The 54,661-nt window shown below is 70.2% G+C and carries 60 protein-coding genes (2 of these 60 cut by a window edge); 33 read left to right on the top strand and 27 right to left on the bottom strand.

All coding sequences use genetic code 11. The features are described from left to right. The 7 genes from FVQ89_RS01375 to FVQ89_RS01345 all read right to left on the bottom strand — a co-directional run. A protein-coding gene (locus tag FVQ89_RS01375; protein WP_147900138.1) for an FAD-dependent oxidoreductase crosses the window boundary here: on the bottom strand, nt 1–46 show its 5' portion. The gene continues 1,337 nt to the left of window position 1, outside the view; 46 of the gene's 1,383 nt are visible here — the first part of the coding sequence; its start codon is at nt 44–46; its stop codon lies off the left edge, out of view. Nucleotides 47–53: 7 nt separating this feature from the next. Beyond that, nucleotides 54–839: an enoyl-CoA hydratase/isomerase family protein gene (locus FVQ89_RS01370; protein WP_147900137.1), complete on the bottom strand. Its 786-nt coding sequence runs from the start codon at nt 837–839 to the stop codon at nt 54–56. After that, a complete protein-coding gene (locus tag FVQ89_RS01365; RefSeq protein WP_255513345.1) occupies nt 840–2,018 on the bottom strand; it encodes a CaiB/BaiF CoA-transferase family protein in 1,179 nt (392 codons plus the stop codon). Continuing rightward, nucleotides 2,018–3,070 carry an NAD(P)-dependent oxidoreductase gene (locus FVQ89_RS01360; protein WP_147900136.1) on the bottom strand — a complete coding sequence of 351 codons (1,053 nt, stop codon included), beginning with the start codon at nt 3,068–3,070 and terminating at the stop codon, nt 2,018–2,020. Before FVQ89_RS01360 ends, FVQ89_RS01365 begins: the two co-directional genes overlap by 1 nt. A 28-nt stretch (nt 3,071–3,098) precedes the next feature. Beyond that, on the bottom strand, nt 3,099–4,151 hold the full coding sequence (locus FVQ89_RS01355) for a dihydrodipicolinate synthase family protein (RefSeq protein ID WP_255513344.1): 1,053 nt from the start codon (nt 4,149–4,151) through the stop codon (nt 3,099–3,101). Between the two features lie 101 nt (nt 4,152–4,252). Then, the gene (locus FVQ89_RS01350; protein WP_147900134.1) at nt 4,253–5,668 is read right to left on the bottom strand and encodes a hypothetical protein; all 1,416 of its coding nucleotides are present in this window, start codon (nt 5,666–5,668) and stop codon (nt 4,253–4,255) included. A 58-nt stretch (nt 5,669–5,726) separates the two neighbouring features. Continuing rightward, nucleotides 5,727–8,186 carry a hypothetical protein gene (locus FVQ89_RS01345; protein WP_147900133.1) on the bottom strand — a complete coding sequence of 820 codons (2,460 nt, stop codon included), beginning with the start codon at nt 8,184–8,186 and terminating at the stop codon, nt 5,727–5,729. A gap of 258 nt (nt 8,187–8,444) precedes the next feature. On the opposite strand from FVQ89_RS01345, the gene gdhA reads away from it, so the two are divergent. Next, nucleotides 8,445–9,788, top strand: a complete 1,344-nt coding sequence (gene gdhA / locus FVQ89_RS01340) for an NADP-specific glutamate dehydrogenase (RefSeq protein WP_147900132.1) — start codon at nt 8,445–8,447, stop codon at nt 9,786–9,788. Between the two features lie 20 nt (nt 9,789–9,808). On the opposite strand, the gene FVQ89_RS01335 is transcribed toward gdhA, so the two are convergent. The 3 genes from FVQ89_RS01335 to FVQ89_RS01325 are packed head-to-tail and all read right to left on the bottom strand — an operon-like array spanning nt 9,809 to nt 13,741. Continuing rightward, a complete protein-coding gene (locus FVQ89_RS01335) occupies nt 9,809–10,606 on the bottom strand; it encodes a ferritin-like domain-containing protein (RefSeq protein WP_147900131.1) in 798 nt (265 codons plus the stop codon). A gap of 16 nt (nt 10,607–10,622) precedes the next feature. Then, a complete protein-coding gene (locus FVQ89_RS01330; protein ID WP_147900130.1) occupies nt 10,623–12,938 on the bottom strand; it encodes an SDR family oxidoreductase in 2,316 nt (771 codons plus the stop codon). Continuing rightward, on the bottom strand, nt 12,935–13,741 hold the full coding sequence (locus FVQ89_RS01325; RefSeq protein WP_147900129.1) for a hypothetical protein: 807 nt from the start codon (nt 13,739–13,741) through the stop codon (nt 12,935–12,937). Before FVQ89_RS01325 ends, FVQ89_RS01330 begins: the two co-directional genes overlap by 4 nt. A 73-nt stretch (nt 13,742–13,814) precedes the next feature. Here FVQ89_RS01325 and FVQ89_RS01320 point away from each other — a divergent pair, with 73 nt between their 5' ends. The 5 genes from FVQ89_RS01320 (at nt 13,815) to FVQ89_RS01300 (ending at nt 18,938) form a co-directional block, all read left to right on the top strand. Continuing rightward, complete coding sequence (locus FVQ89_RS01320) at nt 13,815–14,585, top strand: SDR family oxidoreductase (RefSeq protein WP_147900128.1); 771 nt, start codon at nt 13,815–13,817, stop codon at nt 14,583–14,585. A 99-nt stretch (nt 14,586–14,684) separates the two neighbouring features. After that, complete coding sequence (locus FVQ89_RS01315) at nt 14,685–15,440, top strand: 1-acyl-sn-glycerol-3-phosphate acyltransferase (protein WP_147900127.1); 756 nt, start codon at nt 14,685–14,687, stop codon at nt 15,438–15,440. Continuing rightward, nucleotides 15,437–17,143, top strand: a complete 1,707-nt coding sequence (locus tag FVQ89_RS01310; RefSeq protein ID WP_222706021.1) for an FAD-binding oxidoreductase — start codon at nt 15,437–15,439, stop codon at nt 17,141–17,143. Before FVQ89_RS01315 ends, FVQ89_RS01310 begins: the two co-directional genes overlap by 4 nt. Beyond that, nucleotides 17,140–18,054 carry a pseudouridine-5'-phosphate glycosidase gene (locus tag FVQ89_RS01305; protein ID WP_147900126.1) on the top strand — a complete coding sequence of 305 codons (915 nt, stop codon included), beginning with the start codon at nt 17,140–17,142 and terminating at the stop codon, nt 18,052–18,054. Before FVQ89_RS01310 ends, FVQ89_RS01305 begins: the two co-directional genes overlap by 4 nt. Then, nucleotides 18,051–18,938, top strand: coding sequence for a carbohydrate kinase family protein (locus FVQ89_RS01300; protein WP_147900125.1), 888 nt, complete (start codon nt 18,051–18,053; stop codon nt 18,936–18,938). The genes FVQ89_RS01305 and FVQ89_RS01300 overlap by 4 nt, the downstream gene beginning before the upstream one ends. Before the next feature lie 16 nt (nt 18,939–18,954). On the opposite strand, the gene FVQ89_RS01295 is transcribed toward FVQ89_RS01300, so the two are convergent. Both FVQ89_RS01295 and FVQ89_RS01290 read right to left on the bottom strand, forming a co-directional pair. After that, nucleotides 18,955–20,301: a deoxyribodipyrimidine photo-lyase gene (locus FVQ89_RS01295; protein ID WP_147900124.1), complete on the bottom strand. Its 1,347-nt coding sequence runs from the start codon at nt 20,299–20,301 to the stop codon at nt 18,955–18,957. Further along, on the bottom strand, nt 20,294–20,743 hold the full coding sequence (locus FVQ89_RS01290) for a MarR family winged helix-turn-helix transcriptional regulator (protein WP_255513341.1): 450 nt from the start codon (nt 20,741–20,743) through the stop codon (nt 20,294–20,296). The genes FVQ89_RS01295 and FVQ89_RS01290 overlap by 8 nt, the downstream gene beginning before the upstream one ends. 434 nt (nt 20,744–21,177) lie before the next feature. Here FVQ89_RS01290 and ddaH point away from each other — a divergent pair, with 434 nt between their 5' ends. Then, nucleotides 21,178–21,939: a dimethylargininase gene (gene ddaH, locus FVQ89_RS01285; protein ID WP_147900122.1), complete on the top strand. Its 762-nt coding sequence runs from the start codon at nt 21,178–21,180 to the stop codon at nt 21,937–21,939. A 151-nt stretch (nt 21,940–22,090) separates the two neighbouring features. On the opposite strand, the gene FVQ89_RS01280 is transcribed toward ddaH, so the two are convergent. Beyond that, nucleotides 22,091–22,813: a winged helix-turn-helix domain-containing protein gene (locus FVQ89_RS01280; protein WP_147901434.1), complete on the bottom strand. Its 723-nt coding sequence runs from the start codon at nt 22,811–22,813 to the stop codon at nt 22,091–22,093. Nucleotides 22,814–23,130: 317 nt separating this feature from the next. After that, on the bottom strand, nt 23,131–23,763 hold the full coding sequence (upp, locus tag FVQ89_RS01275) for a uracil phosphoribosyltransferase (protein ID WP_147900121.1): 633 nt from the start codon (nt 23,761–23,763) through the stop codon (nt 23,131–23,133). Between the two features lie 11 nt (nt 23,764–23,774). Between upp and FVQ89_RS01270 the strand changes: the two genes are divergently transcribed. After that, the gene (locus tag FVQ89_RS01270) at nt 23,775–24,245 is read left to right on the top strand and encodes a nucleoside deaminase (RefSeq protein ID WP_255513340.1); all 471 of its coding nucleotides are present in this window, start codon (nt 23,775–23,777) and stop codon (nt 24,243–24,245) included. Here the strand turns inward: FVQ89_RS01270 and FVQ89_RS01265 are convergent. Beyond that, nucleotides 24,242–24,991, bottom strand: coding sequence for a DeoR/GlpR family DNA-binding transcription regulator (locus tag FVQ89_RS01265; RefSeq protein ID WP_147900120.1), 750 nt, complete (start codon nt 24,989–24,991; stop codon nt 24,242–24,244). The two genes, FVQ89_RS01270 and FVQ89_RS01265, sit on opposite strands and share 4 nt — an antisense overlap. A gap of 56 nt (nt 24,992–25,047) precedes the next feature. Between FVQ89_RS01265 and FVQ89_RS01260 the strand changes: the two genes are divergently transcribed. Continuing rightward, nucleotides 25,048–25,401, top strand: a complete 354-nt coding sequence (locus FVQ89_RS01260) for a DUF4406 domain-containing protein (protein ID WP_147900119.1) — start codon at nt 25,048–25,050, stop codon at nt 25,399–25,401. Between the two features lie 29 nt (nt 25,402–25,430). Here the strand turns inward: FVQ89_RS01260 and FVQ89_RS01255 are convergent, their stop codons facing one another. Both FVQ89_RS01255 and FVQ89_RS01250 read right to left on the bottom strand, forming a co-directional pair. After that, on the bottom strand, nt 25,431–25,784 hold the full coding sequence (locus FVQ89_RS01255) for a hypothetical protein (protein ID WP_147900118.1): 354 nt from the start codon (nt 25,782–25,784) through the stop codon (nt 25,431–25,433). A 21-nt stretch (nt 25,785–25,805) separates the two neighbouring features. Continuing rightward, nucleotides 25,806–26,765, bottom strand: coding sequence for a cation diffusion facilitator family transporter (locus tag FVQ89_RS01250; protein ID WP_147900117.1), 960 nt, complete (start codon nt 26,763–26,765; stop codon nt 25,806–25,808). A gap of 23 nt (nt 26,766–26,788) precedes the next feature. On the opposite strand from FVQ89_RS01250, the gene proC reads away from it, so the two are divergent. Beyond that, on the top strand, nt 26,789–27,610 hold the full coding sequence (proC, locus tag FVQ89_RS01245) for a pyrroline-5-carboxylate reductase (RefSeq protein WP_147900116.1): 822 nt from the start codon (nt 26,789–26,791) through the stop codon (nt 27,608–27,610). A gap of 27 nt (nt 27,611–27,637) precedes the next feature. Here the strand turns inward: proC and FVQ89_RS01240 are convergent, their stop codons facing one another. Continuing rightward, on the bottom strand, nt 27,638–28,309 hold the full coding sequence (locus tag FVQ89_RS01240) for a TrkA family potassium uptake protein (RefSeq protein ID WP_147900115.1): 672 nt from the start codon (nt 28,307–28,309) through the stop codon (nt 27,638–27,640). A gap of 133 nt (nt 28,310–28,442) precedes the next feature. Between FVQ89_RS01240 and FVQ89_RS01235 the strand changes: the two genes are divergently transcribed. The 4 genes from FVQ89_RS01235 (at nt 28,443) to FVQ89_RS01220 (ending at nt 29,889) form a co-directional block, all read left to right on the top strand. Next, nucleotides 28,443–28,904, top strand: coding sequence for a helix-turn-helix transcriptional regulator (locus FVQ89_RS01235; protein WP_147900114.1), 462 nt, complete (start codon nt 28,443–28,445; stop codon nt 28,902–28,904). Between the two features lie 73 nt (nt 28,905–28,977). Continuing rightward, nucleotides 28,978–29,349 (top strand): hypothetical protein, encoded by a 372-nt coding sequence (locus tag FVQ89_RS01230; RefSeq protein WP_147900113.1) that lies wholly within the window; start codon nt 28,978–28,980, stop codon nt 29,347–29,349. A 145-nt stretch (nt 29,350–29,494) separates the two neighbouring features. Then, nucleotides 29,495–29,695 (top strand): helix-turn-helix domain-containing protein, encoded by a 201-nt coding sequence (locus tag FVQ89_RS01225; RefSeq protein WP_147900112.1) that lies wholly within the window; start codon nt 29,495–29,497, stop codon nt 29,693–29,695. Between the two features lie 95 nt (nt 29,696–29,790). Then, on the top strand, nt 29,791–29,889 hold the full coding sequence (locus FVQ89_RS01220; RefSeq protein WP_003792170.1) for a 30S ribosomal protein bS22: 99 nt from the start codon (nt 29,791–29,793) through the stop codon (nt 29,887–29,889). 100 nt (nt 29,890–29,989) lie between these two features. Here FVQ89_RS01220 and FVQ89_RS01215 read toward each other — a convergent pair whose 3' ends face one another. Next, the gene (locus tag FVQ89_RS01215; protein WP_147900111.1) at nt 29,990–30,757 is read right to left on the bottom strand and encodes an HAD family phosphatase; all 768 of its coding nucleotides are present in this window, start codon (nt 30,755–30,757) and stop codon (nt 29,990–29,992) included. A gap of 20 nt (nt 30,758–30,777) precedes the next feature. Here FVQ89_RS01215 and FVQ89_RS01210 point away from each other — a divergent pair, with 20 nt between their 5' ends. The 3 genes from FVQ89_RS01210 to FVQ89_RS01200 all read left to right on the top strand — a co-directional run bounded on the left by FVQ89_RS01210 (nt 30,778) and on the right by FVQ89_RS01200 (nt 31,659). Then, entirely contained in the window at nt 30,778–31,035 is a 258-nt protein-coding gene (locus FVQ89_RS01210) for a glutaredoxin family protein (RefSeq protein WP_147900110.1), read from the top strand. Next, nucleotides 31,032–31,328, top strand: a complete 297-nt coding sequence (locus tag FVQ89_RS01205) for a Dabb family protein (RefSeq protein WP_222706020.1) — start codon at nt 31,032–31,034, stop codon at nt 31,326–31,328. Before FVQ89_RS01210 ends, FVQ89_RS01205 begins: the two co-directional genes overlap by 4 nt. Before the next feature lie 118 nt (nt 31,329–31,446). Then, nucleotides 31,447–31,659, top strand: a complete 213-nt coding sequence (locus tag FVQ89_RS01200; protein WP_147900109.1) for a YegP family protein — start codon at nt 31,447–31,449, stop codon at nt 31,657–31,659. Between the two features lie 103 nt (nt 31,660–31,762). Here the strand turns inward: FVQ89_RS01200 and aspS are convergent, their stop codons facing one another. Beyond that, nucleotides 31,763–33,082 (bottom strand): aspartate--tRNA(Asn) ligase, encoded by a 1,320-nt coding sequence (aspS, locus tag FVQ89_RS01195; protein WP_147900108.1) that lies wholly within the window; start codon nt 33,080–33,082, stop codon nt 31,763–31,765. A gap of 143 nt (nt 33,083–33,225) precedes the next feature. Between aspS and FVQ89_RS01190 the strand changes: the two genes are divergently transcribed. The 5 genes from FVQ89_RS01190 to ccsB are packed head-to-tail and all read left to right on the top strand — an operon-like array spanning nt 33,226 to nt 37,834. Then, nucleotides 33,226–33,855, top strand: coding sequence for a histidine phosphatase family protein (locus FVQ89_RS01190; protein WP_147900107.1), 630 nt, complete (start codon nt 33,226–33,228; stop codon nt 33,853–33,855). Next, a complete protein-coding gene (locus FVQ89_RS01185) occupies nt 33,852–34,475 on the top strand; it encodes a TlpA disulfide reductase family protein (RefSeq protein WP_255513339.1) in 624 nt (207 codons plus the stop codon). Before FVQ89_RS01190 ends, FVQ89_RS01185 begins: the two co-directional genes overlap by 4 nt. Nucleotides 34,476–34,477: 2 nt before the next feature. Beyond that, nucleotides 34,478–35,212: a cytochrome c biogenesis CcdA family protein gene (locus FVQ89_RS01180; protein WP_147900106.1), complete on the top strand. Its 735-nt coding sequence runs from the start codon at nt 34,478–34,480 to the stop codon at nt 35,210–35,212. Further along, a complete protein-coding gene (locus FVQ89_RS01175) occupies nt 35,190–36,845 on the top strand; it encodes a cytochrome c biogenesis protein ResB (RefSeq protein WP_147900105.1) in 1,656 nt (551 codons plus the stop codon). The genes FVQ89_RS01180 and FVQ89_RS01175 overlap by 23 nt, the downstream gene beginning before the upstream one ends. Then, nucleotides 36,842–37,834 (top strand): c-type cytochrome biogenesis protein CcsB, encoded by a 993-nt coding sequence (gene ccsB / locus FVQ89_RS01170; RefSeq protein WP_147900104.1) that lies wholly within the window; start codon nt 36,842–36,844, stop codon nt 37,832–37,834. Before FVQ89_RS01175 ends, ccsB begins: the two co-directional genes overlap by 4 nt. Here ccsB and FVQ89_RS01165 read toward each other — a convergent pair. From FVQ89_RS01165 to FVQ89_RS01155, 3 genes are all read right to left on the bottom strand, one after another. Continuing rightward, nucleotides 37,803–38,393 (bottom strand): hypothetical protein, encoded by a 591-nt coding sequence (locus tag FVQ89_RS01165; RefSeq protein WP_147900103.1) that lies wholly within the window; start codon nt 38,391–38,393, stop codon nt 37,803–37,805. The two genes, ccsB and FVQ89_RS01165, sit on opposite strands and share 32 nt — an antisense overlap. Beyond that, complete coding sequence (locus FVQ89_RS01160) at nt 38,380–39,711, bottom strand: hypothetical protein (protein WP_147900102.1); 1,332 nt, start codon at nt 39,709–39,711, stop codon at nt 38,380–38,382. The genes FVQ89_RS01165 and FVQ89_RS01160 overlap by 14 nt, the downstream gene beginning before the upstream one ends. Before the next feature lie 136 nt (nt 39,712–39,847). Continuing rightward, nucleotides 39,848–40,822, bottom strand: coding sequence for an o-succinylbenzoate synthase (locus FVQ89_RS01155; protein WP_255513337.1), 975 nt, complete (start codon nt 40,820–40,822; stop codon nt 39,848–39,850). A gap of 59 nt (nt 40,823–40,881) precedes the next feature. On the opposite strand from FVQ89_RS01155, the gene FVQ89_RS14345 reads away from it, so the two are divergent. Genes FVQ89_RS14345 through FVQ89_RS01135 form a run of 4 tightly spaced genes read left to right on the top strand, consistent with a single transcriptional unit; the run spans nt 40,882 to nt 44,331 of the window. Then, a complete protein-coding gene (locus FVQ89_RS14345; protein WP_187264847.1) occupies nt 40,882–41,247 on the top strand; it encodes a hypothetical protein in 366 nt (121 codons plus the stop codon). Further along, nucleotides 41,244–42,131 (top strand): 1,4-dihydroxy-2-naphthoyl-CoA synthase, encoded by an 888-nt coding sequence (locus FVQ89_RS01145; protein ID WP_147900099.1) that lies wholly within the window; start codon nt 41,244–41,246, stop codon nt 42,129–42,131. Before FVQ89_RS14345 ends, FVQ89_RS01145 begins: the two co-directional genes overlap by 4 nt. A 4-nt stretch (nt 42,132–42,135) precedes the next feature. Next, nucleotides 42,136–43,290 (top strand): AMP-binding protein, encoded by a 1,155-nt coding sequence (locus FVQ89_RS01140; RefSeq protein ID WP_187264845.1) that lies wholly within the window; start codon nt 42,136–42,138, stop codon nt 43,288–43,290. A gap of 9 nt (nt 43,291–43,299) precedes the next feature. After that, nucleotides 43,300–44,331, top strand: coding sequence for a 1,4-dihydroxy-2-naphthoate polyprenyltransferase (locus tag FVQ89_RS01135; RefSeq protein ID WP_147900098.1), 1,032 nt, complete (start codon nt 43,300–43,302; stop codon nt 44,329–44,331). Here the strand turns inward: FVQ89_RS01135 and FVQ89_RS01130 are convergent. Continuing rightward, complete coding sequence (locus FVQ89_RS01130; protein ID WP_147900097.1) at nt 44,308–44,667, bottom strand: DUF4229 domain-containing protein; 360 nt, start codon at nt 44,665–44,667, stop codon at nt 44,308–44,310. The two genes, FVQ89_RS01135 and FVQ89_RS01130, sit on opposite strands and share 24 nt — an antisense overlap. 54 nt (nt 44,668–44,721) lie before the next feature. Between FVQ89_RS01130 and FVQ89_RS01125 the strand changes: the two genes are divergently transcribed. From FVQ89_RS01125 to FVQ89_RS01115, 3 genes are read left to right on the top strand one after another with little or no spacing between them, the layout of a single operon-like run. Then, nucleotides 44,722–45,087 (top strand): PLDc N-terminal domain-containing protein, encoded by a 366-nt coding sequence (locus tag FVQ89_RS01125; RefSeq protein WP_147900096.1) that lies wholly within the window; start codon nt 44,722–44,724, stop codon nt 45,085–45,087. Beyond that, nucleotides 45,084–46,742, top strand: coding sequence for a 2-succinyl-5-enolpyruvyl-6-hydroxy-3-cyclohexene-1-carboxylic-acid synthase (gene menD / locus FVQ89_RS01120; RefSeq protein WP_147900095.1), 1,659 nt, complete (start codon nt 45,084–45,086; stop codon nt 46,740–46,742). Before FVQ89_RS01125 ends, menD begins: the two co-directional genes overlap by 4 nt. A 20-nt stretch (nt 46,743–46,762) precedes the next feature. Beyond that, the gene (locus FVQ89_RS01115; protein ID WP_147900094.1) at nt 46,763–47,593 is read left to right on the top strand and encodes a PPK2 family polyphosphate kinase; all 831 of its coding nucleotides are present in this window, start codon (nt 46,763–46,765) and stop codon (nt 47,591–47,593) included. 9 nt (nt 47,594–47,602) lie between these two features. On the opposite strand, the gene FVQ89_RS01110 is transcribed toward FVQ89_RS01115, so the two are convergent. Continuing rightward, on the bottom strand, nt 47,603–48,865 hold the full coding sequence (locus FVQ89_RS01110; RefSeq protein WP_255513335.1) for an isochorismate synthase MenF: 1,263 nt from the start codon (nt 48,863–48,865) through the stop codon (nt 47,603–47,605). A gap of 86 nt (nt 48,866–48,951) precedes the next feature. Between FVQ89_RS01110 and FVQ89_RS01105 the strand changes: the two genes are divergently transcribed. Genes FVQ89_RS01105 through FVQ89_RS01095 form a run of 3 tightly spaced genes read left to right on the top strand, consistent with a single transcriptional unit; the run spans nt 48,952 to nt 52,182 of the window. Then, the gene (locus FVQ89_RS01105; protein ID WP_255513334.1) at nt 48,952–49,701 is read left to right on the top strand and encodes a class I SAM-dependent methyltransferase; all 750 of its coding nucleotides are present in this window, start codon (nt 48,952–48,954) and stop codon (nt 49,699–49,701) included. A 19-nt stretch (nt 49,702–49,720) separates the two neighbouring features. Then, nucleotides 49,721–50,779: a polyprenyl synthetase family protein gene (locus FVQ89_RS01100; RefSeq protein WP_255513333.1), complete on the top strand. Its 1,059-nt coding sequence runs from the start codon at nt 49,721–49,723 to the stop codon at nt 50,777–50,779. 56 nt (nt 50,780–50,835) lie between these two features. Next, nucleotides 50,836–52,182 (top strand): FAD-dependent oxidoreductase, encoded by a 1,347-nt coding sequence (locus FVQ89_RS01095; RefSeq protein ID WP_147900092.1) that lies wholly within the window; start codon nt 50,836–50,838, stop codon nt 52,180–52,182. A gap of 86 nt (nt 52,183–52,268) precedes the next feature. On the opposite strand, the gene cls is transcribed toward FVQ89_RS01095, so the two are convergent. After that, on the bottom strand, nt 52,269–53,738 hold the full coding sequence (cls, locus tag FVQ89_RS01090) for a cardiolipin synthase (protein ID WP_255513332.1): 1,470 nt from the start codon (nt 53,736–53,738) through the stop codon (nt 52,269–52,271). Nucleotides 53,739–53,830: 92 nt separating this feature from the next. On the opposite strand from cls, the gene FVQ89_RS01085 reads away from it, so the two are divergent. Beyond that, a complete protein-coding gene (locus FVQ89_RS01085; protein ID WP_147900090.1) occupies nt 53,831–54,331 on the top strand; it encodes a DUF4240 domain-containing protein in 501 nt (166 codons plus the stop codon). On the opposite strand, the gene FVQ89_RS01080 is transcribed toward FVQ89_RS01085, so the two are convergent. Further along, a protein-coding gene (locus tag FVQ89_RS01080) for a YajQ family cyclic di-GMP-binding protein (protein WP_147900089.1) crosses the window boundary here: on the bottom strand, nt 54,328–54,661 show its 3' portion. The gene runs 155 nt beyond the window's last position; 334 of the gene's 489 nt are visible here — the last part of the coding sequence; its start codon lies beyond the right edge, outside the window; its stop codon occupies nt 54,328–54,330. The two genes, FVQ89_RS01085 and FVQ89_RS01080, sit on opposite strands and share 4 nt — an antisense overlap.

Here is a 54,661-nt window from a genome sequence, read left to right as displayed (position 1 = left end):
CGCGCCAGGTATCGAGGTGCGGCGAGGTGTGGGCGGGCAGCGGCATGGGTTCCTCAGCTTCCGGTGAAGCGCGGCGGGCGCTTGGCGATGAACGCGGCGACGCCCTCCGCGCCGTCGCGGGTCTCGAAGAGGTCGAGCAGCTCGCGGGTCTCGTGTTCGGCCGCCTCGGTCGGCCAGCGTCGCCGCGCATCGCCGCGGATCGCGCGGGTCGCCGCGGCGAGGGCGAGTGGGGCGCGAGCGAGGAGGTCGTCGGCGATCCGGTCGAGCTCGCTGCCGAGTTGCGCAGGCGGCACCGCAGTAGCGGCGATGCCCCAGTCCACGGCTTCGACGGCGCCGATCAGCTCGGCCGTCAGCACGAGGCGTCGAGCTCGCGGCCCGCCGATCGCAGCGGTCAGGCGCTGCGTGCCGCCCCATCCGGGGATGAGACCGAGGCGCGTCTCGGGTAAGCCGAATCGCGCGCGATCCGAGGCGATCACGAGGTCGCACGAGAGGGCGAGCTCGAACCCGCCGCCGAGGCACGGCCCGTCGACCGCTGCGACGGTGACCGCATCGAGGGTCTCGATCGCGCGGCAGAGGTCGCGGGCTCGCCGCGTGAACTCCTCGAGCTCGTCGCGTCGTCCGCGCGGTTCCGCGTAGGAGGTGATGTCCGCCCCGGCGCAGAATGCGTCTCCCGTGCCCGCGATGGTGACGACCCGCGTTCCGTCGGTCCGGGCGCGGTCGATCTCGTACACGAGCGCGTCGAGCATCGTCGGCGAGACCGCGTTGCGCGCCCGCGGGCGGTTGAGCACGAGCGAGAGGCGTCCGCCCGCGCGGTGGACGAGCAGCTCGTCGTCGGCCATCTAGCCGACCGCTCCGGTGGTGTAGAGCCTCTCTCGGGTGGCGTCGTCGTAGCCGAGCTCGGCGAGCACATCGGTCGTGTGCTGTCCGAGTTCGGGCGGGGCAGTGCGGATGCCGGGTCGCACGCCGTCGTACATCACCGGGTGCTTGAGCGTCCGGATGGTGCCCGCGCGCTCGTGCTCGTAGGCGTCGAAGGAGTCGTTGTGGAGCACCTGCGGGTCGACCATGACGTCGTCGTAGTCCTGCACGGGGGCGAACCACATCCGGTGGGCGGTGAAGTGCTCGCCCCACTCCGCGCTCGTGCGGTCGCCCATGTGCTCGGCGACCCTGTCGTTCACGGAGTCGCGCTCGGTGTAGCGATCCGCGGGGTCGACGGTCGCGAACCACGGATCGTCGAAGACCCGCTCGAGCGCGTCGAGCGCCGTCAGCGAGATGCAGAGGAAGCCGTCGGCGGTGGCGAAGACCCCGTACGGCGCCGTGTAGAAGGGTGACGAGACGCCGCTCGACGAACGACTCGAGCCGAACCCGTTGAGGGCGTAGGCGAGAGGCTCGATCTGCAGGTCGAGTGCGGCGTTCAGCAGGTTCGACTCGACGAGGCCGCCGCGGCCCGTGCGCTCGCGCCCGTGCAGGGCCGCGAGGATCCCGAAGGCGCCGAGCACGGCTGCGTGCTGGTCGACGACGCAGGCGCCGACCGGCGTCGGCGGGTCGCCGGCACGCCCGGTCGCCATCGCGAGGCCGGAGAGCGCCTGGATGAGCACGTCCTGCCCCGGGCGGTCACGGTAGGGGCCGTCGGAGCCGTAGCCCGAGAGGGATGCGTAGACGAGCCGCGGGTTCCGCTCGGCAAGCACGTCGTACCCGAGCCCGAGCTTGTCCATCGTCCCCGGGCGGAAGCTCTCGATGAGCACGTCGGCCTCGGCGAGCAGCGCGCGCACCACCTCCACGCCGTCCGGGCTCTTGAGGTCGACGACGATGCTGCGCACATTGCGGTTGCCGAGCGCGAAGAACGGCGAGACTCCCTCGACGAACCGGTCGGGGCCCGTCCAGGTCCTCTCGAACGCACCGCCCCTCGGCTCGACCTTGACGACGTCCGCACCGAGGTCGGCCAGCAGCTGGCTCGCCGACGGTCCCTGCAGGAAGTGGGTGAAGCTGACGACGCGGATGCCGTCGAGCATGCCCGCCATCAGAACACCCCATCGCGGATCTGGAACTTGCTGGGCTTGCCGTAGAGGGGCATCTCGTTCTCCACCCAGTCGGCGACCCAGTCGACCATCCGCTCCACCGGCACGACGGGGTTGCCGAGTTCGGCGGCCGCGCGGTCGCAGTTCACGAGCAGGGCGAGGTCGCTCTCCTCGCCCTCGAAGACCGGCTCGATGCCCCAGCGTTCGCCGAACGACTCGGCAATGCGGCGGACCGACACGTTCTCGGGGCCCCCGATGTTGATCGCGCTGGCCGGGGTCTCGACACGAGTGAGCAAGCGGGCGAAGTGGTTGATCGCATCCCCCTGCCACTGGATGTTGACGTTGCCCGTCGCGAGGGGGATCGGGGTGCGGGTCCGTACCCATCCGGCGATCTCCTGGAGCACCCCGTAGCGCATGTCGATCGCGTAGACGAAGCGCACGATGCGGCCGGGCGTGCCGTGCACGCGCGAGAGGTACTGGAAGGTCCGCTCGCGTCCGACGACCGAGTTGGCGTACTCGCCGCTGCGAGCGAGCGGCGGTGTGTCCTCGGTGGCGCCGCCGCGGCGCGGATCCGTCCACGGGTAGACGTGGATGGTCGAGAGCGCCACGATCCGCGAGGCGCGGAACGCCTCGCCCACGTACGACGGCACGAGTGTGTTCATCGCCCACAGGAAGTCCTCGCGACCGCGGAAGTCGAACTTGAGGCCCGCCATGTAGATCACGTTCGGCAGCTTCGGCAACGCCTCCACCTGCTCGCGGTCGAGCAGGTCGGCGGTGATCGCCTCGACCCCCGCCTCCTCGAGGCGTTCGCGCACCCCCTCCTCGGTGAAGCGCGCGACTCCGACGACGCGCTTGTCCGGGGCGGCGCGCTTCAGCATCCGGGCGAGGCCCACGCCCATCTTGCCGGCGACGCCGAGCACGATGATGTCGCCGTCGAGCGTCGCGAGTTCGCGCACCGTCTCGGGAGTCGGGCGCGACATGAACTCGTCGAGCTCGTCGAGCGTCGCGAAGCGCTCCGGGAGGGTGTCGAAGGTGAGCAGGTCAGTGGATGTCATGGTGTCCTGTCTGGTGCGGCGAAGGTGGTCAGGCGAGCCAGCGCTCGAGGCCGGCGGCCACGAACTCGTCGTCGGTGAGGTCGGGGTGCTCGCGGATCACACGGTCGATCTCGTCGAGCTGGCCGGGCGACAGCGTCTCGTCGGGGTCGAGGCACCAGGTGCCGGCGAACAGCCCCTGGCGCCGAAGCACTTCGTGGCATCCCGGGATGCACCCTGCGAAGGCGTTGCGGGCGTCGTAGACGGCCCCGTTCGCGTCGGTCACGGCGGAGTCGAGCGCGAGGAGGTCGGCGGGCACCGCGGCATCGTCGGGCACTGCCCGGATGCGGGCGAACTGCTCGACGGCGCGCTTCGTCCAGACGCTCCAGTGCCCGAGCAGCCCGCCGCGGATGCGCACCGTCACCTGCTCGCCGTCCCGGGGGATGCGGAAGGGTTGCAGCAGGTCGAGCACGATGTGGTCGTCGTTGCCGGTGTAGAGGGTGATCCGCTCCTCGGCCCGCGCGTCGACCACGCCCCCCACGATGTCGAGGGTGCGGTAGCGGTCGAAGGGTGCGAGCTTGATTCCGACGACGCTCGGGAGCGACGCGAGTTCGCGCCAGAAGGCACGGGAGAGGTGAAAGCCGCCGACCTCGGGCAGGAGCGCGAAGCCCATGACGGGCATGACCTCGCCGACGGCGCTCACGTGCGCGACGATGTCGGACTCGGGCCGGCCCCGCCAGGCGGCGACGTTCACGAGGGCGGAGGTGTATCCGAGCCCCGCGGCGGTCTCGGCTTCGTCGATCGCCTGGGCCGTGTCTCCCGTCACGCCCGCGACGAGCGCGACGGGGCGCGCGGTCCACGCTCGGGTCGTCTCTGCGGCGAGGCGCAGCACGTCGGCGTACATGCCGGCCGCGCGGATGCCGAACTGAGTGGTGTGCACACCGACGGCGATGCCGCCGACCCCGGCGTCGAGGTAGTAGCGGGTGAGCGCGCGTTGGCGCCGCTCGTCGATGCGGAGATCCTCGGTCAACGAGAGCACGTGTGCCGGGATCACGGTGCCGCTACGGAGCACGTCGAGCGGAGTCTCCGGGGTGGTAGTCGTCATCGACATGCCCTTTCGTCCTGGCTATCGAACCAGATCACGATCGAATGCGCAACCGATTGTGCATCAATGGAAACGTGGGACCGATGCGTGGTGCGTCGGCCTCAGGCGAGCGCGGCGGCGGTGCTCGGGGTGAGGGGTGTGAGCGACGCGGGCTCAGGGAGCGGGGTCAGCCCGAACGGGGCATCGACGATCGAGCCGATCGCGAGTGCGCCGCCCGCGATCAGCAGCCGCGGCGCCCCCGTCTCGGTGCTGAACGCGTCCGGATGGGCGCGCACGGTGCGATCGGCGAGGGTCGGGTCGATCGGGGCGAAGCGGGCGAAGTACAGGTGGCCGTTCCGCTCGATGTGCGAGAGCCCCATTGCCGATGCAACCGCCAGATCCTGCGCGACGGTGAGCGGCGGGATGGTGCTCAGATCCTCGGCCGTGAGCACCGCCGGTCGCCCCGGGCGGTCGCGATGCGCCACGAGCGCCGCGTTCGCGAGCCCCCGGAACACGCCCTTGCATCCCTTATAGGTGCCGCCCGCGTACCCGAGGTCCATCGCTCGGCGCACCGTGTCCATCCGGTCGTCGGACTCGTCGATGATCACCGGCGCCAGCGAGCCGACCTCCGTGAGGGCCGCCTCGGCCTCCTCGCCGAGCGCGACGTCACGGTACATCGGCTGCTCCACGGCGTCGAGGCGCGCCCGGAGCGCATCCGCGACGGGGCTCGAGAAGAGCCCGCGCATCCAGCTGCTCAGGTGCTCGGCGGTGCGCATCGACTCGTTGCCGTCGATCGTGAACCGAGGGTCGACGCCCAGCCGGTCGCACAGCTCGAGCAGCCCCGCGACGCGGGCGAGGTCGGCCTCCACGTCGCCCACCGTCTTGAGCTTGAAGCGGGTGACGCCCCAGGTGCGGATCGCCGACTCCACGCTCACCGGCAGACCGTCGCCCGGGTCGTCCACGACCTCGGCATCGGTGAGCGGGTCGGCGAGGCCCACCGTGTGGCGCACCGCGATCCGCCGCACCCGATGCGCCCGGAACGGGGGCGCGCCCGCGAGCTCGGGGTGGATCTCGGCCGCGGAGAATCCGAGTACACCGCGGTCGAGCGCATCGGCGAACGCGATCCCACCACTGCGGCAGACGGCGTCGATCACGGCGCGCTCCACGAGCGCGACTCCGAGCCCGGCGACGAGCCCCGACACCTGTGCCGCCTCGGCCCAGACCTCCTGATCGCGGTCGAGCTCGCGGACGAGAGCGAAGGCGTGCGCCGCCTCCCGACCGCGCACCGAGTCCACGGCGGCGAGAATCGAGCGCGACAGGATCGCCACCTCGTCGGCGAACGGCAGCGCGGCGTCCTTCACGAACCACTTCGGCGGCAGATGCTCGCTCGCCCAGCCGTCGGCCGATCCTGTCTCGGTCTCGATCCGCACACGCACGAGCACGTGGGGAGCACGGGTCATCTCGGCGATCCCATAGCGGAACGGGATGCGCGTCTCGACGCCCATCACGCTCGCAGACGCGTCGGCGACCTTCAGCATGGTGCGGGCTCCTTCCGCTCGTCCCCGAGCGTAGACAGGTGGGCGGATGCGGGGCTCGTCATGGGCGCCCGTACCGTGCGAGCGCGGCGGCCAGCACACTGAACCCCTCGACCAACTGGCCCTCGTAGCCGCTGGGTGTGCCGTCGGCCATCCGCCAGTCGCGTCCGCTGCCGACCCCGCCGAACGAGCTGTCGTCGGCGATCGTCGCGCAGAGTTCGACCAGCACGCGCTCGGCGTCATGGTGCATGCCGCAGCGGTCGAACGCCTCGACGAGCACCCGTGCTCCGTGGTGGGAGTAGCCGCCCTGCTGGTAGCTGCCCATCGGCAACCCGAACACGACGCCTCCGATGTCGTCCTCCGGGATCCGTGTCAGGTTCAGCGGGATCCCGTTCCGCAGGTCGTCGAGCCCGGTGGCGTCCCAGGCGTCGCGGAGGGCGGTCATGATCTCGCGGGCGCGGTCCACGGGTACGGCGTCGCTCGCGCAGGCCTGCGCCACCACGAGCGAGAAGCCGTGGTCGTGCAGGGCCCCGTCGGCGGACCGCCACCCGCCGATGAGCCCCGTGGCGGGGTTGAAGAAGGTCGGCAGGTAGGCCGAGATGAGGGCGTCGCGTGCATGCGCGATCCGGTCGGCGCGTTCGTGCTCTCCGTGGCGGCGAAGCAGCGGCTCCCACTCGGTCCACACCACGCACAGCACGGCGTTCGCCCAGGCGTCCTTCCATCCGAACGAGATCACGTCGGCCCACGCCGTGCTCCACTGGTGCTCGCCCGCGACGCCACGACGGATGGTCGACTCGACCAGACCGTCGCCATCGACGTCGCGCGCAAGCATCTCGTCGAGTTCGCGCAGCACGCGCTCGCGGTTGCGGTCGAACCACGCGTCGTCCTCCGACGCGGCGAGGTACCGCCCCATCGCCAGCAGGGTGTTCCCCGCCATGTGCACGTACTCGTCCTCCAGGCGGTGCGCACCGTGCGAGGTGGCGCCGGAGCCGTAGCTGGGGGCGCCGTCGAGCCAGCGCTGCAGCGAATCCCCGACCCAGGCGAGCGGACGCAGCCCCTCGCGCTGGTCGAGCTCGCGCGCGATCGATGAGACATCGGCGAGCGAGGTCGTGCAGTGCATGGACGCGCCGTTGTTGGAGTAGGTGGCCGTGTCGGCCCGGAACGGCAGTGCGGTGAGGGTGTGGCGTTCGAGCGCGCGGCGAACCGCATCCGGCGTCTCCGGTGCGAGCCGGGCGAGGGTCGGTGTCGCGACGCGAAGCGTCACCTCGGCGCGGTGCACGCCGGCGGGCAGCAGGTAGTCGCCGAACCCTGTGGGTTGCTCGCCGAGCTTCAGCTCGAGCGTGTTGGTGTCGAGGGGGCGCACGGAGTCGCTGCGCCAGAGCACACCGTCCCCTCCGCTCAGCTCGAACGTGCCGTACCGCGGGTGGTGCCAGGTGACCGGGCCCGCGAGCAAGCCGGTCTCGCCGGTGAACGTCGGATCGCCGAGGGCGCACGAGGGAGTGATGCGGTTGTCGAGCGCGATGTGCCACGCCGAGCTCTGCCACGCGCGTCGGTCGACGGCTCCGTGCCGTTCGGCGGCCAGTTCGATGCGGTCGGCATGCACCGTGAACTCGAGCACGTAGCGCTGGTGCGCGCCCGGGATCTCGAGGTCGTATCGCACGGTCGACCCGCGAACCTCCGTGCGGCCCCGGTACCCACGGTGCAGGAACCCCATCGGCAGGGCCCCGTCGGTGCCGGCGAATCGCGGACCCTGGGTGAGGTACTCGGCGTTCTGGTCACGCAGCACGGGATAGACCCCGGAGGGGTAGACGCCCGATCTCACGATGTCCATTGAGCGGGGCAGCTGCAGGAGGTTGGTCTCGACGCGTCCGTCGCCGTTCTGGTCGACCGAGAGGTGTGACCAGGCCGGGCTCTTCAGCCGGAAGCCCACCGCGAGGTGGTCGCTGCGGAACACGACATCGGTGGCGCCGACCGTCGCGACCACCCCGGGCGAAGCGCCCGTCGGGTCCACTTCGCCGACGTCGAGCCACCCGTCGGGACCGGGCGTCCAGCTGCGGTCCAGATCGCCGCTGAGCTCCAGCCCGGCGGATGCGAGGTTCCAGCCGGGCCACCAGCCGTCGGTGGCAGCGCGGCGCACTTCGGCGACGAGGGAGGTTCCGACGAGCCCTCCGAGGTCGAGCCGCGCGCCGCCGTCGTCGAGCTCGCCGGCGCTCGTGCGGATCCGGGCGACCTCACTCCAGCCGTCGCGCTCTCCGCGCGAGACCACGACATCGAGGGCGGCGTCGCGCTCCTGGCCGCTCGCGCACTTGTGGTAGCCGGGGCCCCATCCGAGGTGGAGGCCGCGGAACGTGGCAGGCGTGCTCGTGAAGATCGCGCGCTGGTGGACGATGCGACGGGCCGGGGCGGTCGTCTCATCCCGCAGTGGCGCCGTCCAGAGCGAGCGCGTCGCGAGCCGTACCGCGGCGGCGGGCTCGGACTCCCATTCGGGCGTCGCGAGCGGGTGACGGAACAGATTCGCCATGGATCCCCTTCGATCATGCAAAATCGATTGCGCAGTCGATGATACGGGGATTCGGCGCGTTGTCCAGGGGCTCGTCCCGTACGACGAGAGATTCCGGCATGCGCCGCGCCGAGCGAGCGCGTACTCCCGTCCGCCCGGCTGCGCGAACGTCGCGAACACGCAAATCAGGTACCCGCCGCACTTAATCTCGGCCGGATCGCGCTTGCGTGCTCGCTCGGGGCGTTCGGATGGTCGGGGCCGAATCGAAGGAGGGGCAGCGTGGAACATCGACTGGACGAGGTGCGCACGGAGGTGTTACGGCGCAATCCGGGTGAACCCGAGTTTCATCAGGCCGTCACCGAGGTGTTCGCCTCGCTCGCGCCGGTGGTCGCCGAGCATCCGCACTACCTCGAGGCCGGGGTGATCGAGCGCATCTGCGAGCCGGAGCGGCAGATCATCTTCCGGGTGCCGTGGACGGACGACGCGGGGCGGGTGCGCATCAACCGCGGATTCCGTGTGCAGTTCAACTCGGCGCTCGGCCCGTACAAGGGCGGCCTTCGCTTCCACCCCGCCGTCTCCCTCGGCACGGTGAAGTTCCTCGGCTTCGAGCAGATCTTCAAGAACGCCCTCACGGGCATGCCGCTCGGCGGTGCGAAGGGCGGCAGCGACTTCGACCCGAAGGGACGCTCGGATGCGGAGGTGATGCGGTTCTGCCAGTCGTTCATGACCGAGGCGCACCGCTACATCGGCGAGCACACCGATGTGCCGGCGGGCGACATCGGCGTCGGCCGACGCGAGATCGGCTACCTGTTCGGGCAGTACACGCGCATCGTCGACCGCCACGAGTCCGGAGCGATCACGGGCAAGGGGCTCAGCTGGGGCGGCTCGCTCGTGCGGAATGAGGCGACCGGCTACGGGCTCGTCTACTTCGTGCGGCGGATGCTCGAGCGGCACGGGCGTGATCTCGACGGCGCCCGAGTGCTCGTCTCCGGCAGCGGCAACGTGGCGATCGCGGCGGCGGAGCGCGTGGCCTCGCTCGGGGCGATCGTCGTGGGAATGTCCGACAGCACGGGGGCCCTCGCGACGCCGGATGGCATCGACATCACCCGTGTCCGCGAGCTGAAGGAGGAGCGCCGGACGACCCTCACCGGATACGACGTGCCGGGTGCGCGGTTCGTGTCCGGCGCCACGGCGTGGGAGCTGGCGCGCGAGCTGCGCGTGGATGTCGCGCTACCGTGCGCGACGCAGAACGAGCTCGATGCGGATGCCGCCCGCCTGCTCGTCACCGCAGGCACGACAGTCGTCGCCGAGGGCGCGAACATGCCGTGCACTCCGGAGGCTGTTCGTCTGCTCCGCGAGGCGGGCGTGCTGTTCGCCCCCGGCAAGGCGGCGAACGCGGGCGGCGTCGCCACCTCGGCGCTCGAGATGCAGCAGAACGCCTCGCGCGATTCGTGGAGCTTCGAGCACACCGACTCGCGCCTCGCCGAGATCATGGACGACATCCACGACCGCTGCCTCGAGACCTCGATCGCGTACGGTGCCGCCGGGGACTACGCACTGGGAGCGAACATCGCGGGCTTCACGCGGGTCGCAGATGCGATGCTCGCGCTCGGGGTGATCTGAACGCGGAGCGCGGGTCGTCGTCAGGCGGCGGCGACGCCGCGCTTCTCGAGCGAGTCCTCGACGATCGTCAGCCCCTCGAGCCCCGGGAGCTTCGCGATGTGCGAGTCGACGTCGCGCACGAGCTTGCGGCCCTCGGCGCCCCCGAAGAGATGGTTCATCACGTGGGTGACCTCGGCGTCATCCTGCACCCCGGAGCCCACTGGACCCCAGAAGCGCGACAGCGCGAACCGCGCGAGCTTCTGCGCCTTCTTCGAGTCCTTCAGGCGGTCGCGAGCCTGCGAGGCGTAGAAGGCTACGTGGCGGGTCTCCTGGCGGGCGATCCGCTTCAGCAGCTCCGCGAGCACCGGGTGCCCCTCGAGCTCGGCCATGCGCAGGTAGGCGGCGTTCGCCGACCATTCGTTGGCCGCGCCCCACGCCATGTGCACGGCGACGAAGTCGTTGCCGACGAGCCCGCCCATGACCGACTGCTTGATCGGGTCGAGGCGGTCCTTCCAGCCGAGCTTCAGGCGCGTCGCCTTCAGCTGGTCGAAGTCGACCGTGATGCCGTGCTTCGCGAGCACCGCGGCGAGAGCCTCGCCGTGCCAGAACTCCTCGCGATTCCACATCGTCATGAAGGCGCCCACCTCGGGCTCCTTGTGCGAGGGCGTCGTCAGCAGATCACGCAGGTAGCAGACCGTGTGGTACTCGATGTCGCACATGTACCGCAGCGTGCGCAGGCTCTCGGGCGGCAGTGGATCCGTGTCGAAGGTGTCGAAGTCGAGGTCGCCCCACGCGACCGCATCCGAGTTCGCCGTGTACTTGTCGATGTCGAATGCCATATGTGACCGGGCGGCGTCAGCGCGTGCCGTCCGCTCCTTCCTCACGGGTTGCGGGTGCGGTGCCTCTCGTCATCAAAGCACGATTGGCTGAACGGGACCCGCTCTTCCAGGTGTCGATCCGCCAACGTCTGCGTCCGGCCTCGCGGGCCAGCCGGCTGTCGGGGTTCACCGCGTGCGGGTGTCCGAGCAGTTCGAGCCACACGAGGTCGGCGTGGCTGTCGCCGTAGCCGTAGGAGGCGCCGAGGTCGTATCCGCCGCGGTCGGCGTATTGCCGCAGCCAGTTGGCGCGGGCTTCATCCACGAGCGGAGGCCGGGAGAGGTAGCCCGTCAGCTGGCCGTCCTTCACGTGCATCTCGCTCGCGACCACCTCGTCGAAGGCAGCCGCGACGGGTTCGGTGAGGGTGCCGATCGATCCGGTCACGAGCACCGTCCGGTGGCCTGCCGCACGGTGAGCCGCGGCCCGTTCGAGGGCGGCCGTCGCGGTGTGGCCGAGCATGGTGTCCGCGTATCCGCCCCCGACGATGCGCGAGAGGCGGTCGGCGGTCATGCCCTCGTAGCGGCGCAGGAACGTGCGGATGAACTCGCCCCGGTCGCGGCGCTCGGCCCGCAGGTAGCCGGGCAGCTGGGCGAGGATCGAGGCGACGGATGCGGGCCACGCCGCCCAGCCGAAACCGGAGGAGCGCACCCACAGGTACTGCTCGACGAGGTTCGTGTCGACCACGGTGCCCTCGAGGTCGAAGACGGCCACCACATCCGTGCGCTCGGGCAGTTGCTTGGCCGGGCGACCCTCGGTGCTGGTGGCCTCGGGGCGGCGCGAGAATGCGCGCGTGAGGGTCGTGATCGCGGGGAAGTGCACCTTCTGCAGGTAGTCCTCCCAGTCGATCGCGGTCACGTCGAATCCACGATCCGCACGCACCTTCGCCGGGAGCGCCGCATGGAGCGCGCGGGCATTGGTGTCGTCGAAGATGATCTCGGTCTGCACGTAGGCCCGGTACAGCTCAGAGAAGTTCTCGAGCGTCTCCAGGTCGCTGCGCTTCGTGCCGAGCTCGGCGAGCTGCGCGCGTGTCTTCGTGGTGGAGGGCAGACGGGTGAGCCACCGCTCGCGGCGCTCCAGACGTGCCCGCGACCGGCGCAGCGCCCGCTCCACCTTGCGTCCACCCGGGAACCGCCAGGTCGGCACGCGCACGTGCCCGTCGCCCGGGGTCGGCATGGGGTTCGCCGTGAAGTACTCGTTGACGTTCTCGAACATCCGATGGAACGGGAGCGGGTTCGAGGCACCGGATGCGATGTGGAAGTACTCGGGCTCGCTCTTCGGCGGGTTCGCGGCGGCGGCGAGGATCGCGTTGACGACATGGTCGACGGGGATGATGTCGAGCACGCTGTCGGGGAGCCCCGGGAACTCCGGCAGCAGGCCGCGACCGTAGGCGAGGATGAGCGGATCGGCGACCTTGAACCCGTCGATCCATCCCGGGAACGGGTGCTGCAGCGCCGACTCGATGATCGCGGGGCGCACCACCGAGAGCGATCCGCCGGTTCCGGCCCACAGCTCCTCGGCCGCTCGCTCGGCGAACGCCTTCGTGAGCGTGTAGACGTCGGTCCAGCCGAGCGACTCGGCGCGTGTGCGTCCGGCGTCGACGAGCGTGCGCGTGACCCAGTCGATGCGCGCCTGCTCGCTTGCACGGGCGACGGCCTGCGGGCCCTCCTTGCCGTGCACGGCGCGCGCGCGATCCATGAACTCGCGCAGCTGCGCGGGCTGACGCGAATGCAGCTCGACGCGCTCCCGGGCCGACTTCGCGGCCGCGTACTCGGCGCGCCAATCGATCTCGTGGCCGAGCCGCGCCTCCGGCACGACGCCCTTGCGCAGGCCGCCCACGTAGCAGGTCGACACGTGCACGACGTGCGGCGTCGATCCGGATGCGCGCAGCGCCTCGTAGAGCCCGATCGCCCCGCCCACGTTGGTGTCGAACGCCTGGTCGATGGGCGGGTCGAACGACACGGTCGAGGCCGAGTGGATCACGACGTCGATGTCGTCGGGAAGCGGGGGCACCGATCCGAGTCCGCCTTCGACGACGCGGATGCGCTCGCGCACCGCCGCCTCCACCCCCTCGTCGCCGACGGCTTCCCGCCACGAGCGGAAGACGGGCTTGCGCAGCAGGGTGCGCACGCGATCCTCCCCGGCGGCAGAGCCCTTTGTGCGCACGAGCAGCGTCACCCGGGTTCCGGGGTGGGTCGACAGCAGGCGCTCGAGCACGGCCTGCCCGACGAACCCGGTGCCGCCCGTGAGGAAGACGTGGGCGTCGCCGAGGTCGGTCTTCGCGCGCTTCGGGGTCACGGGACGAGCCTCGCCGTGACGGTGGCACCGGATGCGGCTCCGAGACCCGGCAGGGCGGCGAGACGCTCGCCGATCCGGGCGGCCGCGGCGCGGCCCTCCGCGTCGCCGAACACGAAGCTCTCGAAGAAGCTGCGGTCGGCTGCGGGGATCTCGACCGCGCCGATCGGCCACGCGGCCTGGCCGATCGCCTTCCGCGCGAGCTTCACGGCGCGAGCCGACTGCGCGAGCCGGCGCTCCGCCTCCTCCGCGAGGAAGGTCACGTGGCGGTCCTTGAGACCCACGAGCCGATCCGCAAGCCCGGAGAGCACCGAGGCGGCGCTACCGAGTCTGCGGTAGGCGACCTGGCTGATCCACTCGTCGACGAGTCCCGTCGTCATGTGCGCCGCGACGAGCTGCGTTCCGGCGATATTGCCCGCGATCGCCCGCAGGATCGGACCCCGACGCTCGGCGCGTTCGGCACCGGTGCGCCGCAGCGGGCCGCTGAGCGGAGCCGGATCGGCATCGACCGCCTCGAGAACGGCGTCGAGCGCGTCGGCGATCCAGAACTTCTCGAACGCCCACGTGGTGAGGAACGCCGTGACGCGGGCGTCCTTGTGGGTGGCGGTGACGAGCAGGTTGCGCATCCGGTTGAGGGTCGCGCGTTCGAGGTCGCGGAGCACGCGGATCAGGTGCACCACGTCGTCACCGAGACCCGACGAGGCGATCGCCGCCTGGTCGACCTCGGCGCGGTGGCTGGCCTGGGCCGTCCGCGCGAACTCCCGCACGTCGAACGGGGCGGTATCCGTCGCTTCTGGCGGGGTCATCGGGGTGGTGAGCCTTCCTGATCGGGCACGCGCAGGCGGGAGGCGCGCCCCGGATGACCGTATCGTAAGCCACATGCCCATCGCTCTCGTCACCGGCGGAACAGCCGGCATCGGCGCCGCCTTCGCCCGCGCTCTCGCCGCCCGTGGGTACGACCTCGTGCTCGTGGCGCGCACGTCCTCGCGTCTGGAGGAGTTCGGAGCCGGTCTGCGATCGGATGGGTGCGAGGTCGAGCTGATCACCGCCGACCTCGGCGACCCCGCCGACGTCGACCGCGTGGCCGCGCGCCTTGCCGACACCGCGCGCCCCATCGACCTGCTCGTGAACAATGCCGGCTACGGCATGAAGTCGCGCATCTCGGATCCGGATATCGCCGAGGCAGACGACGCCATCGCGGTGATGATGCGTGCGCCCCTCGTGCTCTCCGCGGCGGTCGTGCCCGGGATGCGCGAGCGTGGTACCGGCGCGATCGTGAACGTCGCGAGCATCGCCGGGTACCTCTCGATGGGGCTCTACTCGGCGATCAAGGCGTGGATGCGGGTCTACAGCGAGAGCCTCTCCAACGCGCTGCAGGGCACAGGCGTGACGGTGACGGCGCTGCTACCCGGATGGGTGCACACCGAGTTCCACGACCGTGCCGAGATCCGCAAGTCCTCGATCCCCTCGTGGCTCTGGCTCGACGCGAACGACTTGGTGGCGTCGTGCCTGCGGGATGTGGACCGCGGTCGCGCGATCTCGGTGCCGAGCGTGCGGTACCGCTTCCTCGGGTGGTGGCTGCGCCACCTACCCCCGCGCACCATCCGCTGGGTCTCCCGCAAGATCTCGAGCTCCCGCCACCGCGACTGACGCGCGCCGCGTCTCGCGCCCCGCCGCTCCGGAGGTCGTCCCCGCCGAACAGCGGCGGTACGTCGCCCGCACGGCATGCGTCGGGACTAGCCTGAATCCATGGTGGACAGCAGCGCAGCCCCTCAGCGTCGCCGCGACCGATTCACCTCGAAGACGCAGGCCGCCGCGCGGTTCGTCGCACAGCGGGGAATCCTGAAGCCCGTGGCATGGTCGACCGTCAAGGTCACGGTCGTCGGAGCCCGCGAGCTTCGGGACGTGCCGAAGGCGTTCGTGGTGGTGGCGAACCACTCCAGCCATCTCGACGCACCTCTCATCCTGGGTGCGTTGCCGCGGCGCCTCGCGCGGTATCTCGCCGCGGGTGCCGCCGCCGACTACTTCTTCGATGTGTGGTGGCGGCGCGGACTCACCGCCCTCTTCTTCAACGCGTTCCCCGTCGATCGCAGCGGGTCGAACCCCCGCAGCATCTCCGCCCGGAGCCTCCTCGACCGCGGCGTACCGCTGCTCGTCTTCCCCGAGGGCACGCGTTCGCGCACGGGACGGATGGGGCGCTTCAAGCCCGGTGCCGCCGCCCTCGCCATCGCATCCGCGGTTCCCTGCCTGCCGGTCGCGCTCGTGGGGGCCGGCATCGCGCACCCTCGCGGCAGCAGCTGGCCGAAGCCCGGTCGCCTGCCCGTCGGCGTCGTCTTCGGAGCGCCGATGATGGCCACGGCGGGGGAGACGGCGGCCGAGTTCACCGAGCGTCTCCGAGCCGAGATCGTGCGGCTGCACGACACCTATGCACCCCGTATTCTGAGCCCGTCGCGCGGCTCCGCGCCCGTGGCCGCCGACCCGTCGCCCGAAGGAGAGACACCGTGACCGCTGTCGAGCACATGAAGTGGTGGGGATGGGGCGTGGAGGGCGTCGGCTTCCACCACGAGGACAAGCCCGCGTTCGCCCCGTTCGTGCTGAACGCCGTCGGCCTCGACCTCTCCACGGCGACGCGTGCCGAGCAGCCGGTCTTTGACGAGCTCAACCTCGCACCGAGCGCTGCGCGCGCCGAGTTCACGGCGGCGCTCGCCGGGATCGTCGGCGAGGACCACGTGTCGACCGACGACATGGATCGCGTGGTGCACACCTACGGCAAGAGCCTGCGCGATCTCGTGCGCATCCGCTCCAACCTCATCGCGCGTGCTGTCGACGTGGTCGTCTACCCTGCCGACGAGGCGGAGGTGCAGAAGGTCGTCGACGCGGCCGTCGCCGAGGATGCCGTGCTCATCCCGTTCGGCGGGGGCAGCAACATCGCGGGCAGCCTCGAGCCGCACGCCGACGAGACCCGCACCGTGGTCTCGCTCGATATGGGCCGCATGAACCGCGTGCTCGACATCGACGTCGAGTCGGGTCTCGCGCGCATCGGGGCGGGCGCGCTCGGACCGCATCTCGAGGAGCAGCTCGCCGCGGAGGGCTGGACGATCGGCCACTTCCCCGACAGCTTCACCCACTCGACGATCGGCGGCTGGGCGGCGACGCGCTCCTCCGGCATGCAGTCGGACAAGTACGGCGACATCGCGCAGATCGTCCGCGGCCTGCGCGTGGTGCGCCCCTCGCACGACGACCGCGACGGTGTGCTCGTGATCCCGGCGATCCCGTCGGCATCGACCGGGCCGAGCGTCCGCGAGATGATCGTCGGCTCCGAGGGCCGCCTCGGCGTCATCACGGAGGTCACGGCCCAGGTGCACCGCGTGGCCGAGGTGCGCGAGATCCAGGCCTACTTCTTCCCCAACTGGTCGGCGGGCCTCGCGGCCATGCAGGCGATCTCGGAGTCGGATGCGAGCCCGATCATCACGCGCGTCTCCGACTCGCGCGAGACTGGCTTCTCGATGGCGACGAGCAAGGAGCGCCACGGCATCGACGCGCTGCTCGCTGAGCGAGTTCTGCCGACGCTCATGCGTCGCAAGGGCTGGAACCTCGAGGACATCTGCCTCTCGTTCATCGGATTCGAGGGCGGCGCCGACCACGTCAAGCGGCAGAAGAAGCTCGTGGGCGCGATCGTGAAGGCGCACGGCGGCATGGGTGTCGGCACCGGGCCGGGCGTGCTCTACGACCAGAAGAAGTTCGACACCCCGTACCTGCGCGACTTCCTGCTCGACATGGGTGCCGCGGGCGACGTGTCGGAGACGGCCGCGCCGTGGTCGAAGCTCGCGGGGCTCTACGACGGTGTCGTCACCGCCGCGAACCGCGCCTACGACGAGATCGGCGCAAAGGGGTGGATCATGTGCCACCTCTCGCACTCGTATCACTCGGGGGCGTGCCTCTACTTCACCTTCGCGTTCGTCTTCGGTGACGACCCGATCGGCGAGTACGACGTCGTGAAGTCGGCGATCCAGCAGGCGTTCGTCGACAACGGCGGCACGATCTCGCACCACCACGGCGTGGGGCTCGAGCACTCCCCGTGGATCGAGCAGGACATCTCGGCCGAGGGCGTCGCGGTGATGCGCGGACTGTTCCAGGCCGTCGATCCGGGCGCGAACTTCAACCCCGGCAAGGTGGTTCCGGTCGACCGCGTGCGCGTCGACGGATGAGCGAACTGCACGTCGCTCCCGAGGTCGCCGCAGCGCTCGAGGAGCAGCGCCCCGTGGTGGCGCTCGAGTCCACGATCATCAGCCACGGCCTTCCGCGCCCGCGCAACCATGAGGCGGCGATCGAGTTCGAGGAGATCCTGCGCGAGCGTGGAGTGACTCCCGCGACGGTGGCGGTGCTCGACGGCGTGCCGCATGTCGGCCTGGATGCCGAGGGGGTGCGCCGCATCGCCGAGGAGGATCTCGCCAAGGCATCCGTGCGCGACCTGCCGATCCTCGCCGCACTCGGCCGATCGGGCGCGACGACCGTCGCCGCGACGGCGCACCTCGCGTCGCTCGCCGGGGTGCGCGTGTTCGCCACCGGCGGGCTCGGCGGGGTGCATCGCGGGGCGTCCGAGACGTTCGACGAGTCGGCCGATCTGCCGATCCTCGCCGAGACCCCGATCACGGTCGTCAGCGCCGGGGTCAAGAGCGTGCTCGACATCGCCGCGACGCTCGAGCGCCTCGAGACCCTCTCCGTGCCGGTCATCGGATACGGCACGAGCGCGTTCCCCGCGTTCTGGCTGCGGGAATCCGGATACGAGCTCGACTGGAAGGTCGACACCGCCGATGAGGTGGCCGCGGTGATGGCCGCGCGCGATGCGCTCGGCTCGCGCACCGGGATCGTGCTCGCGAATCCGGTCCCCGCCGAGCAGCAGTGGGATCCGGCCGAGCATGACCGCGTGCTCGAGTCCGCGTTCGCAGCGGCGGATGCGGCGGGGGTGCGCGGCAAAGCGGTGACCCCGTTCCTGCTGGGCTACATCGTCGACGCGTCGGGCGGGCGCAGCCTCGAGGTGAACCTCGACCTCGCCCGCAACAACGTGCGAGTCGCGGCCGAGGTCGCGACAGCCTGGTCGCGCATCTCGTCGCGATGACGTCCCGGCGGATCGTCCTGGTCGGCGACGTCATCAACGACATCGTCGCCGTGCCGCGGATCCCGGTGCGCCCCGACACCGACACGCCCGCCAGCATCCGGCCGCGGCCCGGTGGCTCCGCGGCGAACTCGGCGGCGTGGCTCGGCTCGCTGGGGGCCGATGTCGCCTTCGTCGGAGCCGTCGGCGCGCACGACGCCGCGATCCACGAGCGCATCTTCCGCGAGGCCGGGGTCGAGCCGCACCTGCAGGTGGAGGATGGCATCCCGACCGGCACGATCATCATCGTGGTCGACGGGGAGGTGCGGTCGATGCTCACCGAGCGTGGGGCGAACGCCGCGTTGCGACTCGACGCCATCCCGGCGGCTCTGCTCGACGACACGGCGGTGCTGCACGTGAGCGGCTACTCGATCCTGGATGGCTTCGGGGCCGACACGACGCGCGAACTGTTCGCGACAGCCGCCGCCGCGGGCGTGCAGGTGTCGGTCAATCCGGCCTCGACCGGGTACCTCTCCGACTTCGGGGTGGATTCCTTCCTCGACGCGGTGGCGGGCGCCACGTTGCTCTTCCCGAACCTCGCGGAGGCGCGGCTGCTCTCGGGCGAGCACGAACCGGAGGCCGCGGCGCGGGCGCTCGCGACGAGGCATCCGGTGGTGGCGATGACTCTCGGGTCGGAGGGCGTGATGGTCGCGGCAGACGGCGGCGCACCGGTTCGGGTGCCCGCGCCGGTCGCGCGGATGGTCGACCCGACGGGTGCGGGCGACGCCTTCACGGCGGGGTTCCTCGACGCGTGGGTGCGGGGCGCGACCGCCGTCGAGGCGGCCGAAGCGGGCGTGCAGGTCGCGGCACGCGCGGTCATGGTGATCGGCGGGCGCCCGCCCATCTGAGCGTTGTGCCGAGTGGTCAGCGGCGCGAGATCGTCTCGTAGGCCGCGAGGGCCCGCGCCCGTGTCTCGCCGAGGTCGACGATCGGATCCGGGTAGGCGTCCGTGCCGAGCTCCGGGATCCACCGCGCGAGATACGCGCCGTCGGGGTCGAACCTCGCCGCCTGCCGCTCGGGATTGAAGATGCGGAAGTAGGGTGCGGCGTCCTGGCCGCTCCCCGCGACCCACTGCCAGTTCCCGGGGTTCGAGGCCTCGTCGGCGTCGACGAGGGTGTCCCAGAACCACTGCTCGCCGACGCGCCAGTCGATCAGCAGGTTCTTCACGAGGAAGCTCGCGGCGCTCATCCGCACCCGGTTGTGCATGACGCCGGTGTCCCACAGTTCTCGCATCCCCGCATCGACGAGCGGGATGCCGGTGCGTCCGCGGCGCCAGGCGTCGAGTTCGGCCTCGTCGGGCGCCTCCCACGGGAAGGCGTCGAACGCGGGGCGGAGGTTGCGGGCGGCGAGCTCGGGCTGATGGAAGAGCGTGTGGCGGAAGAATTCGCGCCATCCGAGCTCGCGCAGGAAGCCGTCGGCATGGTCGCTTCGGGCGCCGCGGATGCGATGCCACACCTGCACGGGCGACACCTCGCCCCAGCGCAGTCGGGGGCTGAGCCGCGAGGTCGCGTCGACGGCGGGGAGGTCGCGGTCGCCGTAGTCGTCGAGCACCTCGGCGGCGAACTCGTCGAGACGGGCGCGGGCCGCCTCCTCGCCCGGGGTCCAGACGCGACGCAGCCCGCCCGCCCAGTCGGGATGCGTCGGCAGGAGCCCCCAGTCGTCGAGATCATCGCTATCGGGGGTGTTCGCGCGGGCGGCGACGGCGTCCGGAATCCCGATCGCGGGCCGCACCTCGTGACCCCGCAGCCCGTTCCAGAACGGCGTGAACACCTTGTACGGCGTGCCGGAGCCGGTGCGCACGTCCTGCGGCTCGGCAAGCACGTCGCCCGGGAAGGAGTGCACCTCGAGGCCGGATTCGCGGAGCGTGCGCTTGAGGTCCGCGTCGATCCGGCGTGCGGGAGAGTACCGGCGGTTCCAGGTGACGGCACCGGCTCCCGTCTCGGCGACCACCTCCGGCACGACGCGCCGCGCCTCTCCGCGCCGGAGGACGAGCGGGATCCCGAGCGCCGCGAGAGCGTCGCGGTGAGCGACGAGCGAGTGGTGCAGCCACCATCGCGCCGCGGCGCCCGGAGCGCGGATGCCGTCGCCCGTCTCGTCGAGCACGTACAGCGCGACGACGGGGCGTCCGCGGGAGACGGCCGCATCGAGCGCGGGGTGGTCGGCGACGCGCAGGTCGTCGCGGAACCAGACGAGCGTCGGCTTCTCAGCCACGCGCCTCTCCTGGAGCCCCGTCGCGGAGCTTCGTGGTGAGCTCGATGAGCTGTCGTTGCTCGTCACGGCTGAGGGGTGCCATCCGCTCGATGATCGAGCGCCCGTGCTGTGCGCCGACGCGGCGGAAGACCTCGGCACCGCGCTCGCTGAGTTCGACGATCGTGCCGCGGGCGTCGCTGGGGTCACGGCGCTTCGTGACGAGCCCGCGGGCGGCGAGGCGGTCGAGCAGGCGGCTCACCGACGGCTGGGTGAGCAGCAGGTGGGCGTTGAGATCGCGGATGCGCAGGGCCCGTTCCGGCTGCCGGTAGAGGTTGAAGAGCACGTCGTACTCGGTGAACGAGACCTCGTCATCGGGGAACTCGGCCCGGAGTCGGCGCAGCACGTTCACCTGCGCGCGGTACAGGGATTCCCACGCGTCGATCGCATCCGAGCGTTCGCTCACGGTTCTCACTCTACGGACTGGCTCTGACCTGGGCGGGGCCGTCAGATGGGCCCACGCCGAACGTGATTGAGGGCCGGCCGCAGAGGCGAGCGGCCGACCCTCTCCCTTGCACCAAGAGTGTCCTGCAATCACATTCCGCTTCATCCGCCACAGCAAACGGATCAAGCACTTGAAATGTATAACGGGAAGGTAACGCTGTCTAGTTATCTCTTCGTTATTTTTTCTGCGAGTTCACCCGGGGGAGTCTCGGAGCGGGGTGAACGGCCCGTTCGCGCGTATGGTTCGGCCCACCCGGGTGAATTCTGGAGCCGAATTCGGCTGGGCGATCGGATCGAGGCGACCGCCCGAGTCCGAGAGGCGGGCAGCAGCCCGGGCGTGTCGCAGCCGTCGAGCGCGCACTGCACGATGAGCTCGCGGATGCCAGACTCGAGGGCATGCCTCGCGTCCTCGTCCGCCGTCCATCACCTCGCCTCGCAGAGGGTGAGCTCACTCACCTCGAACGCCAGAGCGTCGACCCGGATCTCGCGCTCGCGCAGTGGAGCGGCTACGTAGCCGCGCTCGCGGCCCGTGGGTGGGACGTCGAAGAGGTCGAGCCGGCCGACGAGCACGCCGACGGTGTCTTCGTCGAGGATGCCGTCGTGTCGTTCGGGCATCTTGCCGTGCTCACCTCGCCCGGCACCGACAGCCGTCGCGGCGAGGTCGCCACCGTGGAGCCTGTGATCGAGCGGCTCGGTTACGACATCCGGCGGATCGAACTGCCCGGCACGCTCGATGGTGGCGATGTGCTGAAGGTCGGATCGACGGTCTATGTCGGCCGCGGTGGACGGACGAACGCGGAGGGCATCCGGCAGCTTTCTCAGTTCGTCGCGCCGCTCGGGTTCCGGGTCGTGACGGTGCCCGTGTCGCGGGTGCTGCACCTGAAGTCCGGCGTCACCGCGCTGCCCGACGGCACGGTCATCGGCTACGAGCCACTCGTCGACGACCCGACGGTCTACCCCGAGTTCCTGGCGGTTCCCGAGGAGCACGGTACCGCGGTCGTCGTGCTCGACGAGAACTCGGTGCTGATGTCGGCGGATGCGCCTCGCACGGCCGAGCTGCTCGCCGCGCGCGGGCTCGAGGTCGTCACCGTCCCCATCTCGGAGTTCGAGAAGCTCGAGGGCTGCGTGACCTGCCTCTCGGTGCGTCTGCGCGACTGACCGCGCCGCGGCGCTCGCCTCCGCGGCGGTCTCGGTTCCGTGAGAGTACGCACTTCTGCGTGCTCTCACGGCTGAAGGTACGCAGAAGTGCGTACTCTCACGGAGCCGAGAGCTCGCGGAAGCGAGAGCTCGGGAAACGGAGAGCCGTGGATCAGAAGACGTCGGGGGAGGGCGTCGAGGCCCAGCGGATGGTGACGTCGGCGTGCCGATCGAACCGGTATCCGGATCCGCGCACCGTGCGCACGATGTCCTCGTAGGCGCCGAGCTTCGAGCGCAGGCGCCGCACGTGCACGTCGATCGTGCGCTCGTTCGGCGCCTCCTCGTCGCCCGCATCCGCCCACAGCGTCGCGATGATCTCGGCCCGCTCGATCGTCCGGCCCTCGCGGAGCACGAGGAACTGCAGCAGCTCGAACTCCTTGTAGGTCAGCGGCGCCGTCTCGCCGTCGAGCTGCACGCGCTTGCGCGAGATGTCGATCACGACACCGCCCTTGGGCTCCGGCGCCTCGACGGGCGGCGCGGCCTGGCGGTGCTTGGCGAGCGCGGCGGGATCCTGCAGCGCGAGACGCACGACCTCGACGTCGCGCCCGCCCGCACCCTGCGGCGCGAGCGCCACGGCGGCGTACGTCTCGGCGTCGGGCGCGAGCTCGGCGACCGTGCGCTTGAGGGCTTCCACGAGAAGCGGCAGCGAGATGCCGGCCTCGGCGGCCTTCAGCTCGTCGACCCCCACGTAGAGGGCGAAGCCGCGCGCCTCGGTGCCTTCCGGCACGGCGCGGATGCGCGGGCGCTCAGCGGGCTCGGCGGGCGCCGGAACCGCGCGAGGGGCGGGATAGGGGCGGGCCTGGGGGCGGAGGGTGTCAAGGGTGGCGAGAGACATGTCGTCGAATCCTTCAGAGGTGGCGGCCGCATCGGCGGCGGGCCGGGAAGTGTCGTGGCGGGAGGCGTCGTCCGGATCGGAACCGGGCGTCGGGGAGTTCACCATGTGGGTCAACTCGGGCTGTGAGGCGGCCTTACGCGCACATTCGACAACACATGACCGCACGCGCCGACATCATCATGTCGGCGTTCCCGAAGGCCTCGAAGGAGGTCGTGGGGCGCACGTGAACGGTCATGCGTGCAAGTTTGAAGCAGTGTTACGCCGCGTGTCAATCGGACGACGCGGCGACGTAACACAACGAAAGGTGGGCGACCCGCTCAGACGAGGCCGTACAGCCGATCGCCCGCGTCGCCGAGGCCGGGCACGATGTAGCCGTGCTCGTTGAGCTTCTCGTCGAGCGCACCGACCACGATCGTCACCTCGCGCCCCTCGGTGGCCTTCCGCACGGCCTCGATCCCCTCGGGCGCCGCGATCAGGCACACGGCCGTCACATCGACGGCTCCGCGGGCGAAGAGGAAGTCGATCGCCGCCCCGAGTGACCCGCCCGTGGCGAGCATCGGGTCGAGGATGAAGCACTGCCGGTTCGAGAGGTCGTCGGGCAGGCGCTCGGCGTAGGTCGTCGGCTGCAGCGTCTCCTCGTCGCGCACCATTCCGAGGAAGCCGACCTCGGCGGTCGGGACGAGCTTCACCATGCCCTCGAGCATCCCGAGCCCGGCCCGCAGGATCGGCACCACGAGCGGCTTGGGCTCGGCGATCGAGAGTCCGGATGCGGCCGCGACGGGCGTCTGCACGGTCACCTCGGTGGTGCGCACATTGCGGGTGGCCTCGTACGCGAGCAGCGTCACGAGCTCCTCCGCGAGCGCCCGGAAGATCGGCGACGGGGTGCGCTCGTCGCGCAGAACCGTGAGCTTGTGGGTGATGAGCGGATGGTCGGCGACGTGCACTCGCATAGGCTCAATCTATGCCCTCGGGAGCGGATGCGGAGGCGATGCGGCTGGCGCTCGCGGAGGCGCAGCTCGCCCTCTCGACGGGCGACGTGCCGGTCGGGGCGGTGGTGCTCGATCGTGACGGCACCGTGCTCGCGGTCGGCCGCAACGAGCGCGAGGCGCACGGCGATCCGACGGCCCATGCAGAGGTTGTCGCGATCCGGCGCGCGGCGGAGGTTCGCGGTTCCTGGCGGCTCGACGGGGCGACGCTCGTCGTGACGCTCGAGCCGTGCGTGATGTGCGCCGGCGCGATCCTCGCCGCCCGCATCCCGCGCGTGGTGTTCGGGGCGTGGGACGAGAAGGCGGGTGCCTCCGGCAGCGTCCACGACCTGCTTCGCGATCGGCGGCTGCCCTACCGGGCCGAGGTGGTGGCCGGCGTGCTGGAGGCGGAGTGCGCGGAGCTGCTCACGGCCTTCTTCGCGTCCGCGCGGCCGACCGAGCTCTAGGCGTCGGGCACGGCGTAGTGCCGCAGTCGCGGATCGAGATCGTCGCGGTCGGCGGGATCGACGACGAGCCCCGCGAGGTCGTCGAGCGAGAGCACCGGATGCTGCGCGCGGGCGCCGAGCTTCTCGCTGCTCACGACCAGGTAGGTCTCGCGGCTCGCGGCGGCGAGGGCCCGCTTCACGGCGGCGTCGTCCGGGTCGTCCGTGGTGACCCCGTGATCCGGATGGACCCCGGACGCGCCGAGCAGCAACCGGTCGGCCCCGATCCGCGAGATGGCTTCGAGCGCGAGCGCTCCACCGGAGACCATCGAGTGCCGCCCGAGCTCGCCGCCGAGGAGGACCACACGCGCATCGCTGTGTTCCGCGGCGGCGATCGCAACGTGGGGGCTCGGGGTCGCGATGGTCAGCCGGGCGCCTCGGGGCAGGATGCGGGCGATGGCCATGCTGGTCGTTCCGGCGTCGAGCGCGATGGTCATGCCCGGTTCGATGAGGACGAGCGCGGCCCGCGCGACTCTCGCCTTGCTCGCCGGCTCGACCTCGCCGCGCTCCGCGAAGGGAACCTCGGCCGCATCCATCGGCAGGGCGCCCCCGTACACGCGCCGGGCGAGCCCTGCCTCGGCGAGCTCGCGCAGATCGCGGCGGATCGAATCCTCCGAGATGCCGAGATCGGCGGCGACGGTCTTGGCGACGACCCGCCCGTCGCGGCGCAGCAATTCGAGCAGGTGCGTCTTGCGCTGCTCAGACAGCATCCACGTTCCTTCCGAGAGTTGCACGATCGTGCACGGTTAACGATACACTCCCTCGCATGAAACCCCAGCTCATCCTGATCGCAGGTCCGTACCGATCCGGCACCGGCGGCGATCCCGACCTCATCGCGCGCAATCTCGCGCGCCTCGAAGCTGCATCCGCCCCCATCTTCGAGCGCGGTCACGTGCCCATGATCGGCGAGTGGGTCGCTCTACCCGTGATGCGTGAACTCGGCGACGCCCCCGCCGACGCCGACGTCATGTACGAGACGGCGAGGCGACTCCTCCAGCACTGCGACGCCGTGTTGCGGCTCCCGGGGGAGTCGGTGGGAGCCGACGAGGACGTACGGATCGCACGCGAACTCGGACTGCCCGTCTACGCGGATCCGGATCAGATCCCGGTGCTCGCGTAGCGCGCGAAGCCGCCGGGGTCAGCTCCGGCTCAGTGCCAGAAGACGGCGACGAGCACGTTCACGATGGCGAGTCCGCCGGCGCTGTGGAACCACGGCTTCACCCGGCCGCCGCGACGCTGAGCCACCACCGCGGCGATCGCCGCCGCGAGCACGAGGATCGCGATGATGAGCTTCGTCGTGATCTTCAGCATGTTGAGGTCGTGGTCGCCCGCCTCCGCGAGACCCACGAGCGCGATCCCGGTGACGAGCTGCGTGATCGCGCCGCCGAGGATCAGGCCGGTGCGGAAGCCCTCGTTCGCCCGCATCTGCACGAGGAACGTGCCCACGATCGCGGCGAGTCCGAAGATGTGCAGCGCCAGCAGCGCGCTGTGCAGGATGTCCATGGTGGTGCTCCTCCCGCAGACTCAGTCCGCGCTCTTGATCACGATCGCATCGGTCGAGGGGTTCTCGCCGCGCGGCACGTAGATGTCAGGCTCCAGGTAGATCACCCGCGCGGCGGGCACCGCGGCGCGCACATCCGCTTCGATCGCGTCGATCGCGGCGGCGACCTCCACCGCGCGAGTCGCCTTCGGCACCGCGATCTTCGCCGCGACGAGCAGCTCGTCCGGGCCGAGGTACAGGGTCTTCATGTGGATGACGGCCTCCACCTGCGGGTGACCGTTGAACGCCGCGAGGATCTTCTGCGTGTCGCTCGGCGTCGCGCCCTCGCCGACGAGCAGGCTCTTCGTCTCGACGCCGAGGATGATCGCCACGATGATCAGCAGCACGCCGATCGCGATCGTGCCGATGCCGTCCCACAGATTGTCGCCGGTCGCGATCGTGAGTCCGACGCCCGCGAGCGCGAACACGAGACCCGTCAGCGCCGCGACGTCTTCGAGCAGCACGACGGGCAGCTCCGGCTGCTTCGCCCGGCGCACGAACTGGATCCAGCTCTGCGTGCCGCGGGTGTGGTTCGACTCGCGCACGGCCGTGCGCAGGGAGAGCGACTCGAGCACGATCGCGATCGCCAGCACCAGGATCGGCAGCCAGGCGTTCTCGAGCGGATGCGGGTGGGTGAGCTTCTCGATGCCCTCGTAGAGCGAGAACACGCCGCCAACCGAGAACAGGATGATCGACACCACGAAGGCGTAGACGTAGCGCTCGCGTCCGTAGCCGAACGGGTGCTCGGCATCCGCCTGCTTGCGGGCCTGTCGCCCTCCGAGCAGGAGCAGCAGTTGGTTGCCCGAGTCTGCGACGGAGTGCACCCCCTCGGCGAGCATCGAACTCGACCCCGAGAAGGCCCAGGCGATGAACTTGGTGACCGCGATCCCGAGATTCGCAAGGAATGCGGCGATGATCGCCTTCGTACCGCCCGACGCGCTCATGGGTCGATTCTAGGATGAGGGGCATGCCGACCCTTCCTCCCCTCGCCGTCCTGGGGGCGGGCTCCATGGCAGGTGCGATCCTCCGGGGCCTGCTGGCTTCGGGCCTCGACCCCGCATCCGTGGTTGTCACGACCCGCGGCGCGTCGTCCGCCGAGCACTGGCGCGCCGAGGGCGTGCGTGCCCTCGCGCTCGACGACGATCCGGAGGCGAACAGCCGTGCGGTCGACGGGGCCGGCGTGGTGCTCCTCGGGGTCAAGCCGGCGATGGTGCTCGGCACTCTGCGCGAGGTGGCGGACGCCCTCGAGCCCGGTGCCGTGGTCGTGAGTGTCGCCGCGGGCGTGACGACGGCATCGATGGAGTCCGTGGTGGCGAATCCCGTGGTGCGCACGATGCCGAACACTCCCGCTCTCGTGCGGCGCGCCGTCACGGGCGTCGCCGCGGGGTCGACCGCGGGCGAGGCGGAGCTCGCGATCGCCCGGGAGCTGTTCACGGCGGTCGGCGCGGTGGTCGAGGTTCCGGAAGAGCAGATCGACGCCCTCTCGGCGATCTCGGGTTCGGGGCCCGCGACCTTCTACTTCCTCGTCGAGCGCCTCACCGAGACGGCGGAGCGACTCGGGTTCGATCCCTCGGATGCACGATTGCTAGCCGAGCAGACCCTCATCGGATCGGCGCTCCTCCTCGAGTCGACGGGCGACGAGCCCCGTGAACTGCGACGCCGGGTCACGAGCCCGAAGGGCACGACAGAGCGGCTCATCGGGGTCCTCGAGGAGGCGGAGCTCACCGAGCTGTTCGAGCGCGCGGCCCAGGCGGCGATCGCCCGGGCGAAGGAACTCGCCGCCGGCTGAGCTGTCGCGACGATCGGCCGCCGCCGGCTACGACTGCAGAGCCGCGAACCGCTCCAGGTCGGTCGTCGAGCCGGACGCGATGATCAGGTCGTGGTTCGAGATGACCGTCTCGGGCGTGGCGTAGGTGAAGTCCTTGCCGGGACTCTTCACGCCGACGACTGTGACGCCGAAGCGCTGGCGCACGTGCGACTCCCCGAGGCTCAGGCCCCGGATGGGCTTCGGCGGGTACATCTTCACGATCGCGAAGCCGTCGTCGAACTCGATGAAGTCGATCATGCGGCCGGACACGAGGTGCGCCACGCGCTCGCCCGCCTCCGCCTCCGGGTAGATCACGTGGTTCGCGCCGATGCGGCTGAGGATCTTGCCGTGCGACTGGCTGACGGCCTTCGCCCAGATCTGCGGGATCTTGAGGTCGACGAGGTTCGCCGTGATGAGCACGCTCGACTCGACCGACGACCCCACCGCGACCACCGCGATCTGGAAGTCCTCCGCGCCGATCTGACGCAGGGCGTCGATCGATCGTGCGTCCACCTGCACGGCGTGAGTGACCCGCTCGGACCACTTCTGCACGAGGGCGATGTCCTCGTCGACGGCGAGCACCTCGCGGTCGAGGCGCTGCAGCTGCCCCGCGGTGGCGGCCCCGAATCGGCCGAGGCCGATCACGAGGACCGGGGCGTCGTGAGCGATCTTCTCAACCAACGATGTGCCTTCCCTCGGGGCGGGCCCGGATCCGCCGGGTCGTCTGTCTCGCGGTCGTCGCGCGCACCGCGTGCGAAAGTCACTGTACCCATCCCCCGTGGTACTCCCGTGGTCGGCTGGCTAGTCTGTGGGGATGGCCGACATCTTCGACGTCCTCGCGGATGGCACTCGCCGCGAGATCCTGCGACAACTGCTCGAGACCCGCGGCGAACTCGCGGTCGGCGACCTGGTGAGCGAGCTCGGTGTCGCCCAGCCGACGGTGTCGAAGCATCTCAAGGTGCTGCGCGAGCACGGATTGGTGGGCGTGCGCGAAGAAGGCCAGCACCGCTACTACCACCTCGACGCGAGCCCGCTCGAAGAGATCGAGGTGTGGCTCGAGCCCTTCACCGACTTCACGGTCGCGACGGATGAGAACGGCGCGACGACCGTCTACGCCGCCTGGGCCGGGGCCGAGGTCGGCGATCGGATCGGGCGCACGGCTGCGCAGACCGCCAACGCCGCGCGGGTGGCCTTCGAAACCGCTCAAGAGAAGATCGAGGGTGCGCGGCAGCGTGTCACCGAGCGTCTGCCCAAGCTGCGCAAGGGCGAGCGCTAGACGCGCATCGCGTGGCGTCCTCTGCGGTTGACGCTCGCCGTCGTCCGCTGCCGCGGTCGGCTAGCTTCATCCGATGATCGTCGATTTCTTCATCGCGGGTGACCACGAGGCCGGAAAGGCTCTGGTTCACGACATCCTCGCCGAACACGGATTCGCCGTCGAAGCCGTGGCACCGGACGGGAGTTGGACCATCGGCCGCGGGAGCACCACCGTCACGGTCCTGCTCGGCGCGATGGCGGGGAAGAAGCAGCGCTTGGTCTACACGGTCTCCTTCTTCTCGCACGAGGGCAATCTCGTCGCGCGGATCGCCCAGCAATCCGGCGCGGGGATGATGGGCGGTGCGATCGGGATGTCCCGTTCGCGGTCCGTGCTCACCTCGCTCGCGACCGCGATGCAGACCCGGCTCACGGAGTCGCAGCTGTTCTTGGGGACTGTCACCGCCTGACGCATCGTCCAGGCGGCGGGTCCTGGCCGAAGGCCATCACCCGCCCTAGACAGCGGCATCCCTCGCCCAATAGCCTGTGCCAGTGCACTCCCGTCACAGGAGTCACACGAGTCACAACCACCACACGGGCCGGGAAGGCGGAAGCATGGCGCAGGATCTGTCTGACGTCCGCTTCCTCACCGTCCAAGAGGTCGCCGACATGATGCGCGTATCGACGATGACCGTCTACCGTCTTGTGCACGCGGGCGAATTGCCGGCGGTGCGCTTCGGACGTTCGTACCGCATCCCCGAGTCGGCGGTCGCCGGAGTCGTGGGCCTCGCGGGCGGGGGCGCCCAGGTCGGCTGAGCGCCGTCGGCGCCTTTGGTAGACTCTCCCGGTTAGGCTTCCCGCGGTTCGTCCAGGACCCGGAGTCGGTCCGACGACGAACGAGTGAGGTGAACATGGGTTCCGTCATCAAGAAGCGCCGCAAGCGCATGGCGAAGAAGAAGCACCGCAAGCTTCTCCGCAAGACGCGTCACCAGCGTCGCAACAAGAAGTAGGACTGCACCGCAGTTCATTCCGCAAGCCCCGGGCCTCAGGTCCGGGGCTTCGTCGTTGCGGTGATCGTCGTTGCGGGCTGCGCAGCCGGGCTCGGGGCGATCAGTCGCGTCGGCCGCGCCCCACCGGCTTGGCCTCGCGCCGCACCCGCTTCTGCTGGGCCTTGATCGACGCGTGGTCGAGCCGCATCGTCGGCCAGCCCTTCTCGGCGGCGTACCGCGCGAGCCCGGCATCAGGGTTCACGGCGACGCGGTTGCCTACCAGCTCGAGCAGGGGGATGTCATTGCGGCTGTCGGAGTACGCCCACGATGCGGCGAGGTCGGCGCCGATGCTCTCGGCGAGCTCGCGCGCCGCGACGGCCTTGTGCTCGGCGTGCAGCACGGACCCCACGAGGCGTCCTGTATACACGCCGTCGACTGCTTCGACGCGGGTGCCGAGCGCGCCCGTCAGCCCCAGCTTGCGCGCGATCAGCTCGCCCACCTCTACCGGTGTCGCCGAGACGACCCACACCTGATGGCCCTTCGCGATGTGCTCGTGCGCGAGGGCGACCGTCTCGGGCCACAGCCTGGGCTTGATGCGGTGGTCCCAGATGTTCTCGGCCAGCGCGCGGATCTGATTCTCGGTGTGCCCAGCCACGAGCCCCAGCGCCCGCTCGCGCGCGGAGCCCATGTGCTCGTGGTTCTCGCCGACCTTGATGAACCGTCGCTGGTGCCACGCGAAGAGGGCGATGTCCCGCCATCCGATGATGCCGTGCGACCACGCCTCGCGTCCGACGTGGAACACGCTCGTGCCGCGCATGAGCGTGTTGTCGACGTCGAAGAACGCGACGACCGGTCGCTCGCTCGGGGTCGCGGGATGTTCCTCGGGCATGACCCCCATAGTCTAGGTGCGTGCCCGATCCGCGCCTGACTCTTCTCGGAAAGCCCGGATGCCACCTGTGCGACGATGCGCGCGCGATCGTCTCCGAGGTGGCGGCCGAGCGCGGGCTCGAGGTCGAGGAGCGCAACATCCTCGAGGACGAGCGCCTGCTCGCCCAGTACGCCGAGGAGATCCCCGTGCTGCTCATCGACGACCGCGTGCACACCATCTGGCGCGTCGATCCGGATCGGCTCCGGCGCGCCCTCGACGCCCGGGAGGCGACCTCGTGATCCGCCACATCGTCAGCTGGAAGCTCGCCGCGACCGATGCGGAGGCACGGGCTGCCGACGCGGCCGGCATCCGCGACCGCCTGGAAGGGCTTCGCGGACTGGTCCCTGCGCTCCGGCTCGATGTGGGCATCGACCTGGGGGCCACCGACGGCAACTGGGACGTGGTGCTCGACTCGGACTTCGCCACCGAAGAGGATCTCGCCGCGTATCAGGTGCACCCAGCGCACGTGGAGGCCGCCGCCTTCATCCGCTCGGTCGTCGCGTCGCGCAGCTGCGTCGACTACCGAGCCTGATCGCGGACTCCTGCGGGCGCCCGCTGAGGTTCGCGCTGGGGTCGGCGCTGACCCTCTGGTGGGGGGAGACGATCGGGTCTAGTCTCTCGACATCCCTTCCCCCCGAGGAGACCCACAGATGCGTTTCCAAGTCGTTCGCAGCAACAACCCCACACAGCCGTTCTTCTGGCGCATCGTGTCCGAGAGCGGCCAGACGGTTGCCGTGAGCGGCAACTACGTCGCGAAGGCCTCCGCGGTCGCCATGGTCGAGGCCGTGATGCGCTCCATCCCGCGGGCAACCCTCGAGGACCTCACCGTGCTGCAGGAGCCCTCCTACCGCGAAACCGCCTGACCCGCCGTTCTCGGCTCCGTGAGAGTACGCACTTCTGCGTGCTCTCACGCGTCGCGGTACGCAGAAGTGCGTACTCTCACGGGGGCGCGGGAGCGCGGTCGCGCTACGGCAGCAGGCGGTTCGGCCCGCGGAAGAGGTAGGTCACTTCGCGGATCGACGGCTGGTGCAGCATCAGCATCGTGACGCGGTTGAGGCCCATGCCGAATCCGCCGTGCGGGGGCACGCCGTAGCGGAAGAAGTCGAGGTAGAAGCCGAGCTCCTCCGGGTCGAGACCCTTCTCGCGGGCCTGCTCGACCAGCACATCGACCCGGTGCTCGCGCTGGGCGCCGGTCGAGATCTCGGTGCCGTTGAAGAGCAGGTCGTAGCTCTTCGTGAGGCTCGGGTCGCCCTCGTGGCGCATGTGGTAGAACGGCCGGATGCCGCTCGCGTAGTCGGTGACGAACACGAACTCGTGCCCGTACTGCTCCTTCACGTACTCCGAGAGGCGGCGCTCGCCCTCCGGGTCCAGGTCGCCATCCGTGCGGGGCACGGTGTAGCCGCGCGACTCGAGGATCGTGTGGGCCTCGGTGAGCGGGATCCGCGGGAACGGCGTGGCGGGGACGACGATCTCGACGCCGAACGTGGCCTCGATCTCGGCGCCGTGCTTCTCCTTCACGGCGGTGAGGCCGGCGACGAGCAGCTGCTCGTGCATGGCCATGACGTCCTCGTGGGAGTCGACCCAGCTGATCTCCGCGTCGACCGAGATGAACTCGGTGGCGTGACGTGACGTGAACGACGGGTCGGCCCGGAACGCCGGCGCCACCTCGAACACCTTGCCGAACCCTGCCGGCTGTGCCATCTGCTTGAAGAACTGCGGGCTCTGCGCGAGGTAGGCCTTGGTCTCGAAGTAGCCGACCTCGAAGAGCTCCGCCCGACTCTCCGACGCGGATGCCATGAGCTTCGGCGTGTGGATCTCGATGAAGTCGTTCTCGACCCACCACGTGCGCAGCGCGTGGAGGAAGGTGGTCTGAACCCGGAAGACGAGGTTCTGCTCGGGGCGGCGCAGGTCGAGGAAACGCCAGTCGAGGCGCTTGTCGATGGACGAGTCATCCGCGATGGGCAGGTCGAGCGCGGCCGCCGCCACCTCGATGTCGCCGATCTTCACCTCGAGTCCGCCGAGCTTGACCCGCTCGTCGTGCTTGAGTTCGCCGGTGACGGTGAGGAACGTGCCGTGGGTGAGGGCGGAGATCGCTGTGGCAATCGGGTCGCTGCCCGGCTCCTCCACGTCGGTGCGGGGGTGCACCAGCTGCACGGCCCCGGTCTCGTCACGCAGGATGACGAACTGCACCTTCTTCTGATCGCGAACCGTCTCCACCCATCCGGAGACGCTGACGGGGCCGTCCGCTTCGGCGGCGAGGTTCTTGACGAGGGTGCGTGAGGTCACGGGGGTCGAGTCTAGTCGCCGCCTGCGGCCCCCTTCCGTCTCCTGAGGGGTCGCAAACTGCGCGAAACACGCCGTGTCTCCAGCAGTTTGCGACCCCTCGGGGGGAGGGCGGCGCGCGCGAGCGCGCTCCGTAGAATGGGCGGATGCCGGCCGACCTCGTCCATCTCGTGCGCCACGGAGAGGTCCACAACCCCGAACGCGTGCTCTACGGGCGGCTCCCCGGCTACGGGCTCTCCGAGCTCGGACACAAGATGGCTGCGCTCGCCGCCGCCTCGCTCGACGGCCACCCGATCACCTCCCTCGCCGCGAGCCCGCTGCAGCGCACCCAGGAGTCGGCAGCCCCCTGGGCCGCGCGCTTCGGGCTCGAGCCGCGCCTCGACGACCGCCTCATCGAGCCGGCCAACCGCTTCGAGGGAACCAACGTGCGCAAGGGGCTCCGCGATCCGCGCAACTGGCCCTACCTCGTCGGGCCGTGGCGCCCCACCTGGGGCGAGGCGTTCACGTCCATCCGTCGCCGGATGCTCGCAGCCGTCGCGCAGGCGTACGCCGAGACGGACGGCGGCGAGGCCGTCCTGGTGAGCCACCAGCTGCCGATCTGGATGGTCGCGCGCACGGTCGCCCGCAAGCCGCTCGCACACGATCCGCGCACCCGGCGCTGCACGCTCTCGAGCATCACGACCCTCGCCTGGGATGGCGCGGCCTTCATCGAGGTGGACTATCAGGAACCTGCGGCAGAGTTGCTCGCGCAGTCCATCGATCTGGGAGCCGTGTGAACGCCCGCACCACAGCCCGCCGTCTCGGCGTGCGCTTCGTCGCACCGCTTGCCCTCGCCGGGCTGCTGCTCGCCGGATGCACCGCCGAATCCGGGCACCTGGCTGAACAGTACGAGCAGGGCACCGGGGGCGGATACATCTCCGGCGACGGCAGGCTCGTCACGATCGCCCCGGCCGACCGGGAGCCCGCGGTCGTGTTCGGCGGCACGCTCGACTCGGGTGAGCCGATCAGCTCCGACGAGCTCGTGGGTCGGGTCGTGGTCGTGAACTTCTGGTACGCCAGTTGCCCGCCATGCCGCGAGGAGGCACCCGACCTCGAGAAGCTGCACCAGCAGTTCTCGGACGACGACGTGACGCTGCTCGGCGTCAACGTGAGCGACGACGCCGGCACGGCCCTCGCGTTCGCCGAGGAGCACGGGGTCACCTATCCGTCGATCATCGATGTCGCCGATAACGGCGTGCAGCTCGCCTTCGCGGGCGGCGCCTACGCCCCGAACTCGGTTCCCACGACTCTGATCCTCGATCGCGAAGGGCGTGTGGCGGCACGCTACAGCGGCCTCATCGACAGCCCCAGCGTCGTAGCCGACATCATCGACGACCTCCTCGCCGAGACGGACTGACCGTGAACCCGGGCGACATCGTCGTGAACGGCGGGCTGTGGCTCGCCGTGCCGATCGCGCTCGCCGCGGGCCTGCTCTCGTTCCTCTCCCCGTGCGTGCTGCCGCTCGTGCCGGGCTACCTGGGATACGTCTCGGGCGTCACGAGCGGTCGTGCCCGCACTCGCTCGCGGATGGCGGCCGGCGCCGCCCTGTTCGTCGCCGGGTTCTCGGCGGTGTTCCTCGCCGTATTCGTGCTCGCAGGCACGGCGGGGCGCTTCCTGCTGCAGTACGGCGACCTCCTGATGCGTCTCGGCGGCATCATCATCATCGTCCTGGGGCTCGCCTTCATCGGGCAGGTGACGATCCTGCAGCGCCAGGTGAAGCCGTCGTGGCGTCCGCAGACGGGTCTCGTGGGCGCGCCTCTGCTCGGCGTCGTCTTCGCACTCGGATGGACGCCCTGCATCAGCCCGACCCTGACCGCGGTCGGATTCCTCGCCGGTTACGGCGGCGACCCGTGGCGGGCCGTGCTCATCGGGCTCGCCTATTGCGCGGGCCTCGGCATCCCGTTCCTTCTCGTGGCGCTCGGCTTCGGCTGGGTCGGGACGAGCCTCGGATGGGTGCGTCGCCACATCCGCGCCATCAACATCGCGGGCGGCGTGCTGCTCGTCGTGATCGGGGCGCTCATGGTGACCGGCCTGTGGAGCGCGCTCATGTCGCAGTTGGGGGCGGTGATCGGTGGCTTCAGCACCCCGCTCTGACCGCACCGCCGCGAAGTCCACCGACCCGCTGCGTCCCGCGGACCACATCGATCAGCCCGTGCCCGAGCCGGGCTCGGGCGTCGCGCAACCGAAGCTCGGCCTGGTCGGCTACCTGCGCTTCTTCTGGCGGCAGCTCACGAGCATGCGCACGGCGCTCGTGCTGCTGCTCCTCCTCGCGCTCGCCGCCGTGCCGGGATCGCTCGTGCCGCAGCGCAGCTCCGACCCGAACGGCGTGCTGCAGTACAAGGCAGAGAACCCCGATTCGTTCAAGATCCTCGACGCGCTCGGGGTGTTCTCGACGTTCAGCTCGCCCTGGTTCTCGGCGATCTATCTGCTGCTGTTCGTCTCGCTGGTCGGCTGCATCCTTCCGCGCACCAAGCACCACCTCGAAGCCATGCGCGCACGGCCCCCGAAGACCCCCGTGCGGCTGTCCCGTCTCGTCGGCCACACCGAGGTCCGAAGCGGCGCGGATGTCGAGGCCGCCGTCGACGAGGCCCGCGCAGCGCTGCGGTCGGCCGGCTACCGCGTCGAGCCCTACCCCGTGCCGGGCGGCGACTCCATCTCGGCCGAGCGGGGCTACCTGCGCGAGACCGGCAACCTCGTCTTCCATGCGGCGCTCGTCGGCGTGCTCGTCACGGTCGGGGTCGGTGGCGGCTTCGGATACAACGGGCAGAAGGTGATCGTGCAGGACACCGCCTTCACCAACTCGTTGGCCGGGTACGACTCGTTCAATCCGGGACGGTTCTTCACCGAGCAGGCTCTCGAGCCGTTCTCGGTGCGGCTCGACGACTTCGACGGGCACTACGAACTCAACCCGGCGACGGGCGTGTACCAGCCCGTCGACTACACGGCGCACCTCTCCGTCCGCACGCCGGGAACCGACTGGACGGATGCCGACCTCAAGGTCAACGAGCCGTTCGAGATCGGCGGGACCAAGGCGTACCTGCTCGGGAACGGCTACGCGCCGGTCGTGACGGTGCGCGACACCTCGGGAGCGGTCGCCTACACGGGTCCGGTCGCGTTCCTGCCGCTCGACGGCAACCTCATGAGCCGCGGGGTGATCAAGGTGCCCGATGGCCTCGACGAGCAACTCGGCTTCATGGGCTTCTTCTACCCGGACCCGCTCGAGCTGACCGACGGCACCTTCACCTCGCTCTCGCCGTACGCGGGCGACGCCAGCCTGCTGAGCCTCAACGTCTACACCGGCGACCTCGGCCTCGACGCGGGTGTGAGCGTCAACGCCTACACGCTCGATGTCGACGAGCTCGAGCAGATCGCAGGTCCGCAGGCGGACACGGAGTCGATCAAGCTCGTGCAGGGTCAGACCGCGGAGCTGCCGAACGGGCTCGGGACGATCGAGTTCACGGGGCTCAAGCGTTTCGCGAGCGTCGAGTTCCACCACGACCCGACGGAGGGCTGGGTGCTGGTGTTCGCGCTGCTGATCCTCGGAGGGCTGTTGCTCAGCCTCTTCGTGCCGAGACGTCGGATGTGGGTGAAGGCGGTCGCCGACGGCGACGGCACGCGCATCGAGTATGCGGGACTCGCCCGCGGCGAGGATCCGACGCTGGCGGCAGCCGTCGCCGATCTCGCCCGGCGCCATCAGGAGAGGCTCGAACGTAGGATGAACCCGTGACCCCCACGACGATCGCCGCCTACTCGCTGCTCGCCGTCTACTCGGCGGCAGCGGTCTACGTGATCGCCTTCATCGTGTCGGTGGTCGATCTGGCCCGCCGCTCGAGTGAGGTGCTCGCCGCCCAGCCGCTGGCCGCATCCGCGGGTTCCGTGTCGGCCGCGGGGGCATCCGCCTCCAGCGGCACGACCGTCGCCGCGCCCCCGCGCCCCCCGGCCGCCGCGTCGGCGACGGCGGTCGCGAGTCCGGCCAGCCGCCTGCAGCGGGTCGCGTTCGCCCTCACCGTGCTCGGGTTCGTCATCCATGTGGCGGCGATCGTGCTGCGGGGCGTCGCCGCGTCCCGGGCCCCGTGGGCGAACATGTTCGAGTTCGCCCTCACCGGCACCGCGGTCATCGTCGGCGTCTACCTGCTCGTGAGCATCTGGCGCGACGTGCGCTACCTCAGCGCCTACATCACGGGTCTCGTGACCCTGTTGCTCATGCTGGCGACGATGAACGTCTACGTCGACATCGTTCCGCTGCCCCCTGCGCTGCAGTCGGCGTGGCTCGTCGTGCATGTGTTCGTCGCGATCCTCGGCACCGGGTTCTTCGCCCTCGGGGCCGGGCTCTCGATCGCCCAGCTGCTGCAGGCGAGGCGTGAGGCAGGATCATCGTCGCTGCGCTTCCTCGGCGGGTTCCCCGGATCGGAGACCCTCGAGAACCTCGCGTACCGGGTCAACGTGATCGGCTTCGCCTTCTGGACCTTCACCCTCATCGCCGGCGCCATCTGGGCCGAGCATGCCTGGGGCCGCTACTGGGGCTGGGACACCAAGGAGGTGTGGACGTTCATCATCTGGGTCGTCTACGCTGGCTACATCCACGCCCGCGCGACCCGCGGATGGCGTGGCTCACGCTCCGCGTGGCTCGCGATCGTCGGCTTCACCGCCGTGCTCTTCAACTTCACGATCGTGAACCTCTTCTTCAAGGGGTTCCACGCCTACTCCGGGCTCTGAGCAGGGCGCTGGGCGCACTGCCCAGGAGGATCGCGGCGACGTAGACCGTGGCCGGGGCGATCAGGATCGGCGACAGCCGTTCCAGCGTGAGCGCGAACGACGCCACGAGCACGGAGGTCGCTGCAAGGATCGCTGCGCCGCGACGGATCCCGGGGCGCGCGGCGGGGATGAGCGCGGGAGCGATGAGCAGCACCGCGGCGAACACGAACACCGCGATCCCACCAGCCGGGAGCTCGAGCATCGAGATCGCCGCCCACCATGACCACGCGAGTGCCGCCGCCGCGGCTATGAGGGCGGAGAGGATCCGCGGCCTCGTCGCCTCCCAGGTCGTGCTCACCAGGTGAAGGAAGAGGGCCACAGCGATCGACAGGATCTGGATCGCCACCGTGCCGACGATGAGGAGTTCGCCGGGTCGCCCGATCGGGTCGTCGCGATCCGGCGAGGCGAGCCAGACCAGAATCGGCAGCCAGAGCGCGAGGGCGGCAAGAGAGAACACCGCCGACGTGATGATCGGAGGTCGCGTGGCGCCTGGGTCGCTCGCGCGTTCACAGCCAGTCATTGCTGAAACAGCCATCGTAGAAGCTCAAATCCGAGGGATCATAAGGGGCCCCCATGGGAACCGGTACCTCTTGGTAGTTGCCGTTGAACCATGACAGCGGATGTGCCCACCCTGCGTACATGCGTGCGCATCCCGGGAAGGTGAAGTCATTCGAGGCGTTGATAACAGTTGCCGACTGGCGCCCATATGGAAAGTCGATCAGTTCATTCAGGCCCATGCAGTGGGTAAGCCAATCGCGCGCCGTGTTGGGAGGGCAGTCATCGTGTACCGCTTGGAAGGAGGCGGAGTATGTGGACGACGGGCGGTACATATTGCGGGCGGAGCTGACCGAGTAGATGTACTCCGCCCCCGCGACCAGGAGCGAGGGGTACCTTATTCCCAGCTCGTGGGTAGTTGTCTGGCAGTCATCGAACTCCCGATTCACGTCTTGATAGGGCATGGCATCCGACGGCACATTTGTCGACCACTCTGCGTACACAGGGTTCAGCCACCAACCTGGCGTGAAAGTGGGTGAGCCGGCGCCACCGCACAGCGAGTAGTTGTACATAGCTGAACCAAACTCAAATCCCCAGTTCTGCGAGTCAGGCCAGTAAGCCGTGTGACTTCCTCCCGTCCAGATGATCGACTGAGTCAAGACCGCTCGCTTCGCCGTCTGAAGGCACTCCCCAGCAACCAACTGGACACAGCGATTGATGTTGAAGCCCTCAGCCCTGTATGTGAAGGGGAAATATGCGTCCCAGTCGTTTTGGCTGAGCCAGCCGGGCCACCCGTTGGTTACGTGAGGCACGTACCCTCCCCAGTTCGTGAATCGTGCGCCTCCGACCGGCGGAAGGTCGATTGACGCGGTTGAGGGCGTTGCCGTCGTGCGCGCCGTGCTGCTGCCTCTATGAAGTTCGACTGAAGTCGCCCCGATCATGATGGCCCCTTCATGAAGACTCGTGGGGGCGGCCACTAGCGCCCCAGCAATGGGAGGAACTTCAGCGTCTACGTCAAGGAACAATTGCTGTGCCCGCGACTCCAGAGTCTCCGCCGTGTCGCCATCTACGACCATCAGCTGCCCAACCCCTTCTTCACCTTCGAAGATGACGGTTCGCAACTCGACGCCCACAACTGAGGCTGCTTCCTTCAGCTGGCTCATGGAGAGGTCGGTGGCATCGGGGATATCCAGTCTGTACACGACCTCCTCTTCACTGGCTGCCCCGTGTTGAAAAGCCAGCGACTCGATCAGCGGTTCGTGCGAGGTGATCGCCGGTTGGCCCGTGACGGCCAGGACTGCTGCGCCAAATGTGACCGATGCGCGAGAAATGAACCGGTTCAACCCGAGTCCCCCCAATTGCTAATGGCTTCGCTGCAACAATGGCAGCGTCCAATGCGAACTACATCGGGTGACGAACGTATTCGCGGAATGTTCACCTTCGAGGCGTGCCCACGGGTCGCGAACTCGCGCCCCCACGTCAGAGGTGCGCGTGCGCGCGGCGCAGGCGATCGCGCCACCAGGCGACGCGCTCGGGGGGTGCCGCGTGCGCGGCGAGCAGTGCGAGATCCGGCTCGACGGGGCGCACCTCGATATGGCCTCCGGCGGGCGTGAGCGGATCGCCGGTCACGTCCGCCGCGAGGAGCGCCGCCGTTCCGAGCCCGCAGTCGACGTCGAGCTCGGGGAGCGCGGCGGCGAGGCGCGCGCCCATCGCGAGCCCCACCGAGGTGTCGATCGCGCTCGAGACGACGGCGGGCAGCCCCGCCTCCGCCACGATCCGCAGCGCGCGCGTCACGCCGCCGAGCGGCTGCACCTTTACGACGAGCAGGTCCGCCGCACCGGCCCGCGCCACGGCGAGCGGGTCGTCGGCCTTCCGCACGCTCTCGTCCGCGGCGATCGGCAGCTGCCAGTCGTGGAGCCGTTCCCGCAACTCGGCGAGTTCCGGGACGGTCGCGCACGGCTGCTCCAGGTACTCCAGGTCGAAGGGGGCGAGGGCGTGCGCGGCGTGCTCGGCCTGATCCACGTTCCATCCGCCGTTCGCGTCCAGTCGGATGCGCCCCTCGGGTCCGAGGATGCGTCGCACCTCGCGCACCCGGGCCACATCGTCGGCGAGGGTTTCCCCGGCGTCGGCGACCTTGATCTTCACAGTGCGGGTGCCGTCGAAGCGAGCGAGCACCTCCGCGATCCTCTCCATGGGGACCGCCGGTAGGGTCGCGTTCACCGGGATGCGCTCCCGCAGCACCGGTGCCGGGTCACCCCATCCGGCGTCGATCGCCGCAGCTAGCCACGAAGCCGCCTCGGCGTCGCCGTACTCGACGAAGGGCGAGAACTCGGCCCACCCGCGCGGCCCGTGCACGAGCATCGCCTCGCGTTCGGTCAGGCCGCGGAAGCGCGCGGCGAGCGGAAGACGCACCACGTGCGCTCCGTCGAGCAGCTCCTCCACATCGGGCACCACGCCCCCATTGTCGCGGAGAGGCGCCCGGTCGCGCGAAGGCCGGGGCCTAGGGTGAGAGGGTGAGCGACGGTCTGGACATCTTCGAGGCGCGCTCCGGCGGGCAGGTCCCGGCGGAGGACGCCATCGACGAGGAGCCCTCCCCGGCATCCCGACCCCGTTGGCCCGGCGCGCTCGCCGGGGCCATCGCGATCCTCATGGTGTTCACCTGGGCCATCGCTCTCGCGTTCCTCGCCCAGGGTTTCGTCGAGGTCGGCATCGGCCTCTCCGTCTCGGCCGTGCTGCTGAGCATCCTCGCCGTGATGGCCGGGATCGCCGCCGTCGTCGGCCGATGGGGGCGCGGCTGGGGCATCGCCGCGATCGTCGTCGGCGTGATCCTCAACCCCGTCGTCGTGCTGGGCGGCCTGAGCTGGCTGGGGGCGATGTGACCGTCTCGGAGCTCTTCGACCCCGAGGTCTGGCGCGAGGTTCCCGGATTCGAGGGGCTGGGCGATGTCACCTACCACCTCGACGAGTCGGGCAGCGTCGCGCGCGTCGCCTTCAACCGACCCGAGGTGCGCAACGCGTTCCGTCCGCAGACGGTCGACGAGCTCGCCCGCGCGCTCGACGACGCCCGCCAGAACCCCCGTGTCGGCGTCGTGCTGCTGACGGGCAACGGCCCGAGCCCGAAGGACGGCGGATGGGCGTTCAGCTCCGGCGGCGACCAGCGCATCCGCGGGCGCGCCGGCTACGAGTACCGCGAGGGTGAGGCGCCCGGTGCCGGACGCCTGCACATCCTCGAGGTGCAGCGTCTCATCCGCTTCATGCCGAAGGTCGTCATCGCGCTCGTCCCCGGCTGGGCGGCGGGTGGCGGGCATTCGCTGCACGTCGTCTGCGACCTGACGATCGCCAGCCGAGAGCACGCCCGCTTCAAGCAGACCGACGCGGATGTCGGCTCGTTCGACGCGGGGTACGGCAGTGCGTACTTCGCGCGGCAGGTCGGCCAGAAGTTCGCTCGCGAGGTGTTCTTCCTCGCGGAGGAGTACGACGCCGACCGCGCCTACGAGATGGGGGCGGTGAACGCCGTCGTGCCGCATGCGGAGCTCGAGACCACCGGCCTCGCGTGGGCCCGCACGATCCTCGGCAAGAGCCCCACCGCGATCCGCATGCTCAAGTTCGCGATGAACGCCGTCGACGACGGGATGGTCGGGCAGCAGGTCTTCGCGGGCGAGGCGACACGGCTCGCCTACGGCACCGACGAGGCTGCCGAGGGTCGCGACGCGTTCCTCGAGAAGCGTGATCCCGACTGGTCGGCCTACCCCTGGCACTTCTAGCCCGATGAGACCGCTCGCGCGCGTCGCCGCGTCCGCGGGGCCGGATGCGGTGCTCGCGGCGCTTCGCTCGGCGCTCGCAGGGGGACCGGCACTCTTCGTCGCGTCCAGTGCTGCAGGGTCGGATCCCACTCCGCTGCCCGCCGAGGTGCCGCGCTATGTGGGGCTCGTGGTGGAGACCAGCGGATCGACCGGACGCCCGAAGCGCGTCGTGCTCCCCGCGGATGCGGTGCTCGCCTCCGCGGCCGCGAGCGAGTCGGCGCTCGGCGGACCGGCGCAGTGGGTGCTCGCGCTTCCCGTGCACTACATCGCCGGGCTCAACGTGCTCGCTCGATCACTCAGCGCGGGCAGCGATCCTGTCGCGGTCGCCCCCGGACCCTTCGTACCGGAGGCGTTCGTGGACGCCGCGTCGCGCCTCACCCCCGACCTCGCCCACGCGACCGCCCTCGTGCCGGCCCAGCTGGCGACGCTGCTCGACCACGACGCCGCCCGCGCGACCCTCGCCCGATTCCAGGCCGTGCTCGTGGGCGGGCAGGCCACGCCCGCGCCGCTCGTGGACCGGGCGCGTGGGGCGGGCATCCGCGTCGTCCGCAGCTACGGCTCGAGCGAGACGAGCGGCGGGTGCGTGTACGACGGGCGACCCATCGGCACGACACGGGTGCGGGTCGTCGACGGTGAGGTGCGGCTCGCCGGACCCGTGCTCGCCGACGGCTACCTCGGAGACCCCGCGCTGACCGATGACCGCTTCGTGGACGACGACGGACAGCGCTGGTTCCGCACCGCCGACGCGGGGGAGTGGGACGGCGAGACGCTGCGCGTGCTCGGCCGGCTCGACGACGTGCTCGTGTCGGGCGGTGTGAAGGTGGCGCTCTCGGCGATCGAGGAGGAACTGCGTCGGCACCCCGGATTCGATCGGGTCGCCGTCGTCGCGGTTCCGGATGCGCGGTGGGGCCAGCGCCCCGTCGCGGTGGCCGCGGGCGATGAGGTGGACGACGACGTGGCTGTGGCCTCCGTGGGTGAGCGGCTGGGGCCGGCCGCGCGGCCGGAGCGGATCGTGCGGGTCGTGGACCTGCCTCACCTCCCCTCGGGCAAGCTCGATCGTCGCGCGCTCGCACAGCTCGCAGGCGGGGAGCTGGCAGGAGGTCACGGAGAAGCTCAGTAGGCTTCCTCCGTGGCGAAGCAGCAGCGATTCGATCCGGCGGCCCTTGATCGTGCGAAGGGACGTGCGACATCCCGGGGTGCATCCGGCAAGCAGCCCTCCAAGAAGGGCCGTGGCCGCAGCGGCCGGCCCGGAGGGAGGCCGCCGGCAGAGGCACAGCCCGCGACGCTCGGCACCTGGATCCAGGCGGCCCGTCCGCAGACCCTTGCGCTCGCGATCGGGCCCGTCGTGCTCGGAACGGGTGCCGCCGCCGTCTCGATGACGGTCTGGTACGACCACTGGGTTCGGGCGTTGCTGTGCCTCGCGGTTGCGGGGCTCCTGCAGATCGGCGTGAACTACGCCAACGACTACTCGGATGGGGTGCGCGGCACGGACCAGCACCGTGTCGGCCCCGCGCGTCTCGTCGGATCCGGGCGCGCGAACCCGCGTCACGTGCTCATCGTCGCGCTCGTGTTCTTCGGCCTCGCGGCGCTCGCGGGCCTCGCCCTCGTGGTGCTCACCCAGATCTGGTGGCTGCTCGCGGTGGGCGTCGTCGCGATCGCGGCCGCGTGGTTCTACACCGGTGGCCGACGGCCCTACGGTTACGCGGCGCTCGGCGAGCTGTCGGCGTTCCTCTTCTTCGGCGTGGTCGCCGTCGTCGGCACGACGCTCGTGCAGGTCGGAATGGACGAGGTCGGCATCGAGGCGTGGCTCGGCGGCGTCGCCGCCGGATTCTTCGCGGCGGCGGTGCTGCACGTCAACAACCTGCGCGACCGCGCCCAGGATGCCCTCGCCGGTAAGCGCACGGTGGCCGTGCGGGTCGGCGACCTCGGCTCGCGCATCCTCTACGCGGTGCTCATGGCGGCACCGTTCGGCGTCCTCGCGTTCTTCGTGCTGTTCTACGCGAACGCGCCGTTCGTATACTTCGCGCTGCTCGCGGGAGTGCCGGCGGTGCTGATCGTCATGACCGCGCGGACGTCGCGTGAACTCGTCACCGCGCTCCGGCTCACGCTGCTGACCGCGCTCGCCTTCGAGGTCGGCCTAGCCGCGGCGCTCGCCTTCTGAGTCGTCGGTCGCGCCCGTCGCGTCCGTCTCATCCGTCCCGTCCGCGGGATCGGCAGGGGCCTCGGGCTCCGACTCGAGGAGCGCGTCCTCGGCGTCCTCGTCGATGCCGCGCACCTCATCCGAGCCGTCGCGGTCGCCCCGTCGGGTGCGGCTCTCGGCGATCTCGGCGGCCATGCGCGCCCGCAGCGGTGCGAAGAAGATGTACGAGATCGTGAGCCCGACGATGGCCGCCACCGCGGCGGAGATCACGATGTGCACCTGCAGGAGCATCAGCACCGCGAACGACCCCGCGAAGAGGGCGATTCGGATGAGGGAATAGAGGATCCAGGCGGGCACGCGGCAATTCTAGGCGCCGGGCATCCGCACGGCCTGGCCGCCTACAATCGGGACATGGCCGCTCTGCTGCGCTACCTGCCGTTCATCCTGACGCTGGTGCTGCTGGTCTCTGCGATCGTCGACCTCATCCGCATCGACCCATCTCGCGTGCGGTCCCTCCCCAAAGGGCTGTGGGCCGTGATCATCATCGCGATCGCCATCATCGGGCCGATCCTGTGGTTCACCCTCGGGCGCGAGCGGCTCGAGCAGCGCAATCACGGTCGCTACCGCCCAGCGCCGAGTGCGCCGGACGACGACCCGGCGTTCCTCCAGCGTCTCGCGCAGGAGAAGGCGCGGGAAGAGCGCATCCGCGATCTCGAGAAGCGGCTGTCGGAGCTCGACGGCGACACCGACGGCGACACCCCGAAGTCCCCCCGGTGAGCGCGCCCGCCGACGCCCCGGCGAGCGTCTACGCGACCGCTCTCTTGGCGGGTCTCGTGCGCCGCGGCGTGACCGACCTGGTGGTGTGTCCCGGGTCCCGGTCGCAGGCGCTCGCACTCGCCGCAGCGCGGTTCGAGCAGGCGGGCCTTCTGACGCTGCACGTGCGCATCGACGAGCGCTCCGCGGGGTTCCTCGCGCTGGGGCTCGCCGTCGAGACGGGAGTGCCGGCGGTCGTCGTGACCACGTCGGGTACCGCCGTCGGCAACCTCCACCCGGCCGTGCTCGAAGCGGCACACGCCGGGGTGCCCCTGCTCATCGTGAGCGCTGACCGTCCGGAGGAGCTGCGTGGCGTGGGGGCGAACCAGACCACCCGCCAGGCGGGCATCTTCGGCGACGTCGCGCCGCACTCGTGGGACGTCCCGGCGCCGACCGGCGACGCCGGTGAGGAGGACGCAGCGGATGCGCTCGCGGCGGAGGTGCTCGACGGCATCCGAGGTCCGCGCCACGTGAACCTCGCGTTCCGTGAGCCGCTCTCGTCGGCGGTGCGGTTGCCCGATCTGGAGCCGGGCGAGTGGGATCCCGCGACTCCGTCGCAGGCTGAGGTGCTGGAGCTCGAACCCCGACCCGGCACGGTCGTCGTGGCGGGAGCCGACGCGGGAGAGGATGCCGAGCGCATCGCCCGCGAGCTCGGGGCACCGCTCCTCGCCGAGGTGTCGAGCGGCGCCCGCTTCGGACCACAACTGGTGCCCGCGTACCGCGAGCTGCTCGGAGCCGCCGGATTCGGCGACCGGGTCGAGCGTGTGGTCGTGTTCGGGCATCCGACCCTCAGCCGTGAGGTGCCGGCGCTCATCGAGCGGCGCGGTGTGGAGACGATCGTCGTGCGGGGGCGGGGCCTCGACGCCTACAACCCGGGACGCCGCGCGGCCCGCATCGTGGACGCGGTGGTCGTCACCGGCCAGGGCGACGAGCCCGATCCGTCGTGGGCGAGGCGATGGGTGCACGCGTCGCGTCAGCTGCTCGACGAGGACGAGGGGTCGGTCTCGTCGATCGGCACCGACTACGCGGAGCGCGCGGCCTTCGCGCGCGAGCAGCTCCAGCGGATGCGCGCGCCCGTCTCGCGCCGCCGCCTCGTCGAGGCCGTGTGGAACGCGAGCTGGCCGCACGACCGGCTCGTCGTGGGAGCCTCCCGCCTCATCCGCGAGCTCGATCGCGTCGCTCCCGGCAAGCGCATCCGCGTACACGCGAACCGCGGCCTCGCGGGCATCGACGGTACCATCGCGACCGCGACGGGCATCGGCATCGCGGCCCAGCGCGACGAGACCCGGCCCGGCATCACGCGCGTTCTGCTCGGCGATCTGGCGCTGCTGCACGACGTGGGGTCGCTGCTCGGCGGGGCCGGCGAGCCATGGCCGCGGCTGCAGCTCATCGTCGGCAACGACCATGGCGGCACGATCTTCGACGGACTCGAGGTCGCCCGATCCGCGGACCCGGCACTCGCCGACCGCGTGCTGCTCACCCCGCAGGATGTCGACCTCGCGGCCCTCGCGTCGGCGTACGGATGGGAGCACCGCCTGGTCACCGAGGTGGGGCAGCTCGACGGCGCCCTCACCCCCTCCCCGGGGCGGACGATCGTCGAGGTCGCCCTCTCGCGCTGACCTGCCACTACCGTGGCTCCATGAGTCTCGCTGATGAGTTGCGTGCGGGGCCCGGGTTCCGGCTCGTCGACGTCGACCCCGGATCCACCCCCGGGTTCTCGGGTGGCAAGCGGGAGGGCGAGGAGTCCCTCGTGGAGGGACGGCCCGAGCTCGAGCGGCGGCAGGAGTTGCTCTTCGCCAACGCCGAGCACGACCCGCGCAGCGTGCTGCTCGTACTGCAGGGCATGGACACCTCGGGAAAGGGCGGAATCGTGCGGCACGTCGTCGGCACGGTCGGCGCCCAGGGGGCCCACGTGCATGCGTTCAAGCGGCCGACTCCCGAAGAGCTGGCGCACGACTTCCTGTGGCGCGTGGAGCGAGAGCTTCCACGCCCTGGCATCATCGGGGTGTTCGACCGCTCCCACTACGAGGACGTGCTGATCGGGCGGGTGCGTGCGCTCGCCGACGCCGCCGAGATCGAGCGTCGCTACGGCGCGATCGTCGACTTTGAGCAGCGTCTCGTCGCCTCGGGCACGCTCGTCGTCAAGTGCATGCTGCACATCTCGCGCGCGGAGCAGGGCAGCAGGCTGGCCGAGCGACTGGAGCGCCCCGACAAGTACTGGAAGTTCGAGCCCGGCGACCTGGCCGAGCGGGCGCTGTGGGACGACTATCAGGATGCCTACCAGGTGGCGATCGAGCGCACCTCCACTGACGAGGCTCCGTGGTTCGTCGTGCCCGCGGACCGCAAGTGGTACTCGCGGCTCGCCGTGGCCGAGATCCTGACGGATGCGTTGCGCTCGCTCGGCCAGGACTGGCCGCCACCCGATTTCGACGTCGCCGCGCAGCAGGCGGCGCTGCGCGCGAGCGGCTGAGGCGACCCGTCAGCCGAACGCTTCGGCCACCGGGCGGAACTTGAGCGCGGTCTCGTCGAACTCGACATCCGGGTCGGACGGGGCGAGGATGCCCGCGCCGGCGAAGGCGCGTATGCCGCCCTCGGCATCCACTTCGGCCGAGCGCAGCGACACGGCCCACTTGCCGTCACCGTTCGCATCCACCCAGCCGACCGGCCCGCCGTAGCGGCCGCGATCGAGGGGCTCGAGCTCGCGGATGGTCTCGAGCGCCGCTGCCGTGGGCGTTCCTGCGACGGCCGCGGTCGGGTGCAGCGCCGCCGCCAGATCGAGAGCCGACGATCCGTCGCTCAAAGTGCCCTCGATGTTGGTCGCGAGGTGCCACAGGTTCGGCAGCTTGAGCGCGAACGGGTACTCGCTCGCGGCGACCCCCCGGCCGTCGGCCCCGCGCGCGTGCGGGCCGAGGGCGGCGAGCACGCTCTGCACCGCGTATCGGTGCTCGTCGACGTCCTTCGTGGAGGTTGCGAGGGCGACCGCCGCCGCATGGTCGCTCTCGGCGTCCGCGCCTCGCGCGATGCTGCCGGCGAGCACACGTGCCGACACCTGGCCGTGGTTGACCCGCACGAGCGTCTCGGGGCTCGAGCCGATATGGCCGTCGACCGCGAATGTCCACGTGTCGGGGTAGCCGAGGGCGAGATCGACCAGCACGCGGCGGATGTCGCCTCCGGCGGGGACGTGGCCCACGAGATCGCGGGCGAGCACGACCTTGCGCAACGGCCCCGTGCGGATGCGGGCGACGGCATCCGTGACCATCTTGCGGTAGCGCTCGCGGTCGACCGTGCCCGGCTGAAGCGAGATGCGGAACTCGGCGCCGAGCGGGATCGCCTCCGGCTCCCGGGGAGCGGACGGGGTGCCGGCGATCGAGATCTGCGTGACCCAGCTGACGCCGTCGCGCCGACCCACGATCGTCTGCGGCACGATGAGGACGCTCTCGAACTCGGACTCCGCCGAGAACGTGAAGGCGCCGAAGGCGAGCAGGCCGGTTCCCGATATCCCGACCTGGTCGACCACAGTCGCGGCCTGCGCGATCCGGCGCCACGTCTCGGCGGCCTGAGCGATGCGGTCGGGCCCGCGGAAGGTCAACCGCAGGGTCTCGCCGAGTCCGGCAACTCCCTCGCCGCGTCGCATGAACAGCAGCGGGGACACCGGATCGAGCAGCGGCAACAGGGAAGTCACCGGGTCGACCACGCGCGTGAGGGAGGTCAGCACGGGCAGCTCGCCCACGGGATCGGTCACCCCACCAGCCTAAGCCGGGCGGGGGACGGGCAGCGGGGCCCAACGGCCCGGCCCCTCGGCATACGGCCCGGATAGGATGGCCCGTGGTGAACAGGGCGGATATGGACAAAAGGCCGGAGGACGTCTCCGGCATGTTCAGCGACGTCGCGCGCGGGTACGACCGCACCAACGACATCCTCTCGGTCGGCAATTCGGTGCTCTGGCGCATTGCGACGGTCAAGGCGATCGCCCCCGAGCCGGGTGAGCGCATCCTCGACATCGCGGCCGGTACCGGCACGTCATCCGCGGCCATCGCGAAGTCCGGTGCGCGGGTCATCGCAGCCGATTTCTCGCCCGGCATGATCGCCGAAGGGCGCCGTCGCCAGCCCGACATCGAGTTCGTCGAGGCCGACGCCGAGAAGCTCCCGTTCGGCGACGAGGAGTTCGACGCCGTCACCATCAGTTTCGGGCTGCGCAACATCGCCCATCCGCTCACCGCGCTCGCCGAGATGTATCGCGTGCTGAAGCCCGGCGGGCGCCTCGTGGTGTGCGAGTTCTCGCACCCCGGCAACCCCGTCATGCGGCTCGGCTACGACGCGTGGATGAAGCTCGGCATGCCCGTCGTCGCGAAGCTCGCGAGCACCAACCCCGACGCCTACCGGTACCTCATGGAATCCATCGAGCAGTGGCCGGATCAGCAGGAGCTGAGCCGCTGGATCCGCGGCGCCGGGTTCACCCGAGTCGCCTACCGCAACCTCACGGGGGGCGTCGTCGCCCTGCACCGGGGGCGCAAGCCGGCCGATGCGGCCACCCGCGCCTCCGCCGCCCGCCGTCGCGCTCCGCGCACGACCACCTGACACCACAGATCGGCCCATCGTGACCCCGACCAACTCGCTCGCTCGACGCCGGACTCTCGGCGCCTCGCTGGGACTCGGCGACGCGCTCTTCGCCTCGGGCGAGGAACGCGGCTTCGCCCGCGCTATCGAGGCGGGACTCGAACGGGTCGAGGCGGGGCTCGCCGAGCAGCTGGCGTTCGCCGATGACATCGCGGATGCCACGAGCCGCTACCTCATGGACGCCGGCGGCAAGCGGGTGCGCCCCGTGCTCGCCCTGCTGACCGCCCAGCTCGGTGAGGGCATCACCGACGAGGTGGTGCGCGCTGCACAGGCGGTCGAGATCACCCATGTGGCCTCGCTCTACCACGACGACGTCATGGACGACGCTCAGGTCCGGCGGGGAGTGCCGAGCGCGCAGACCGTGTGGGGCAACTCGGTCGCGATCCTCACGGGCGACCTCCTGTTCGCGCGTGCCTCGAAGCTCATCGCGACGCTCGGCGAGCGCGCCCTGACTCTGCAGGCGAACGTGTTCGAACGCCTCTGCCTCGGGCAGCTGCACGAGACGGTCGGGCCCCGCCCCGACGAGGATCCGATCGAGCACTACCTGCAGGTGCTCTCGGACAAGACCGGCTCGCTCATCTCGTGCGCGGCGGTCGTGGGCGTCGTGTTCTCGCACGCCGACGAGGCCTACCAGCCGGCCGTCGAGGAGTTCGGTGAGCGGATCGGCGTCGCGTTCCAACTGATCGACGACGTCATCGATCTCTCGACGGCCATCGAGGAGACCGGCAAGCAGGCGGGAACCGATCTGCGAGCGGGCGTGCCCACGTTGCCGCTGCTCTACCTGCGCCGCGAGGCCGAGACCGATGCCGCGGCCGCAGCACTCGTGGAGCGCCTGGAAGAGGGCGCCGCCGCCGATGACCCGGCCGTGTTCGCCGCCGCGGTCGCCGAGCTACGCGACCACCCCGTCACCGCGGCCACGCTCGCGGAAGCGAACCGCTGGTCGGATGCCGCGGTTGCTGCTCTCGCACCTCTGCCGCAGGGACCGGTCAAGAAGTCCCTCACCCGTTTCGCCCAGGCGATCGTCGAGCGCTCCAGCTAGCTGCGGCTCGACGCATCGCCGCGCCCCCCGGCGCACACGAAAGGACCCACTCCCGCATGAAGCTCCGCCTCGCCATCGTGGGCGCCGGCCCCGCCGGTGTCTACGCCGCCGACATCCTGCTGAAGCACGAGCGCTCGTTCGACGTCTCGATCGACCTGTTCGAGCAGCTGCCCGCGCCGTATGGCCTCGTCCGCTACGGTGTCGCGCCCGATCACCCGCGCATCAAGGGCATCATCACGGCCCTGCGCGAAGTGCTCGACCGGGGCGACATCCGCATCTTCGGCAATGTGCTGTACGGGCGTGACATCACCCTCGACGACCTCAAGCACCACTATCACGCGGTCATCTTCGCGACCGGTGCCGTGCGCGACGCATCGCTCGACATCCCCGGGATCGACCTCCCCGGCAGCTACGGCGCCGCGGAGTTCGTGAGCTGGTACGACGGGCACCCGGACTTCCCCCGCACCTGGCCGCTCGAGGCAGAGTCGGTGGCGGTCGTCGGCAACGGAAACGTCGCGCTCGACGTAGCGCGCATCCTGGCGAAGCATCCGGAGGATCTGCTTCCCACCGAGATCCCCGCGAACGTCTACGAGGGGCTGCAGGCGTCACCGGTGACCGACGTGCACGTGTTCGGCCGCCGCGGACCGATGCAGGTGAAGTTCACCCCGCTCGAGCTGCGCGAGCTCGGCGAGCTGCGCGACGTCGACATGATCGTCTACGACGAGGACTTCGACTACGACGAGGCCTCACGCCGCGCGATCGAGTCGAACAAGCAGGTGCTGGTGATCGATCGCGTGCTCGGCCAGTGGCGTCAGCGCGAGGTGGGGGCCGCGTCGCGGCGACTGCATCTGCACTTCTATGCGAAGCCGCTCGAGGTGCTCGGCGACGAGAACGGCGTGACCGCGTTTCGGTACGAGCGCACTGAGCCGGATGGCGAGGGCGGCGTGCGCGGCACGGGAGAGATCCGCGAGGTGCCGGTGCAGGCCGTGTACCGGGCGATCGGCTACTTCGGCTCGCCGTTGCCGGGCATCCCGTTCGACAAGAAGCACGGCGTGATCCCCAACCACGAGGGCCAGGCGCTCGACAAGGACAACAACATCGTGCCGGGCGTGTACGCGACCGGATGGATCAAGCGTGGGCCCGTGGGTCTCATCGGGCACACCAAGTCGGATGCGATGGAGACCATCTCGCACCTCGTGAAGGATCAGGCGAGCTGGTGGAGCCCGGCGGAGCCCGACGAGGACGCCGTGGTGCGGCTACTCGATGAGCGAGGTGTCGAGTACACGGACCTCGAAGGTTGGCACCGCCTCGACGCCCACGAGATCGCGCTCGGCGAGCCCGAGGGTCGCGCCCGCATCAAGGTCGTCCCCCGCGACGACATGGTCCGCGTCTCCCGCCCCTGACCCGCCCCGCCCCGCCCCATCCCGCGAGATGTCCATATCTGCACATCTCGCGGGCCGAAACCCGCACTTTTCGACATCTCGCGGGGTTATTGGAGGCCGGCGGTGAGGCGCATCAGGTTGTCGAGGGTCTGGGTGCCGAATGAGCGTCTCTGCCATTCCTCGAGAGTCAGCTCGCGGCTGACGGCACGGTAGGAGTCCTCCACCTCGCGCAGCCCGGCGAGGAACGACCCGCCGTGCACCATGACCGAGATCTCGAGGTCGAGGGTGAACGAGCGCATGTCCATATTGCTCGATCCGATGATCGCGACCTCGTCGTCGAAGGTCATGTGCTTCGCGTGCAGGATCGTCGGCGCGGGGAAGAGGTAGATCTTCACCCCCGCCTTCAGCAGAGCCTCGTAGTAGCTGCGCTGCGCGTGGTACACCATGAACTGGTCGCCGATCTCGGAGACGAACAGCTCGACGTGCAACCCCGACTGCGCGGCGGTCGTCACGGCGTAGAGCATCGAGTCGTCGGGCACGAAGTAGGGGCTCACGAGCACGATGCGCCGTTGCGCGTTGTAGACGAGCGAGTTGAACAGGCGCAGGTTGTTCTCAACCGAGAACCCGGGACCGCTCGGCACCACCTGGCAGTCGATATCGCCGTCGCCCATGGTGCGCACCGGTGCGGACTCCCGCACGAGCAGTTCGTCGGTCTCGGAGTACCAGTCGGTCACGAACACGGCGTCGATCCCGGCGACAACCGGCCCCTCGAACCTCGCCCAATAGTCCTTCCAGTGCAGCCCGCGCTTGTGGTTCTTCTTGCGCTGGTACGGCGTCTCGATGACGTTGAGGGATCCGGTGAAGGCGATCTCGCCGTCGATGACCACGAGCTTGCGGTGGTTGCGCAGGTCGGGTCGCTGGAACTTCCGCTTGAACGGCTGCAGCGGCAGCATCAGGTGCCACTCGATCCCGGCCTCGGTGAGGAACTTCTTCGTCCGGCGGTATCCGGGGTACTGGAAGTTGCCGAGATGGTCGAGCAGCACCCGCACCTTCACCCCGCGGGCGCGGACCTCGGCGAGCGCTTCGAAGAACGGTCGCGTGGTCTCGTCCAGCGAGAGGATGTAGAACTCGACGTGCACGACCCGCTTCGCCTGACGGATCTCGTCGACCATGGCATCGAGCGACTCCTGGTTGTCCGACCACATCCGCGCCGTGTTGCCGCCGACGAGCGGCATCGAGCCGAGTGTGCGGTTCAGTTCGACGAGCGGTTCCAGCCACTCCGGCCAGCTCGGGTCCTTGCGCACGAGGTCGATGCCCTCGGTCGTCTCGAGGATGTACTCGTTGATCTCGCGCTGCTTCCGGCGGCGACCCTTCGGCAGCCGCGCGCTGCCGAACATCAGGAAGAACAGGATGCCGAAGTAGGGGATGAAGAAGATCGCGAGCAGCCAGGCGGTCGCCGTCTGCGGGCGGCGGTTGCGGGGCACGACGATGAGCGCCGTGATGCGCACCCCCAGGTCGATCAGCAGCAGCCCGACGAGCGTCGCGAGCGAAAGCCAGGCGATGAGCTGTTCGTCCACGGGATCAGTCTGTCGTGTCGGAGTGCGCCGCGCCATGATGGAGCGTCCGGTGGGGTCGAGCCGCCGTCGCAGGTCGGCGTTAGCATCCGAGAGTGAACCAGAATCGCTTCTTCGAGCTCATCGATCAGGCCCGCGACGGGCGCTCACCGCAGGATCCGTCCGCGGACGCGGGAGCCCTGGGCGGGGTGCTGGAAGATCTTTCGGACGACGAGCTCATCTCGTTCCGCGCCGAGTACCGGCGGCAGCTGGTGCGCCTGGGCACCTGGGACGTCTGGGCCGCCGGCTTCGTGGCGCAGGGCGGCATGGGCGACGACTCGTTCCACTATTTCCGGTCGTGGTTGATCGGCAAGGGAGCGGATGCGGTCGAGCAGGCCGCCCGTGACCCGCACGGGCTCGTCGCCTACTTCGACACCACCGAACTGGAGAACGAGGAGCTCGAATACGTGGTGCTCGACCTGCTGGAGGAGCGCGAGCTCGAGTTCTCGGACGACGGGCCCGATCCGGATGCGGAGCCGGAAGGTCAGCCGTTCGAGGAGGACGAGGCGTATTCGCGCTACCCGGCGATCGCCGCCTGGGCCGAGATGAACCTCTAGCGGAAGTTCACGAACTGCAGGGCGACATCGAGGTCCTTGCCCTTCAGCAGCGCGATGGTCGCCTGCAGGTCGTCGCGGCTCTTCGACTGCACGCGCAGCTCGTCGCCCTGGATCTGCGACTTGATCGACTTCGGCGCCTCGTCGCGGATGATCTTCGAGATCTTCTTCGCGTCGTCGGAGCTGATGCCTTCCTTCATGCGCGCCTCGATGCGGTACTCCTTGCCGGAGGCGAAGGGGTCGCCCGCGTCGAGCGAGCGCAACGAGATGCTGCGCTTGATGAGCTTCTGCTCGAACACGTCGAGCACCGCCTTCACGCGATCCTCGGAGGCC

Source organism: Homoserinibacter sp. GY 40078, assembly GCF_008017545.1.
Lineage (GTDB): Bacteria > Actinomycetota > Actinomycetes > Actinomycetales > Microbacteriaceae > Homoserinibacter.
The sequence above is the reverse complement of the archived record's forward strand: the minus strand, read 5'-3'. Positions and strand labels throughout refer to the sequence as shown.

What these genes read in the sequence shown, in the direction of transcription:
- FVQ89_RS01230 (WP_147900113.1), top strand. Translation starts at nt 28,978, where the DNA reads ATGATCGTCGATTTCTTCATCGCGGGTGACCACGAGGCCGGAAAGGCT.
- FVQ89_RS01200 (WP_147900109.1), top strand. Translation starts at nt 31,447, where the DNA reads ATGCGTTTCCAAGTCGTTCGCAGCAACAACCCCACACAGCCGTTCTTC.
- ddaH (WP_147900122.1), top strand. Translation starts at nt 21,178, where the DNA reads ATGCCTCGCGTCCTCGTCCGCCGTCCATCACCTCGCCTCGCAGAGGGT.
- FVQ89_RS01225 (WP_147900112.1), top strand. Translation starts at nt 29,495, where the DNA reads ATGGCGCAGGATCTGTCTGACGTCCGCTTCCTCACCGTCCAAGAGGTC.
- proC (WP_147900116.1), top strand. Translation starts at nt 26,789, where the DNA reads ATGCCGACCCTTCCTCCCCTCGCCGTCCTGGGGGCGGGCTCCATGGCA.
- FVQ89_RS01280 (WP_147901434.1), bottom strand. Translation starts at nt 22,813, where the DNA reads ATGTCTCTCGCCACCCTTGACACCCTCCGCCCCCAGGCCCGCCCCTAT.
- FVQ89_RS01190 (WP_147900107.1), top strand. Translation starts at nt 33,226, where the DNA reads ATGCCGGCCGACCTCGTCCATCTCGTGCGCCACGGAGAGGTCCACAAC.
- FVQ89_RS01140 (WP_187264845.1), top strand. Translation starts at nt 42,136, where the DNA reads ATGAGACCGCTCGCGCGCGTCGCCGCGTCCGCGGGGCCGGATGCGGTG.
- FVQ89_RS01325 (WP_147900129.1), bottom strand. Translation starts at nt 13,741, where the DNA reads ATGACCCCGCCAGAAGCGACGGATACCGCCCCGTTCGACGTGCGGGAG.
- FVQ89_RS01355 (WP_255513344.1), bottom strand. Translation starts at nt 4,151, where the DNA reads ATGACGACTACCACCCCGGAGACTCCGCTCGACGTGCTCCGTAGCGGC.
- FVQ89_RS01305 (WP_147900126.1), top strand. Translation starts at nt 17,140, where the DNA reads ATGAGCGAACTGCACGTCGCTCCCGAGGTCGCCGCAGCGCTCGAGGAG.
- FVQ89_RS01335 (WP_147900131.1), bottom strand. Translation starts at nt 10,606, where the DNA reads ATGGCATTCGACATCGACAAGTACACGGCGAACTCGGATGCGGTCGCG.
- FVQ89_RS01350 (WP_147900134.1), bottom strand. Translation starts at nt 5,668, where the DNA reads ATGCTGAAGGTCGCCGACGCGTCTGCGAGCGTGATGGGCGTCGAGACG.
- FVQ89_RS01365 (WP_255513345.1), bottom strand. Translation starts at nt 2,018, where the DNA reads ATGGCGGGCATGCTCGACGGCATCCGCGTCGTCAGCTTCACCCACTTC.
- FVQ89_RS01300 (WP_147900125.1), top strand. Translation starts at nt 18,051, where the DNA reads ATGACGTCCCGGCGGATCGTCCTGGTCGGCGACGTCATCAACGACATC.
- FVQ89_RS01260 (WP_147900119.1), top strand. Translation starts at nt 25,048, where the DNA reads ATGAAACCCCAGCTCATCCTGATCGCAGGTCCGTACCGATCCGGCACC.
- FVQ89_RS01270 (WP_255513340.1), top strand. Translation starts at nt 23,775, where the DNA reads ATGCCCTCGGGAGCGGATGCGGAGGCGATGCGGCTGGCGCTCGCGGAG.
- FVQ89_RS01360 (WP_147900136.1), bottom strand. Translation starts at nt 3,070, where the DNA reads ATGACATCCACTGACCTGCTCACCTTCGACACCCTCCCGGAGCGCTTC.
- FVQ89_RS01320 (WP_147900128.1), top strand. Translation starts at nt 13,815, where the DNA reads ATGCCCATCGCTCTCGTCACCGGCGGAACAGCCGGCATCGGCGCCGCC.
- FVQ89_RS01125 (WP_147900096.1), top strand. Translation starts at nt 44,722, where the DNA reads ATGGCCGCTCTGCTGCGCTACCTGCCGTTCATCCTGACGCTGGTGCTG.
- FVQ89_RS01250 (WP_147900117.1), bottom strand. Translation starts at nt 26,765, where the DNA reads ATGAGCGCGTCGGGCGGTACGAAGGCGATCATCGCCGCATTCCTTGCG.
- FVQ89_RS01255 (WP_147900118.1), bottom strand. Translation starts at nt 25,784, where the DNA reads ATGGACATCCTGCACAGCGCGCTGCTGGCGCTGCACATCTTCGGACTC.
- upp (WP_147900121.1), bottom strand. Translation starts at nt 23,763, where the DNA reads ATGCGAGTGCACGTCGCCGACCATCCGCTCATCACCCACAAGCTCACG.
- FVQ89_RS01370 (WP_147900137.1), bottom strand. Translation starts at nt 839, where the DNA reads ATGGCCGACGACGAGCTGCTCGTCCACCGCGCGGGCGGACGCCTCTCG.
- FVQ89_RS01220 (WP_003792170.1), top strand. Translation starts at nt 29,791, where the DNA reads ATGGGTTCCGTCATCAAGAAGCGCCGCAAGCGCATGGCGAAGAAGAAG.
- FVQ89_RS01235 (WP_147900114.1), top strand. Translation starts at nt 28,443, where the DNA reads ATGGCCGACATCTTCGACGTCCTCGCGGATGGCACTCGCCGCGAGATC.
- FVQ89_RS01315 (WP_147900127.1), top strand. Translation starts at nt 14,685, where the DNA reads ATGGTGGACAGCAGCGCAGCCCCTCAGCGTCGCCGCGACCGATTCACC.
- FVQ89_RS01115 (WP_147900094.1), top strand. Translation starts at nt 46,763, where the DNA reads ATGAGTCTCGCTGATGAGTTGCGTGCGGGGCCCGGGTTCCGGCTCGTC.
- FVQ89_RS01345 (WP_147900133.1), bottom strand. Translation starts at nt 8,186, where the DNA reads ATGGCGAATCTGTTCCGTCACCCGCTCGCGACGCCCGAATGGGAGTCC.
- FVQ89_RS01165 (WP_147900103.1), bottom strand. Translation starts at nt 38,393, where the DNA reads ATGACTGGCTGTGAACGCGCGAGCGACCCAGGCGCCACGCGACCTCCG.
- FVQ89_RS01265 (WP_147900120.1), bottom strand. Translation starts at nt 24,991, where the DNA reads ATGCTGTCTGAGCAGCGCAAGACGCACCTGCTCGAATTGCTGCGCCGC.
- FVQ89_RS01215 (WP_147900111.1), bottom strand. Translation starts at nt 30,757, where the DNA reads ATGCCCGAGGAACATCCCGCGACCCCGAGCGAGCGACCGGTCGTCGCG.
- FVQ89_RS01095 (WP_147900092.1), top strand. Translation starts at nt 50,836, where the DNA reads ATGAAGCTCCGCCTCGCCATCGTGGGCGCCGGCCCCGCCGGTGTCTAC.